Source organism: Methylomonas sp. MgM2 (genome assembly GCF_054172045.1).
In genome coordinates this window covers 1-57,671 of record NZ_JBSYXO010000007.1, presented here as the reverse complement: position 1 = coordinate 57,671, position 57,671 = coordinate 1, and the positions used below count along the sequence as shown (strand labels likewise).

The window sequence follows — 57,671 nt, the reverse complement described above, 5'->3', positions numbered from 1 at the left end:
TAGGGGATAACGGTCAGCAGCAAGCCGGATACGCCGGTGATTCTGACTTTTTCGCTTTTATGAAGCTGACAGTCGGTCTGTGCACGCCATGTCTCGCTATGCACGCGTATCCGGCCGATGTCTGCAAAGTCTTCCAAAACCTCGCCTATGGCGCCGATAAGTTCTTCTTTCCCGCTGACAACCGGTTTGCGCCGAATCTTTAGCAGCATGCCTAGAGCCAGAACAAAAAAGGCGGCACTGCTGATCGCAAAGCCACCGATCAGGCCTCTATTGATGCCGAACCCGGGCGCCTCGGTATCGATTAGTATGACCGAACCGAAGATAAATGCGCTGATGCCGCCCATGCCGAGTATGCCGAAGCTTGGGGCGAAGGCTTCCGCGATCATCAAGCCGGCGCCCAACACGATCAATGCGATGCCGGCATAATTAACCGGTAACATTTGCAGGGAGTACATCGCCAGCAACAGGCAAATGGCCCCGACCGTGCCCGGAACGACAGCACCCGGATGGGCGAACTCCATGGCGAGACCGTACAACCCGATCAGCAGCAGAACATAGGCAATATTGGGATTAGCGATGACCCCTAAAAGTTCGCTACGCCAATCAGGTGCGACATGCTCGATCGTGAGTCCTTGGGTTTGTAAGCTCATTTCGTGACCTTGTACCTTGACTTTATAGCCGTCGAGCTTACTCAACAGTTCCGCATTGTTGCTTGCGATCAGGTCGATAACGTTTAGTTTCAAGGCTTCTTCGGCCGGCAGACTGGCCGCTTCGCGTACCGCTTTTTCGGCCCATTCGACGTTTCTGCCGCGCATGGTGGCCAGGCCGCGAATGTAGGCCACGGCATCATTGATGATCTTATCCTTCATCGCGTGGCCGGCGGGTTTCGAAGACTTAGACGCATCGTCTTGTTTATCCCGATCCGTTAAAGAGTCGAGATCGGTGATTTGTACCGGTGTCGCAGCGCCGAGATTGGTAGCCGGTGCCATGGCCGCGACATGACAGGCATAAAGGATATAAGTGCCGGCGCTGGCGGCGCGAGCACCTTCCGGCGCCACATAGCCAATGACGGGAACGGGCGAGGCGACGATTTTTTTGATGATTTCCCGCATAGAGCTATCCAAACCGCCGGGCGTATCGATGCGCAGCAAAATGATTTTTGCGCCGGTTTCTGAAGCTTTGTCCAAATTACGCTCGAGGTAATCGCTGGTGGCGGGGCCAATCGCGCCTTCGATGTCCAGTTGCAAAATGTGACCTTTTGAGTTCGTTCGATCGGCAAACGCCTGCATCTCCGGCGAAAATTGCAGAACGACAGTCAGCGCAAATAAAAACCAGCGGCAACGATTTATGCTAAAGAAATGCATGGCTCAAAGCGAGTGAAAGTTTCCATTTTAGGCTCCTGAGTAAGCGTTATAGTCGAAGCAGCAATTGAATAAAAGAAATAATTGAATTTACAGCTCCAAAACTAAATATAAGGCTCGTTGTATCTATCGATTTATTTCTAATCGTTACCTCATGAAATTCGGTTGAACTGAAAATAAAATTGCGAAGTCTGTAAAACCGTATGAGTGGCTCATACGGGCTTGGTATTTATACATATCGTGGCGAAAATCGCATGGTCAAATGACGAGGAATTAACTTATTTTTGAACAAGTAATCTTTGTGTTTCAAATCGCCAACAATACGATACACCTCATCTGCCTTACTTTACCCACGGCAGTGTAGCCAAATTCAAACGGGTTTTTGCTCGGCCGAGGCAACAGTTATGAACAAAACCGCGACGATCTTTATTCTAATAATGCTTACGTGTATTCGTAGTCATGGCGCTTCCGCCCAGCTGAATATCGCACCCGAATTGATTGCCCGAGACGCGAGCGTGGCTGGATTATTGGAAGATATTCGTCTGTCCGTTAACGGCGTTGTCGATTTGGCTGAAAACGACGGAAATTACCGGCTATTTAAAAGCGGAACCGAATTAAAGAGTATCACCGATACTTGGGAAAAAGCGAATAATGGTTTTGAAGATAAGGTTTACCTGGCATTGGACAAGCCGCAACGACAATTCGTCGAAGTTGCCTATGTCGCCGCCGAAAAATTGATGCAAGATAGCGATAGCCAGAATCAGGCCTCGATGATGGTTTCCGAACTGACAACCTTGGCCGACTCTAATGCGACGTTGTTTCACGGCAAACCGGCTGTTTTCAGTTACGCGCCACGCATCATTTATCCGGGAGTAAGTAGCGCGGTTGAGTTTAAGATCCGCGGCATTAATTTCAAGAAGGCCGATCCAAGAATTAAGCTGTCGGACGGTAAATTTGCCCGCCGAATTTCGTTATCCAATCGGGAAGCGGTTTTTTCGATACCCTTATCTCACTTTGAATTCGATAGAACCAAAGCCAAGCTTAGCAATCTTGAATTCGGTTATCTGAGCTCGAAAAAAAAGCGGGAATGGGTCGTTCTCCCGGTACTGCAATTACCGCAAACGCTGGCTGAATTTACGTTGCAAGTCAAGACCCGGGATAGCGTGCGCGACACATGGGAAGGAAGTCGCCAGTTCTATTGGGCGGGGCGGGGCGAGTCCAAGATATTGTCTCAAGGTCCGCACGAAACGGGTTGGCGGATCATGCCGGCGTCGCTTCAGCAAGTGAGAGTGTGGGGAGAGGCTGGCAAGGGATGTTCTATTGCGTCCAACGATGAACGGGGTTTTGCCATTGAAGTTCGATTGGATGCCGGCAAAAAAGGGTCGAATGCGGGTGAGCATCCCTATCAGGCCTGCGAATGGCAATGGATAGAATACTTCGATAGACAGATCATAAGCCCGCAGGCGCCGATTAACGGTTATCTGACTTGGTCAGAACGGATATCTTTGCCGTTACCGGTAAACAGTGCCAGCATCGTGTTGCGTGCGGCCATGTGGGACGGTAGCGAGTACGCTATAAGCGGCTCGCAAACTGAAGCTTTTTTGGAAGTGGTCAAGTCGGAAGATCTGTTGGAAATCATACCTAGGATACCTGCCGATCTGAATGCGTTTTGACTCCGACGTTACGCCCGGCATGCTTAATCAAAGCCTGAAAAACCGGTCAGTTTCGAAAACGGATTGTCCTGTCGGCGCGGCCGATTAGCGGGCATGATTTAAAGACAGGCATAAGATAAGGCGTTGATCTATAGGATATACGAATCGATCCCCTTAGATTCTAAGTTCAAGGGTTCCGGTAAAAAATATTCTAAAAATCAATAGTCTATGTTTTTAACTCCGCTTGATGCGGCTAGTCGCATTTCCTGTCATCGGATGTCAAATTGTGACTATACTCACATAAAATTCGACGCTTGGTTTTGCGCGCAGTATTTTGAGCCGGCGTAGCGGCCGTTAACACCGGGTAAGCATTAAATAGATAAGCACTGTAGTTGATTTGGATGACGGTTAAGAAGGATAGGCAATCTGACTACGCATCCGAAACGAATTTTTAGTTTACAAACATCATCAGCCAGCGAGGACTAACCATGACCGCTTTCAAACAATTCCCCGAATACGATGAAGTACATGTGATCTCGGACATCCATATGGGAGGTAAAACCGGCTTTCAGATATTGCGGGAAACCGGTCGATTGGCCGGGTATATCGGATGGGTATCTGAACAAGCTCCGGAGGGAAAGGTCGCTCTGGTACTGAACGGCGACGTATTTGATACGTTGGCGGAAGATATCAAAGGTTATGTCGCTGTCGATGACGCTGTTGAAACGGTTCAACGCATTATGGAAGATGATTCATTTAAAGTCGTTTGGGACGCGTTGGAAAAATTTGTCGGAAAAGAGCGGCGCAGCTTGGTCTTTGTGATAGGCAACCATGATATCGAGATGGCTTTTCCGACCGTGCAAAGTTTGATCGTCTGGCGGTTGGCGGGCGACGACTTGTTAAAGCGGGCCCGTATTATATTTTCAACCACCGGCGCCGGTTACACTTGCACGGTCGGCGATGCAAAAGTCTATTGCACCCATGGCAACGAAGTCGATGCCTGGAATTACAACCGCTATGAAGACTTAGCCAAAGTTTCCCGCCGTCTGAACGCCGACCGTTCGCTCGATCCTAGCGAATGGTGCCCCAATGCCGGTACCCGTATGGTCAAAGAAGTGATGAACGAGGTGAAAAAGACCTATAAATGGATCGATCTACTGAAACCCGAAACCAACGCAGCGGTAGGAACGCTGCTGGTACTTGACCCAAGCCAAGCAACAAAAATCGCAAAATTGGCGTCCATCATCGGCGAAAAAATCAAAGGAAACAAACAGAAAGATCAACGTTTGTCGGCGGAAGGTTTCATACCTCATGAGCAAGTGGAAGCGTCGGAGCTTAGGGTCGACCAGTTGTTAGGACCTAATCTCACGGCCGGCATCAAGGCTCAGCGAGGCGATGTGCCGGAAGATGTGGATAAGATGTTGCTGGAAGCCGAGAAAAATTTAGGACAGCCGTCGGCATTGGTAGCCACTCCGGAAGAGGCGCTAGGGGTGCCGCAATTGATCTGGGACCGTTTAACCGGAGTATCTAAGGACGAAGCGTTGCGGCGCGCGCTTTTGGACTGGCTAAAAGACGATCAGACTTTCGTGCTCGATAATAAAGACGACACTTTTAATGACGTGACCGCTAACATAGGCGATTCGATCGATTTCGTTGTGACCGGCCACACGCATTTAGAACGGGCGATCGATATGGGCGATAACCGCTTTTATTTCAATTGCGGCACTTGGATACGTTTGCTCCGTTTTACCGGTACCATGTTGAAGGATCAGGCTTCCTTTAAACCCGTTTATGAACTTTTAGTCGATCGGCAAGGGCGGATGGAACTGATAGACAAAGCGGAATTTAAAGACGCGACCGGCAAAAAAGTGCCGTTTGTGCTGAATCAAACCAGTGCCGTATCGATTAAAAAAGAAAACGGAAAAATCGTAGGACGCCTCAGCCGCGTCGAAGGCGACGGCAAAGGGATGCCAACCGAAGTGAAAGCATTTGCCAGGGGTTGATATGAAAACAGTTAACGATGCCACGATCGGCAATGTCAAACTCGAGTTGCTTAGACCTGGCCCGGCACACAATCAGTTGCTTTCCCCATTAACGCCTTATATTGCGTTATGCGGCGAGGGTGGACCGGTCACAGTGCGGATGCCGTTTGAGCATAGGCAGTTGTTGATGCGACTCAGACGCTTACGTTATCCGGCGGAAAAGGATCCCGCTACAGACGAGCAGCGACAGTCGGAAGTGCGCGATATCGGCGAGACGATAGGCGGCGTTTTCGGACAAGTGCCGGCCTTTTTGGCCGAGTTGAGCAATGCCTGTTTGGAAAACAGCAAGTTGATACACCTGAGGCTGTCTTTATCGGGGTTGGAACTCGGTATGATTCCTTTCGAGGCTACCGTCGGGCCGGATGGTTTTCCGGGCTCGGGATCGCCGCTGTTTTTGCAGATGCGTATGCCGATAAGCATTACTCGCGAAGTCAGGCGGGGAACGCCGCTGCCGGTTAACTGGAACCGTACGCCACGAATCCTGTTTGCGTTTGCTGCGCCGGATGGTCTTTACGTCCCTTCTCAGACACATTTGCAAGCGCTTCGCGAAGCGATAGAACCATGGGTTCCGAGAAAAGATAGCCACGCCGAGCGCCTGCCGGCAATCAAGAAATTATTGACCGTTCTACCAAACGCCAGTCTGGAAAAAATACGGAAAGAGTGCGCATCAAATGAATATACGCATGTTCATATCTTGGCGCATGGCGATACTTACAAGTATGCGGGCGAAGATCGTTATGGCGTGGCATTATGCAACGACTATGATCAAGCCAAAGATGTCGTCGATGGCGAACGTCTTGCGATCGCGCTGACAGCGCGCGATTCGTCCGGCACGGCGCGGTTTCGGCCAACGGTTGTCACGCTGGCGACCTGTGATTCCGGCAATATCGAAACGGTGATTACGCCGGGAGGGAGCATCGCGCACGAGTTAAACGCCGCCGGTATTCCGTGGGTCATTGCCTCTCAGTTTCCATTGTGGATGAAGGCGTCGGCCATTGCGGCCGAAGTGTTGTACAAAGGCATGCTTAGCGGCGAAGATCCTCGCTGGGTGCTATATGATCTAAGGCAGCGGTTGCGAACCGATTCACCCGGAACTCATGATTGGGCCAGTATAGTGGCCTATTCAACCTTGCCTAAGGATTTTGATCAACAGGTTCATTGTTTCAGGGATAAGCAGACACATAGAAAAGTGAATTGCAAATTTGCCCGAATAGACGAACTCTTGGGTCTCAATGATACGGGGGATCAATCTAAAGCGATCGATGTCCTTGATGGCCAACAAATGGAGGAGCTGACCAGTCTGTGCGAATCGATACGAACCGACCTCAAAAATTGGCGTAAAGAGCTGGATAAGACTTCGTCGCCTGAAGAAGTTGCCGAGCGTTTCGGGGTCAGTGCCGCGAGCGAGAAGCGTATCGGTATAGCTTACTCTTTAGCCAAGAAACCGGTGGACAGTAAAAAGGCGTATGAGGTATCCAGGGATTTTTATAAACAGGCTTTGGAAGCCCAGCCCACCAACGACTGGGTTATTACGCAACATTTATCGATTCTTGCCGTTCTTAAATCATTTAAGACCGAAACCGACAGCGGCCAACTGAAGAACGAATACGGCAAAACCTGGGTGGCCGCTTGTCAAATTGCGGAATGGGGGTGCCGCAATGCGACCGGGGAAAATCGAATTTTTGAATTAGGCACCTTGGCCGAATTACACTTGCTGAGCGCCGTCTACGGCGAAGAGGCGGACCAGAAATTGGCGAAAAAAGAGATTCATCGTTGTTGCAAGGAAATAGTCGAGCTTGCTACCGGCGATGCCTTTCCATTGCTATCGACCAGGCGCCAGTTCAAACGGTATTTAAATTTCTGGCATAACAGTCAATGGAAAGAATATGCTGAACAGGCGCTCAAAATTCTGAGCGCCTAAACCAAGAGTTATATAACGAAATCAAATGCTAAGCGTTATTCCTTGCGGCAGAGTCTATTTAAACGATTACGGTGCCGGGTTGGAGTATGCATCTGCCTATGTGATAATTCGGTCCGGATTTGTAAGCTAATCATTTAGGATATAGAGAACGTTATGGCAAATGATACGTTGCTGATAAAGCATAAGGGGAGCGGCAAACAAGTCGAATACCCACTTTTGAAAAGCACGCTGGGCGCCGATACGGTGGATATCCGCAACCTGTATAAAGACTTAGGTTGCTTCACTCACGATCCTGGTTTTATTTCTACAGCAAGTTGCAAAAGCAAAATTACCTACATCGACGGCGATAACGGCGTGTTGTTGTACCGCGGTTACCCGATCGAGCAGTTGGCGGAAAACTGCGAATTCACCGAGGTGGCTTATTTGCTATTGAACGGCGAATTGCCCAATGAAACTCAGTTAAGGGATTTCAACCTTGAAATCAACGACAGGGCCATTATTCACGAGTCTTTACGCAAATTTTTCGACGGATTTCATTACGATGCCCATCCAATGGCGATGCTGGTCGGCGTGGTAGGGTCATTATCGGCTTTTTATCATAGCGACTTAAACATCAGAGATCCAAAGCAACGCATGGTGGCGGCGACCCGTTTGATCGGAAAAATGCCGACGATCGCCGCGGCCTCATATAGGCACTCGGTTGGCAGGCCGTTTGTTTATCCTAGGATTGAATTGAGTTATTGCGAAAATTTCTTGAATATGATGTTCTCGCGCTCCTCGCAAAATTATATCGATCAGGACCATTATATCGATCAGGATTTCGTCAAGGCTCTGAACCTCTTGTTCATTCTTCATGCCGATCACGAACAGAATGCCAGCACGTCGACCGTGCGCTTGGCGGCCAGTACCGGTGCAAACCCCTACGGATGTATCGCGGCCGGTATCGCGGCGCTGTGGGGGCCCGCGCACGGCGGCGCCAACGAGGCGGTATTGAACATGTTGGCCGAAATCGGCACGGTCGAAAACGTGCCTAAATATATCGCCAAGGCTAAGGATACGGACGATCCGTTCCGCTTGATGGGTTTCGGGCATCGGGTCTATAAAAATTTCGATCCGCGGGCGACTATCATCCGGAAAACCTGTCACGAGGTATTGAAAAAGACTCAAACCAATGACCCGTTGTTCGAACTGGCGCTAGCCGTGGAAGAACAGGCTTTGAAGGACGAATACTTCATCGAGCGCAAACTTTATCCCAATGTCGATTTTTACTCTGGAATTATCTATAAGGCATTGAATATTCCGGTCGAAATGTTTACTGTTATGTTCGCGATAGCCAGAACCGCCGGTTGGGTAGCGCATTGGATGGAAATGATGGAAGAGTCGGCCATACCCATTAGCCGGCCGAGACAGTTATACATCGGCCCGACGCGGCGCGAATACCTTGCTATCAACGAACGCTAAATCTTTCGTCACATGGACATGAAAAACGATCAAACCGATCGCGAACTTTCGGCACGGGCAGTCCAACACAAGCTGCCTGAGTCGAATCAGCCGACCGAAAGCGGCCGAACCAAAGAAGTCGACGGACCGAAAGGCCCCGAACCTACTCGCTTCGGCGATTGGGAACGAAAAGGCCGTTGTGTCGATTTTTAGCGAGGCGACTTTTCAAACACATTAGGGTAAACCATGTTAGCAAACAGACCACTCTCTCCTCACCTGCAAGTTTACCGTTTACCCTTAACCGGATTGATTTCCATCACCCACCGCATAACCGGTATTTTATTATCGCTAGGCCTGATATTGTTCGTTTACGTATTGGGTACCATCGTCGCCGGCGAGAGTCCGTATCTGAGTATGCAGGCTTTCATGTCCACATGGTTCTGTCGATTGATTTTCTGGGGCTTTATTTTTGCCCTGTTCTTTCATTTTTGCCATGGCATACGCCATTTGATTTGGGACATGGGCAAAGGTCTGGAGCGCGAAAGGCTGACGATTTTCGCCGTTCTTGAATTAATCGGTTCAATCGCGTTAACGGCAACGACTTTCTTCCTGTTCGAGCGGGGCATCTTATGACATCCAGAACGGCCGACCGAAGATCGGCAAACCATGCCACCACACATTTCCTGCATCAGCGTATCACTTCCTTATTACTTATTCCTTTGTCGTTTTGGTTGTTAGCGTTCCTGAACAAAGCCATGAACGCATCTTACGCCGACACCGTCGACTGGCTGACGTCGCCGCTTAACGCGGCAGCCATCGCAATCTGGTCCGTCGCGGTGATTTATCACGCCGCGTTGGGCGTGCAAGTCGTCATCGAAGATTACGTATCGACCATTTCAATTAGGCAGGGCGTGATTTTTGCATCGAATCTGTGTTTTCTGATTTTGGGTATTGCGGCGGTAAGCGCAATCGCGTTCATTCTATATACGCAAGGTAACTATGGCTTCTGCATATAACATCATCGAACATCAACACGACGTCGTGGTGGTGGGAGCTGGCGGAGCCGGCTTGCGCGCGACCTTCGGCATGGTCGAGAGAGGTCTCAAGACGGCCTGTATCACCAAAGTGTTTCCTACCCGCAGTCACACGGTGGCGGCACAGGGCGGCATCAGCGCGGCTTTGGGCAACATGGGCGAGGATGACTGGCGCTTTCATATGTACGACACGGTCAAAGGCTCGGATTGGCTGGGCGATCAAGACGCTATCGAGTACATGTGCCGCGAAGCCATTCCGGCGGTCATCGAGCTGGAGCATTACGGCGTTCCGTTCTCACGCACCCCGGAAGGCAAAATCTATCAGCGCGCGTTCGGCGGCATGTCCACCCATTTCGGCAAGGGCCAAGCGCAACGGACCTGTGCGGCGGCCGACGTCACCGGTCATGCCATTCTGCATACGCTGTATCAGCAGGCCTTGAAACACAAAGCCGAATTTTTCGTCGAATACATCGCTTTGGATCTGATCATGGAGGACGACGCATGCCTGGGGGTGCTGGCATGGTGCTTGGACGACGGCTCCATACACCTGTTTCGCGGGCATCAAACCGTATTGGCAACGGGCGGCCATGGCCGGACCTTCTTCTCCTGCACTTCGGCCCACACCGTTACCGGCGACGGCAACGGCATGGTATTAAGGGCCGGATTGCCGCTGCAGGACATGGAATTCGTGCAATTTCATCCGACCGGAATCTACGGGGCCGGCTGTTTGATCACCGAGGGCGCGCGCGGGGAGGGCGGTTATTTGACGAACTCCGAAGGTGAGCGCTTTATGCCGCGCTATGCGCCGCATGCCAAGGATTTGGCGTCGCGCGACGTCGTCAGCCGGGCCATTACGGTGGAAATCAACGAAGGACGCGGGGTCGGTCCAAAGAAGGATTATGTTTATTTGCACTTGGAACACCTGGATCCGGCCCTGATACACGAGCGCTTGCCCGGCATCGCCGAAACCTCGCGCATTTTTGCCGGTGTCGATGTCACCAAGCAGCCGATTCCGGTATTGCCCACGGTCCATTACAACATGGGCGGCATACCGACCAATTACAAAGCGGAAGTGGTGACCTTGAGAGAAGGCAACCCCGATTACGTCATACCCGGTTTGATGGCCATCGGCGAAACCGCATGCGTGTCGGTGCACGGCGCCAATCGCTTGGGCTCCAATTCGCTGCTGGACATCGTCGTATTCGGCAGAGCAGCGGCCATACGTTGCGCCGAACTGATCAAACCCGGCATGCCGCACAAGCCCTTGCTCAAGGATGCGTGCGAAAAGTCGCTTAGCCGTTTCGACCGGCTTCGTCACGCGAACGGCAGCCGCTCAACGGCCGAGATCCGCTTGGACATGCAAACCACGATGCAATCGAAAGCGGCCGTGTTTCGTACCGAAACCACCTTGCAGGAAGGCGTGAAGCAAATCGCCGAGGTTGCGGCTTCGTTTTCGGAGGTGAAAGTCAGCGATCGATCGTTGATTTGGAACACCGATCTGGTCGAGACATTGGAATTGGACAATTTGCTGGGCCAGGCTCACGTCACGATGGCCGCGGCGGCCAATCGCCAGGAAAGCCGCGGCGGACATGCGCGCGAAGATTTTCCCAAGCGCGACGACGAGAATTGGTTGAAACATACATTAACCTGGCGGGAAGACAACGAAGTCAGGATTAATTATCGGCCCGTGCATTTATTCACACTGACCGACGAAGTCGAAGTGATCGCGCCTAAAGAGAGGGTTTACTAATGGTCGAATTTAGCTTGCCCAAAAACTCGGTGGTTAACAAAGGTAAATCCTTTAAGGCCAACGGCGCGAAAAACGTTCGCCGCTTCGAGGTTTATCGATGGGACCCGGATTCCGGCGAGAATCCGCGCGTCGATAGCTACGAAATCGACATGGACCATTGCGGACCCATGGTGTTGGATGCGATTTTAAAAATCAAAAACGAAATCGACTCCACGCTGAGTTTTAGGCGCTCCTGCCGCGAAGGGGTCTGCGGCTCCTGCGCGATGAATATCAATGGGCGCAACACATTGGCTTGCACCAAAGCCATCAGCGATTACAAAGGCACGATCAAGCTGTTCCCTTTGCCGCACATGTCCGTGATCAAAGATTTGATTGCCGATATGACGCATTTCTTCGAGCAATACGAGTCGATTCAGCCCTGGTTGACGAATGATGCTGAAGCGCCGACAGGGAGTGAACGTGTTCAAAGCCACGAGGAGCGCGCCAAACTGGACGGCCTGTACGAGTGCGTGCTGTGCGCCTGTTGTTCGACCAGTTGCCCGAGTTACTGGTGGAACGGCGACCGCTACCTTGGTCCCGCGATTTTATTGCAGGCTTATCGTTGGCTGGCGGACAGCCGCGATACGGCGGACGACGCACGTTTGTCCGAATTGAACGAGTCGTTCAAACTCTATCGTTGCCATACCATCATGAATTGCACCGAGACCTGCCCGAAAGGCCTAAATCCGGCCAAAGCCATCGCCGAAATCAAGAAAATGCTGGTGCAACGCGGTTATTCATGATCGATCCGAACAAGCTGCGCTGGCGTTGCCGGCGCGGCACCTTAGAGTTGGATTTGATGCTGACTCGATATTTGGACCAGCGCTTCCCTATCGCAAATGAAACGGAAAGGCAAGGCTTCTTGGACTTATTGGAATTGGAAGATAGCGAATTGATGGCTTACTTGATGGGGGAGCGAGCGCCCTTGTCTACGGAAATTGCCGGTTTGGTAGCCGAAATTAGAAAGTTGCCGGTAGATTGCTGACCTATCCCGCTAACGGCCACCGGATTCCGATTTCAAACAGCGTTGTAGCCAGGCCGATTCCGTGGATGCGGATTATCGTTTGCCGGTCCGCCGCAAGACGGGCTGACTCAATCAGAAAATGTTACCGATGCGCTTGAAAAGATCGAACAGTTCGCGGTGTTGATAAAGCTCTTTGACCAAAGCGATCGGCTTTTGATAGAGCGTGTCGGAACGGATGATGTCTTCCCACGGCAGGGAATGGTCGTCGGCAAGTTCGCCGCGACTGTCGGTCACATTCGCCTGACGCATGACTTTCAAAAATTCGCTCGCGATAATGCCGTGACCGATGGCAGTCGGATGAACGCCGTCTAAGCTGAAAATGCCGCCGTCTTTAAGTACGTTTTTGTCGCCGTTGAACGCTGCGTTGTAATACTTGGTATTGACCGGCGGATACCTGAATTTGAGCGGTTCCGGCAAGGAGTACGTAGGCATGCCGTTGTTACGCTTCCAGGCCAAATTAGCCAAGGCATCGTTAGTGTCGATTAGATGATAGCGCTTGGTTTCATGCTGGTCGTTGTACTCTTTCAGGATTCGGTCTATCGATTGATTGTAGCGGTCGATGCTGTCATCGATGAATAGCGCGTCCTGCAAGGTCAGATAATCCCAACCGGAATGTAAATTCTCTTCGGTCAAAAAGAAGTAGGCGTAATATTTGAAGTAAATACGGTCGACCGGCTGACCTTGCCGATTGGGTCGTTTGATGACGTATTGTTCGCCTAAGCCCTTGATCAGCGGAATAATGGTGACGTGAGGCACATTGGCGACGAAAACGTTCCAATTGGTGTGTTCCGGATTCCGGCTCATGATCAGGTCGATACGGCGAATCAATTCCCTGTATTCGGCGTCGAAATGATCGGGGCGCCACAGATTCCAATTACGTGGTTCATTGTTATCCAGGAACTCTCGCGCATAATGCGGCAGCTCGTGCGGCAAACAAGTCTTGCCCGCCCATTCTATCGGGGTGGTCTGATGAGGCTTTAGCGACAACGCTGTTCCCAGCACATTATTGTTTCCTAGCCAGACTATCAAGTTCTCGACGCCGGCTTGATTATCGGAGGGTTGCGAGCCGGTGACATGCTTTTCCAACCAGTCTAAAGCGGAAAGGCGATCGCAATCCGGTGTTTGCCGGGGATTTAACAGGCGATTGACCGTGCGATAAAAAGGAGCGCCGGGTATCGCAAACCAACCATCGCCTTGGGCGTCTTTGTCGATTTCGACCAAGTCTCGGGCGAGAGCGGCATTCAAATTCCAGGCGTCGGCGATGCGCATGCCCCAGACCGCGCTGTTATGAAAATAGGGCTGCGGAAAAGGATAGGGAGCCGTGAGCTCACCTTGTCCTCTTTCCCAGTAATCTTCGGACGAGTCCAGAAAATTAGAGATGACATTCGATGCCAGCGGCCATTCTATCGGGCCTAAGATATTGTCTCCGAAGCGCTTTTCCAATGTCCGCAGCAACTCTTCAAGATTTAACGGCATGCCGCCGCGAGGCCAGTAATCGCAGACATCGAACGGAGAGGCTTGTATAGCATTGGCTATCAACTTGACATAGCTCTGATTCGCCTGAGCTGCGGCGCCTGACATGAAGCCCTGGGTCAAACTATCGCCTATCGCAAACAACTTCATATTCGTTGACCGGTGGAATGATGAAAATAAGCTTGCTTTATAAATTAAATTTATTACGTTCGCGTGTCAGCAAAACTAAAACAACACACGGCGGGCGTCCTGATCACAATTATGTAAATTGCAGCGCTTGCGAACGCCGAATTAGACCGGGTCTACTTAGCTGTCATGTTAAATTGTGACTTAACGATAGGGGGGTTTACTAATGTGAATTTGTTTATTCCGAAATTCGGCCAATTACCGGCATTGACAGGACAACATTGCTTAGCAATACTCATACCTATCTATTTTTAAACGATGGGATAGGGTGGCGACGTCATGCAGATCGGTCTGATAAAAGAAATCAAACCCAGAGAGAATCGAGTTGGATTGACGCCTGACGGCGCCAGGCAATTAATCGAACATGGGCACCGGGTTTTCGTCGAGCAGGGCGCCGGCATCGGTTCCGGATTTAGCGATCAGCTTTATCTAGAAGCCGGTGCGCAGATCGTGAACACCGAACAAGCATGGGATAAAGAATTGGTGGTCAAGGTCAAGGAGCCGATAGAGTCCGAGTATCAATTTCTGAAACGGCAAATCGTGTTCACTTTTTTTCATTTGGCCGGAGTTCCTTTCGCTTTGACCGAGGCACTATTGAATGCGAAAACGACGGCAGTCGCCTACGAAACCTTGGAAGACGGCAACGGACGCTTGCCGTTACTGGCGCCGATGAGCGCGGTGGCGGGGAACATGGCGGTGCAAATGGGGGCTCATTATCTGGCAACTTACAAGGGTGGAAGAGGCGTTATGTTAGGCTCGGTATTAGGCAAACGCCACGGCAATGTGTTGATTATCGGCGATGGCGTGGTCGGTCAGCATGCGGCCAAGACTGCGGTGGGTTTGGGCGCGAATGTGACGATTGCCGGTTTATTTCCGGAAAACGCCGACCGTTTGAAGCGCGAAATTTCCAGAGAAATCGACTATATTATTTCTACACCCTCTACCATTGCCGAACGGGTACGCGCGGCCGATTTGGTCGTCGGTGGCGTGCTGATGCATGGCGCTCGCGCGACGCACGTGGTTACGGAAGCCATGGTGCAAAGCATGCAAGCCGGTTCGGTGATCGTCGATGTCAGCATTGACCAAGGCGGGTGTGTGGAAACCTCGCACGTTACGACACATGAAGATCCCGTATTCGAAAAACACGGCGTTATTCATTACTGTGTCGGCAACATGCCGGGTGCGTACCCTCGGACCTCGACGGTGGCATTGACCGATGCGACCTTGCCGTACGTGGTTAAATTGGCGAATAAAGGTATGGCGGCATTGGCGGACGAGCCTGGATTCGGCAAAGCCTTGAACACGCATCAAGGTTATATTACTTGTCAACCGGTGGCCGAAACCTATGCGATGCAGGATAAATTTAGAATATTTCCCGATGGATTCGACTAATTCCGTGCCGGTAATTAAACCTGCGAATTGAACTGGGATGAACCTGAACCAATTGGAATTGCTGCGCGTGCTTCAAGAAACGCATTTCAACCTCAGTAAAGCTGCGGAAAAAATGCACGTGGTGCAATCGGCGGTCAGTCGTCAATTGCAGCTGTTAGAAACAGAGCTCGGTTCCCCCCTGTTCGAACGTCATGGGAAACGACTGTTGGGATTGACGCCGTTGGGCCAGCGCATCATGGCTGAAGTCGAGCATATTCACCAAGCCAAGAAGAACATTCAAAGTATGGCCGACGATTTTCGGGCCAATCGTAACGGTACCTTACACATAGCAACGACACACACACAGGCTAAATTTCTGTTGCCGGCCCCGGTACAGAAGTTTAGAGAAAAATACCCGGGCATCAAAATATACATGGTGCAGTCTTCTCCCGATAATCTGATCGACCTGTTACATAACCATCAAGCCGACATCGCTATTTGTACCGAAAAATTGGCCGAGGATGAAGATTTGATCTTCAGGCCTTGCTATGAATGGTATCACGTTGCCGTCGTTCCGAAAGGCCATAGTCTAATCGGGGGTGAGCTCAGTTTGCAGCGCCTGGTGGAACAGCCGATTCTAACCTACAGTCCCGGATTCACCGGCCGCTCGGCCATCGAGAAAGCCTTCGGCGAAGCCGGTGTGCATCCGGATATCATACTGGCCGCGGCCGATTCGGATGTGATCAAAACCTATGTTCGGCTGGGGCTGGGAGTAGGTATCATTGCGGAAACCTCTTACGAAGCCAACAAAGACAGCGATCTGGTCGCCCTGGAATTGAGGCATTTACTGCCTGCATTAGTGACCAAAATTGCTTACCTCAAACAGTTGTATTTACCCTCATATTGCCGGTATTTTATCGATGAGCTGTTAAAACAAGCGCAGTTGAAAAGGCGCTCGATTACGTCGAATTGAGTTCTTAACTACCAACTTTCACCAGCTAAACGTCATATAGAGTGTCGCCAGTATCAAATATGCCAAAAAGCTGATGCCTAATAACCAGGGGCGCCGGCGCGGACGGGCCCAGGCCGGCAGATGCGGCGGTAACAGTTTATAATTAAGCCGGTACAAGGCAACCGGAAAAATGATGGTGCCGATAAAGCCGATCAGTGCACTGGTCAGAATCAAGGGGCCGGGTGCATCCAGTTGCATGGTGAACGACGTAATGACGGTCAGTAAGCCTAAAAAGAGGTAATACCATTGCCGGGCCGACAAGCGCCGGCTTTTCGGGAACAGGGTCATGACGATGTCGGCCTGAATACGGCTGACCGCATCGGCTGTCGCCAGCCAAGTATCGGTCAAAAATGCCGCCGCTACAAGCAGAAACAACAGTCGGCCTATTTCGCCCCAACTGACCGCGAAAAATTGACTCTGTACCACGGCCAATTCGTATTCTTGCGGCAGCAAGCCCTTCGGAAACAATAAGGCATAGGCCAACAGACAGGTCATCAGCGTCGTCAACAGATTGCCGACGATGCCCAGCATGATGTCGGCGCTGAGAAAGCGGCGCCAAGCCGACCAGTTTTTAGCGCTTGGCGCGTCATCGGCCGGCAGGAAACCATCGCTTAACACCGCTTCTTCGGTCCCGCCCAAGCCGGTAATCCGGCCTATCAAGCCGGCCATCGCAGCGCCTTTGTCTCGCAGCCAATACGAATAGAATAAAATCCAGAAACCGCCCAGTCCGGCAAAAGTGATCGCCGTTAATAACTTGCTGGCGTCCGCCGGTTCCCAAGGCCTGGGCATTTCTCCCACGGGACCTAACAGGCCTTCGGCGAAAGACGGCAATGTCGTCAACACTTCGTCTTGCATGCAGGCCGACAGCAATCCCAACACCGTAATCACGGCCACCATTTTCATAAAGCGTTCGATCAAGGTGTAGACTACGCCGCTGGCCAATATCGCGATTAAAAAAACCATAATCGAAGCGTATCCCCAGAACAGGCTTTGCCCGCGTTGATCCCAGCCTTCAGGCCAATGCGTTAATTCCGCCAATGCGGTGCCGCCGGCCGAGGCGAAGGCGCCGAACCACAAAAACGACACACTCATCAAAAGCCATAAAAAAATGCCGAAGTAGCGGTTCAAGCGTATGAAGCCGTGGAAAATGCTCTCGCCGGTTAACATGGTGTAGCGGCCGATTTCCAAATTCAGCGGGTATTGAAGCAAGCAGGCCGGGGCCAGCAGCCACAAAAAGGTCAGGCCGTATTTCGCGACCATGTAAGGCCACCAGATCAATTCACCGCTGCCTTGCGCCAGCGCCATCCACACCACGCCGGGGCCCAATGCCGCCCACCATCCGGGAAATTTAGGCACACTGCGGCGCGAGAGTTGTGTTAAATCGGTGATCTTCATAGCGAATGTCGAGGGTAAAAAATTGATGATTCGAACAAGCGAGCAGTGATGCCGCCAAAGTGGTTTAACTTAGTGTTGTAACGGCCAGATGAAGGGAATCAAACCGACCGAAGCGATACCGACCACAATATTCATCGGCGCACCGACTCGAATGAAGTCCTTGAAATGGTAGCCGCCGGGCCCGTAAACCATCAAATTGGTTTGATAGCCGAGCGGCGTAGCAAAACTGGCGGATGCGGCCATCATCGTCGCGAACAAGAAAGGCTCCGGATTCAAATCTTGGCTGTTGGTAATCGCCAGAACGATGGGTAGCATTAGCAAAGCCGCCGCGTTGTTGGTAATGATTTCCGTCATCAGCGAGACGGTTATATAAGTTAAGCCTAATAAAACCCAAGGGTTACCGTCGGCGATGGATAGTATGTTTTGCGCGATGAAATCGGCGGCACCGCTGGCTTGCAGGGCATTCCCCAGCGCAAAACTGGCGGCGATACTAATCAACACGGTTAAATCCAGGCTGCGTCTGGCATCGGCGACGCTGCAACAACCGGTCAATATCATCAGTCCGGCACCTACCAGCGCCGCATTCAACATGCTGGTAATGCCGAACGTCGCCGCTGCGATCACCCCCAGTAATAGCAGCCAGGACAGACTCGCGCGGTCGTGATTCGGACGCGTTTCTTCTAAATCGTTGATCAATAGAAAATCCCTTTCCACTCTTTGCCTGGTAACGAAAGCGGGCCTGGCCTCCAGCAATAGAATATCGCCGGCTTGCAGTTCGATCGAGCCGAGATTTCCCTTGATGGCCTCTCCGTCTCTCGCGACCGCCAGCACGACCGCGCCGTATCGGCTTCGAAAGTGGCTGTCGCGGATCGCCTTACCAATGCCGTCGCAATTTTGGGAAACCACGGCCTCAACCAAGCAGCGCTCAGGCGCGTCTTTTTCGATCACCGGGGTTCGGTTATCGGACGCAACTAGGCCGTTGATACGCAAAATATCGACGATGGCACTGGTTTCGCCGACAAACACCAAACGATCGCCGCCTTGTAATTTTTCCTCGGAAGAAACCGCTGTAACGATGCTGCCATGGCGTTCGATTTCGACCAGATATATGCGATGTAGATTTCTTAACCCCGCTTTTGCGATGGTTACGCCTTCCAACGGGCCGTTATTGGCCACGGCGACTTCGAAGGTATATTTTTTCCGGTCGCCGAACTGCTCCGTAGCACTTTGCCTATCCGGCAGAATCGACGGCAGGACCACGATAATGAATAGGACGCCTACTAACGCGACGGGTAAACCTATCCAGGTAATATCGAACAGTTCGAAACCTTTTTTGCCGGTTAGCGCTTGATATTGACCGTTCAGTACCAGGTTGGTGCTGGTGCCGATCAATGTCAACGTTCCGCCGAGAATGGAGGTATAACTCAGCGGTATCATCAACTTGGACGGCGCGATGCCTATGCGTTTCGACCAGCGCGTTACCGCGGGGATCATGGTTGCGACAACCGGCGTATTGTTCAGAAACGCGCTTAAAGGAATCAACGGCAATACCAATCTAAAGAGTGCGGCACGAGTTGATTTAGGGCTGCCGAGCAAGCTGTTGACGACAATTTCAACGCCGCCGGTCGCACTAATGCCGGCGGCGATCACAAACATTGCCGCGACGGTAATTAAGCCCTCGTTACTAAATCCGTTTAGGGCTTGTTTTGCATCCAACACGCCTGAAACGCTTAAAATAGTCAATGCAACCATCAAGACCATATCCGCGGTAAAACGGGAAAAGACCAACGTTAGCAAAACGCCTATGGTTACAAACACTGTAAGCCAACCGTGCCAATCCATGCATCACCTCTGAATTTTTCTAAAGAAACAGTGCTTATTTTAATGCTTAACGAGTGTTTCCGGATTATTCGATGAAATATTATTCTTCGCGGCCATCTGCAGCAGATTGATGGGCGCTGGAATACTTTGGCCCGTACGACGCGCTTTGAATCCGGGCGCGTCTCACCGATTTGTTTCGCTAATTCACCTAACAATAGTATGGTAAAGTCTGCCCGAGCCTTACAGGGGCAATGTTTGTTCCGATAGAAACCGGCTTTTTTCAAAAAACGATTTGCGTAAGAGGTAATAGGTCGATGGCAGAGAAATTAATTGCAGTAGCGGTGGGCAACGACGGAAATATTGCGCCCCACGCCGGAAGGGCGTTGAAGTGGATGGTTTACGTCGTAAACGGTGAATCGGATGCGGGCCTGGCATGGACGCTGGATTTAACGGATATCGGTTGCTTGCATGAATGGCATGTACGCGGCGACGGAAACCGCCACCCTTTACATTATGTTGACGTTGCCATTGCCGGGTCGGCCGGTGAGGGCGTGGTACGCCGGTTGGCGGAGAGAAGCACGGAACTCGCTACGACTGCCGAGGTTTGTCCGCTTAAAGCCGTAGAATCCTACCTGGCCGGAAAACTGGCCGAAGGTTTGCCGCATGATGAACAACAATGTCTAAAGGGGCATCATTAATATCCGGAACGCGAAAAATTGCAGCCTTGCGCCGGGCCGGATGGTAGAAGCTTGGGATTTGGCCGAAAACAACTTCCCGTTTTGCCGGTGCGAACCCCTGGGGCATACCGAATGAGGAACGCCGTGAACCCTTCCATGGGGGCTTGACGGCAGCGTCCTTGCCGCCGACATCCTCACTCGCTACGTCCCCAGTGACTATTGCGATATCGGGAAGTTATTTTGGACGATATCCTTAGGTTGCGCCCGGCGGAACGGACGTCGAAAGACGCCGCATGCCTTTTTGCCGACGGATATGCGCGGGCCGATCAGCCGACTGACTTTTGCATGCCGATTAATCCGGCAAGCTTGATTCAGCCTTATCCGTAACGTCTACAGCTTGTTAAACGACTTGACAAACGCTCGAATTACAATCTAGTCTCAGTTGACATCCCCCAGCTTAGGAGTACGTCATGCGATTCTCATCAATCAGCCTATTGGCCGTCGCTTTGATTGGATTCTCGATTCGCGATATTCACGCGGTTAGCGTCGCGCAGCGGGCCGGCAACCAATACCGAACCGCCGCGAACAACCAAGAATTCACGCTGGACAAAAGCAATGTCAACCGCGACCGTTTCGGTCTGCTCCGAACATATGACTTCAATGCAAAAGTCGAGACCCAGCCATTGGTGCTGGAAAACGGCGCCGGTTCGGACGATCTGGTGATCGTAACGACGATGAAAAACGAGGTCATCGGAATCAATGCGCGTACCAACGCCACCGTTTATAACGTCAAATTAGGTCCCGAAGTCAGTTCCCAGGACATGGATATCTGGAAGCACACGCCGACTTGGGGCATTTCGGCCACGCCGATTATCGATACGGCAACGAATACTTTGTTCGTCGCGGCATGGCTTAGAAAAGACGCCGCAGACAACCGGTTTCGCGACTATTGGATATTCGCGCTCGATCCGAAAACGGGTTCGCAAAAATCCTCGCCCGTGCGAATTTACGGACAATCGCAGGAGGGGAATGGTTGCTGGTTTAACGACGCCGATGCGGTGTATTGGCAAAACGGCCAAAAGCGCCAATATGTCTACCCCAAATTGAGGGCGGGATTGGCGCTGACCGATAACCACGGGCTCGTGCTGGCTTTTGCCGCGAATGCCGAAAGTAATCTAGGCGGGCGGAAAAACCCGCACGGCATGGTTGTAGCCTACGATACCCGTGGATTGCTGGGGCAAGCCGGGTTTTCTAAAGAACCGGGCGTATTCTGCGCGACTTCTTTCAACCATTGGGGCGCCGGCATATGGCACGCGGGCGGCGCGCCGGCCACCGAGGACGATATGATTTACGTCGCCACCTCCAACGGTACTTCCAATAACGGTAGCGTCGATCTTGCGGAAAGCATGGTCAAACTACGCTTTACGCCGAGCTCCTCCGGTTCGCGGCCTTTATTGGAAAAAGTGGATTTCTATAAAGCGTTTCTTGACGAGCGTACATCGGGAAGCGGTTGTCTTTGGGGGGATAATCATTCCGAAGTGTCCTGCGGCCGGGCGGCTGTGAACAAGGCGGGCGCGGATTGGGATTTCGGTTCCGCCGGCCCTTTATTGGTGCCGGGATCCAGTCTGTTGCTGCAAGGTACCAAAGACGGCATCGTGTACTCGCTCGACAAATTCCGTCTGGGAGGCAACGACCGGTTTAACGCACTATTGTCCAAACCGCCGTTGGTGGCGTCCTATTATGGCGGCGATACCTCGGAAAATTGGGATCGCGTTCAACATTTGAACCGGAGCCTGCCTTGTCCTTCCACGCAGAGCGCAGATCACGACTGGTTCATCCCATGCGGCGACCCTCAATTTAACAAAATGCATCATATCCATGCGCTATCGTTTGCCCAGCGGGACCAGTTAGGCGGCATACTCTATGTATGGGGTGAAAACTCGACGCTTAAGTCCTATAATTTTTCGGCATTAGGCGGAACTTTGCCCACGTTTCGAGCCGAGGGTTCGGAACTGGCTTCGCTGAATACTCAATCTCCCGGCGGTATGCCCGGAGGCCTGTTGATGCTCTCCAGCAAGCCGTCGACCAAGAGCGCTTTTCCGCACGCGGTCGATTTCGGTTCGGCTATTTTGTGGGCGGTTTATCCTAAATACGGAGACGTTAATAAAGGATTTGCCGAGGGTGAGCTGATTGCTTATGACGCCACCACTATCTTTCCCGGCAATAAAATGAAGGTTTTATTCCGCACCGGAGACGATACGCACGGAGGCTTGGGGACTATGTCAAAAATGATTCCGCCCGTGGTTGCGAACGGCAGAGTCTATGTGATGATTTACCGGGTCGGAAATGTGGACAATTGTACTGTTCCGGATAATCAGTTGAAGGTTTGCAGTCAGCTTAAGATTTACGGCTTGAAATAAGCGAACGAGGGTAAATTCGACACAAGGAAGGGGCGGACCGTACTCGGCCGCACTAGGTTTAGGGAAGGACGCATGGCCCGACGGGGAAGGTTCCGTGAACATACTACTTCAACCGGCTTTTCCATTCGGCGGAAGCCGGTCAGTTGGTTTACTAGCGTTTGAATTGCCCGACCAACTCGTTCAGCCGCGATGCCAGCCTGATTAAATCGCTGCTGGCGGCATTGGTGAGTTCGGCATCTTGGGCGGTACGGTCGGTTAATTGGCTGATATTGCCGACGCTTTGACTGACATGCTGCGCGACTTGGTTTTGATTGTCCGCGACTTCGGCCATTTGCGCATTTAATTGACGAATATGCGTTACGCGATCCGCGATTAGACTCAAACCTTCGTCCGCGCTTTGCACCTGCGAACGGCGCTGCTCGGCGCTGTGTTTGGCGGCATCCATTACGGTGACCGCGTCTTTGGCTTCCGTTTGTAATTGCGCGATGATGTTTTCGATTTCTTCCGTGGCCTGATGCGAACGCTTGGCCAGCGTCCTCACCTCATCGGCGACCACGGCGAAGCCTCGGCCTTGCTCGCCGGCGCGCGCCGCCTCGATGGCGGCGTTCAGCGCCAACAAATTCGTTTGTTCGGCTAATCCCTTGATTACATCCAGAACGGAGCCGACGCCTTTGCTTTTTCCGTCCAGACGTTTGATGACCTCGGACGCGCGTTCGATTTCATTGACCAGTTCGTAAATGCCGTCTATCGCATTTTTTGTGGTGGCGGCTCCTGTCGTTGCCTGTTGGTCGGCTTCAATCGACGCCGTCGAAGCTTCGTTCGCACCGCTGCGCACATTGCTTACGCTCGATTCCAATTCGCTGATGGCGCGCAAGACCGATTCGGTTTCCTGTCGCTGCAGTTTGGCCGCCTCGGTGGTTTGCTGTGCAACTTTGGAAATTTTCGCGGTCGCGTTGCCTAGTTCCCGGCTGGTTTCGGAAACTTGGCCCAGGTTGGTCGAAAAGTTTTGCAGCATGGCGTTGAAGGATTCGCAAAGATGGCCGATTTCGTCGTTCGATTGAATTTTTAGGCGTTGGCGCAAATCCGCATTTTGACTGATCAGATTCATGGTGGTGCGAATTTCGCCGAGCGGATTGACGACAATTTTACGCATCAAGACGGTGATCAATACCATCGCAATAACGAACAAGACGAAGGCAATGCCGCTGGCACTAATTAAGTCTCGGTTGATTTTTTGGTGCAGGTTGCTCAAGGAATAGGAAATACGGACAGCGCCTAGAACCGTACCCTCCGCTACCGCATGGCAGCTCAGGCAATTGGTGCCCTTAAAGTTACTACTGGCGACTATCGGTTCCAAGATGGTAATGCTATCGCCATCGGCGGCGTTTTCGATGACGGATTCGCCTGCGAGCGCTTTTTTATCAAGTGCGTCGCTCGCTTGCTGTTCCTGGGAGCCGATTCCGAACGCCTCGTTGATTTTGTCGCCTCGAATCAAGCGCACCCGAATCACATCGTCATGCGATTCGATTTTCTCGCGTAAAAACCGGCCTTGCGCCATGGAGCCGGTCAGCATCATCGCATTCAAGCCGTCGAAATAACTGTTGGCGATATCGCGGGCTTTATCGGTGGCGAGCGTTTGTACCATCTGTTTTTGCCGTTCAGCCATAAACAGCATACTAACCGAGGACAACAGCAGAAATACGCTCGCAATACTGATTAGAATTTTCGTTTGGATGGAGACGACACTATTCATGACTGTTCCTTAGGTTGACGAGAGAGATGCCCCAATAAATTTTGAATGCAAAAATGTCGAAATCAATCTCTTAAGACGGCGTTACGGCGATCACTCTGTTTGCGCAGGCCGCCCAGAATCCACATCTGATACATCGAGACGATCCACATGAAAGCGAAAGAAATACCCAGGCCGAAACCGGCGATAATCACCAGCCAGGCAAAATGCGGATTTAATTTGGTTAGCCACCAAGAGGCGATGTCGATCAGTAAAAACAAATAAGGCATGATGATGGCGGGGTACTTGTATTTGCACGGCACGTCGGTACTGAAACTGAAAATAAGCCCGACAAACATGAAAATAAAGCTGATGCCGAACAAGTGGATATGCGAAAGTCGCGTCAGCGATTGGAATGTTTCGCCTTCGTCCGATTCGGAAACCTTTTTCAGATGTTCGAATTTGGAAAAATCGGGTATCGAGCCGGCCGCGGCGTTGTGGCAGGACACGCAGTTTTTGTCGACGATTGCCTTGATGCTCGATTCATATTCCTGTTCCGGAGCGCCGTCCCGCACCCATTGGATGAGTTTGAAGCGGTCCTGTTCAGGGGCGTTGAATTTCATCGATCCGTTGAGTTTGGATTCCAAAACCGATCCGGAGCGATCGCCGTAATAACTGTAAACAATGTCGTCCAACGACAATCCGAACTGGCCGTCGGCCATGCCGTGCGTGAATAATATTTGAATCAAGGCCATGATATAGCCTGCGGCAATGGTCACCAGATAACCGGTGAACAATAGCTTGATACAGGTGCCGAAGCTGATCAGATTAGCGCCTTTATAGGCATATTTAACAGGAATACTGGATTCTTCAGACATGCAAACTCCAAAATTGAGCTCGGAAACAGGGTTCCTTCCGGAACGAATGCCGATCAGCTCGTATACATAAAGACAAATCCGGCAGACCCGGTTTTCCGCCTGCCGGATTGTTATCGGACGTTATGCTTAATTCCTGAAATTTTGATAGTAAAGCCCAAGCTCTTCGATTTCTTGTTCGCTCAGTTCTTTTGCTATCAATCGCATCCGGCTATAGACATCGTTATGTCGTTCGCCCGACTTAAACGCTTTCAGGGTAGCCGTAGTATAGCTGGCGTTTTGGCCGGATAATGCCGGCATGTCCAAGTCTTGGCCTTTTCCGTTAGCGGCGTGGCAAACTTCGCAAGGCGGCAATATCCGATTGCGGTCGCCGTCTTTTACCATTCTTTCCGCTTGTTCGTAAACCATAGGGCTGCGAGACTGAAAAGCCGGCGACCGGGAGCCATACCAAGCCGCCAGGTCGGCCGCGTCTTGCTCGCTCAAGCCTTTAGCGAAACCGGCCATCATAGGATCTTGGCGCTTGTCGTTTTTATAGTCCATTAACTGCTTATACAGATAAGTCGGTAATTGGCCGGCCAGGGAGGGATAATTCATCGACGTGCTGATGCCGTTTTCGCCGTGGCAGCCGGCGCAACTCGCCGCCAATTGGCGGCCTTTCAGCGGGTCGCCCGCCTTGACGAAATTGATCAGTTCAGGCGTCCAGGCGACTTCGGACGAAGGCGCGGCCGAAGCCGCCATCGGTATGATGACGAGAGCGGATAGAATGATTTTTCTCATGATCAGACCCCCCAACTGCCTGAACCAAAGGTTTCAATCAGGAAAAACTGCAGAACCGGGTAACCGAAGGCGATCAGCATGAACACCGCGATGACGATATTCCACAAGCTAAAGCCATTAAGGTATCGCGGTAAATCCTTGACCGCGTGTATCGGTTCAGCATATTCGACTTCGCCCTGATAGCTCTCTGTGCCGACCTGGGTTTGATACAGGTTGTAAACCAGCAAGGCGGAGGAAACCAGCAGGATCGTTCCGCCCAACATCATCGTGACTTCGTAAGGTTCCCAGGATATCACCAGCAGATTGTTGTAATTCACGCTGTCTATCCGGCGCGGTTGGCCTAACAGTCCCAGAATGTGCCAGGGCGTGGTCAGAATGATCATGCCGATGAACCAGCTCCATAACTGAGCGACAGCCATCTCTTTGCTGAATAAGGGTTTACCCGTCAATATCGGCCAGAAATAATAGGCGATGGCAAAATACATGATGACTGTCGTGCCGCCGAAGATCAGGTGAAAATGGCCGGACACCCAAGCCGTGTTGTGCACCATGGCGTTCATCGCGTAGCTGGCGTTGACCAAGCCGCCGAAGCCGCCGAAAATCAGCATCAGCAGGCCCAGTATCAACGCCAACACCATGGGATTGTTCCACGGCAGCGCGGCTATCCAGCCGAATAGTCCTTTGCCGCCGTTTAAGCGCCCTGCGATCTCCAGCGACGCAATCACGGTGAAGCCGGTCAAAAAGGTGGGCAAGGTGACGATGAAGGTGCCGACACCGTGCAGAATTTTCCAGCCGTGGCCTTGCTCGGGGTCCATGTACAAATGATGAAAACCGATCGGCAAGCTGAACACGACCAGCAGGATAAAGGCGACGCGGGCCATTTCGTCGCTGAATAAATAACCGCCGGCTTGTTTGGGTACCAGACAGTAGAACGCGGTATAGGTCGGAATCAGCCAGAAATAGACGATAGGGTGCAAAGTCCAGGCGAACAGGGTGCGCGCCAGTCCGGAGTCTATCGTGTCTATCCAGCCTAATGCCCAGGGAATCAGCTGGAATAGAACTTCAGCCGCCACGCCGGCGCTGGTCCACAGCCATAAAATCGCGTTGGCCGTGGTCGCGAACATGGCCAACGGGACCGCTTGCCCCGGATTGGCTTTTTTCCACTGCATGTACATGACGATCATCGACACGCACCAGAACCACGAGCCGACCACCAGCAAGGCGGCTCCGATATACAGCAAGGGGTGAGCTTGCAACGGCGGATAAAAGGTATACAAAACCGAGGCGGCCCCGCTCAATAACGGCAAGGCGGCCAACACTACGCCCGTCAAGGCTACGCCGAAACCGACCCAGGCGAAGCTTCCGTTCCATACCGGCAATTTCAGCGTCGTGGTCGCGACATAATAGCCGAAACCCATGATGAAGAAAGTGGTCAATACGAAACCCATCAGTACCCCGTGGGTACTGACCGAAGCGTAATAAACTTCCCGGGATTCCAAAAATCCGAAAAATCCGCTACGTTCGATGACTTGATAAACCCCCATGACGGCGGCTAGTCCGAATGCGCCGAACGCCACCCAAAGATGGGCTAGCGCCAATTTTTTCTCTGCTGCGTTATCCATGGTTCGCTCCCCCGGTTTGATTCATGGCATCCCATTGCTCTTTGCTGACGATGGTGATATTGCTCCACATATGGGCATGGCCCATGCCGCAATATTCGTTGCACAATAAAGGATATTCGCCCGTATGATGCAATGCGGTTTTAACTTGAGCCACGTAACCCGGTACGATCATGGTACTCATGTTGGTCATCGGTATATGAACGCCGTGAAGCACGTCCAGGCTGACCCAACGGAACGTAATGTTCGTTTTCGCCGGCAAAGTCAGGGTCTTCGGATAAAAGCCGTAACGGCCGGCCACCATCCGGACCGTAACGCTGCCGTCGGGGTTGCGTTGAACGCCAAGATTTTCTTCGGCGAACTCCTTGGACAGATGCAAGCGGGCCGAGTCCACCGTCTCTACGTTGCTGGGCGCATGGATTCCGTGAAACAGGGCCGATGCCAGGATTACCACCACGAAAAGGCCGGCCATGCCCAAAGAAATGCCGGCCCATTTTCTTTCGAGTTCGTCTATATGCATGATGCCCTCCTAGCCGATATGGCCGCGGGGTAAAAATACGCCGTAATACATTAACAGCCAAGCGATGGCCATGCCGCCGCCGACGATCAACATCAAGACCCAGGTGCCGACCGGCGAGCTTTCAAGGATTTTCTTGCGTTCTTCTTCGGTTAGTTGGTCCATTATTGTCCTCTTGTATGCGTTGAATGAAGGAAGAAACTTGCAATGGTTGGCTGAACTAATTTTTATTTTGCCGTTCTTACCGACGACTTGGCCGCTGATTGCTAAGATGAATAATACATGCAACAATTGAGTTGTCCAAAAATAAATTTCAATGTTTTTAAGTGCTTGTGGTCAAATTTTATAGCTAATTATATTTGGCCGTGTCTGTTTGCAAGGCCAAGAAAGGTTTCGGTTTTTGGTGCCGCATTTTTAGCAAATCAGATTGAATACCGGAAATCGAAAGCGGACGATTTCGTAGGCAACCATTAGCGCTACCCTCAGAATAAACTATAGGATTCTTTCGCATAAATTAAAGGACAAAGTGATTCATCGCTTAGCCATGTAGGAGAGACAATGAAACCAATTCTTCCGAGTTTTTCAGAGTCCCGAAAGACGAATCGGCTGCAAAGCTTGGGAAGCGCGTACATGGTGTTTGGCGTTGGATTACTGTTGACCCTGAGTTTGTGGGATTGGTCGGAACGTGTCTACGACCGCAATGCCCAGGCTTACTTTGATTTCCGCGTAGGGCAATTGCTTGAGAACATCGAAATGCGCCTAAAAGTTTACGAACAAGTGCTGCATGGGGCGCGTGGTTTATTTGCCGCATCTACGTCGGTAGAACGAGACGAATTTTTTCAATACGTTAGTTCGTTACATCTGGATAAGCGGTATCCAGGCATACAAGGTGTCGGATTCTCGCTAATCGTGCCAAAGGAAAACGTTGAGAGCCATGCCGAAGCGATACGAAAAAAAGGATTTTCGAACTACCGGATCTATCCGCCTGGCGATAGAGATGTCTACACGTCTATCATTTATCTTGAACCTTTCGCCAATCGCAATTTGGTCGCTTTCGGCTACGACATGTTTTCCGATCCGGTACGCCGTCAGGCCATGGTTTATGCCCGGGATAACGATACCGTCGGCATTTCCGGAAAGGTGACTTTGGTGCAGGAAACCAATGAGGATATTCAGGCCGGTTTTTTAATGTATCTGCCGGTTTACCGGAATGGCCAACCACACAACACTGTTGAGGACCGCAGAGCGAATATCGTGGGTTGGGTGTATGCTCCGTTTCGGGTTAGGGACTTTATGGTTGGAATAGGCGGCGAGCGGGCGGGCGATCTGCATCTTACGATTTACGACGGCGATCAAGTCTCCGAGCAAGCCTTGATGTACAGCGACCGGCCGAAACAAGCGCCGAATCACAGGATCAGCACTACACGAGAATTACAAATGGGCGGGCATTCGTGGACGCTGGTGATAGACAGCAAGTCGGGGCTAAAAAATTGGCTTAACCATAACCAGCCGTTGACTATCCTGATAAGCGGGATGATTGTAAGTATTTTTTTGGCCTTATTGGTCCGGGAGTTTATTTCGCGCGGACAGGCGTTGGCGGTTGCGGCCGAAGCCAATCGGGAATTGCAGGAAAGTGAAGCACGCTTTCGCTTAATGGCGGATTCGGCGCCCGTGTTGATCTGGATGACGGATGCGAGTCAATCGGCGATATGGCTCAACAAACATTGGCTGGATTTTACCGGACGCGACTTGCACCAAGAAATAGGCGATGGTTGGTTGGAATCGGTGTATCCCTCGCATGCGGAGTTAGTCAAAAAATTGCTCGATTGGCATTTTGGCGTGCGCAAACCTTTCAGCGTGGAATACAGGCTCAGGCGGCATGATGGGGAGTATCGTTGGATCGTTAATAGCGGTGTGCCTCGCCTCGACGAAAACGGAAAATTTATCGGATTTGTCGGGTCGTGCATCGACATTACCAAACACAAAGAAATGGAGGAAGAACTTTGGGAGCTTGCAACGACCGACGGCTTGACCGGATTTCTGAATAGACGCCATTTTCTAGTGCGCTTAGAGGAAGAGTTCGACCGTATGCAACGCAAGCCGGAGGCAGGTTCATCGGTGCTTATGTTGGATCTGGACCATTTCAAGCGTATCAACGACAGTTACGGTCATGCAACGGGCGATGCGGTTCTGCAGCATTTTGCCGCCGTGATTAGGAGCCAGCAACGTAAGATCGATGTGGTCGGACGCGTAGGGGGCGAAGAATTTGCCATTATCTTGCCGGATACCGATGTCTGCGAGGCGCGCGTGTTTGCCGAACGTCTGCGCAAATCAATCGAGGATAGGCCGCTGAAACAATGCGACGCGACGATCAATATCACGGTTTCGATCGGAGTCGCTTCACTCAGCGCCAAGAGCACAAGTCCCGACAGTATTCTGCGTAATGCGGACCATGCGCTTTATGACGCCAAGGAAAATGGCCGCAACCAGGTGGTATTGTTTTCTGCGGAGGACTGCTAGTAGGAAGCTCGGCAGGCAGACGGTTCGTCTGATTCGAAACGGCCGTCCGCCGAATATAACGGCATTGCTACCAGACTGATCTTGATATAATGGCGGGTTTTCTATTTCATCGGATTATGGGCGATGGACATTCAACATTACATGCAGCAATTGGGCAGGCAAGCCAGACAAGCGGGTCGCGAGATCAGCAAAGCCGATAGCGGCCGGAAGAACTCGGCGTTGCTAAAAATTGCAGAGGCTATTCTTGCAGGCGATGCGGAATTGGCCGGCGAAAATCGGAAAGATTTGCAGGCCGCCAGAGAGAATGGTTTGGATTCGGCCTCGTTGGACAGACTGGAATTAACCCCGGCCCGCATCGAGGCGATGGTGGAAGGGCTGAAACAGGTCGCGGCGTTACCCGACCCGGTGGGAGAAATCACCGATTTGAGTTATCGTCCCAGCGGCATTCAGGTCGGACAAATGCGGGTGCCTTTGGGTGTGATCGGCATTATTTACGAGTCGCGTCCCAATGTCACCGTCGATGCCGCCGCCCTGTGCTTGAAGGCCGGCAACGCCTGTATTCTGCGCGGAGGCTCCGAGTCGATCCATTCCAATCGGGCGATTGCGGCTTGCATCGCTAAAGGTTTGGCCGAGGCCGGCCTGCCGGAAACGGCCGTGCAAGTAGTGGAAACCACCGACAGATCGGCGGTGGGCGAATTGATTACGATGAAGGAACACGTCGACGTGATCGTGCCGCGCGGAGGTAAAAGTCTGATCGAACGTATCAGCGCCGAGGCGACCATACCCGTCATTAAACACCTGGACGGAATCTGCCACGTCTATATCGACGGTAAGGCGGATGCGGACAAAGCCGTGGCGATCGCGCTGAACGCGAAAACCCACCGTTACGGCGTATGCAACGCCATGGAGACCTTGTTGGTGGCCGACAGTATCGCGCCTGCCGTGTTACCGATTTTGGCGGATAAGTACGCCGAAAAAGGCGTGGAACTACGGGGTTGCCTGAAGACCTGTTCATTGGTCAAAAACGCGGTGCGTGCGATCGATGCGGATTGGCACACGGAATATCTGGCGCCGATACTTTCTATCAAGATCGTCGCCGGGATCGACGAGGCCATAGCCCATATCAATCAATACGGCTCCGCTCATACCGATAGCATCGTCACCGAAGACTACACTTTAGCCCGGCGCTTCTTGCGCGAAGTGGATTCCAGCTCGGTGATGGTCAATGCCTCCACCCGATTCGCCGACGGATTCGAATACGGTTTGGGCGCGGAAATCGGCATCAGCACGGATAAGTTGCACGCCAGGGGGCCGGTCGGCTTGCAGGGATTGACTTCATTGAAATACATCGTGCTGGGCGATGGTCATATACGCCAATAATGATAGGCATTTACGGCGGCACTTTTAATCCGGTGCATTACGGGCATTTGCGCACCGCGTTAGAAGTCAAAGAGCTGTTCGGTCTCGAACAATTGCGGCTGGTCCCATGCCGTTTACCACCTCATCGCAGCGAACCGGATGTGGCCGGCGAAATGCGTCTGGCCATGTTGAATCTGGCGATCGCCGATACACCCGGCCTAATCGCCGACCGCCGCGAACTGGATAGGGAAGGGCCGTCATACACAGTCGATACCCTGGCGGCTTTGCGAGCGGAATATCCCGAGAAAGGCTTGCTGCTATTCATCGGCACCGACGCGTTTTCCGGATTGGAGCGCTGGCATTGTTGGCGCCGGCTATTCGACTACGCCCATGTCGTGGTGATCACGCGGCCCGCTTGTAAGATGCCTATCATGTCGGAGTTTTTGCGCCGGCGGCTGTGCGAAGATCGGCGGCAATTACAGCAAATAAAATCCGGCCGGCTGTTTTTTCAAGCGGTTACCGCATTGGATATTTCGGCAACGGCCATACGCGAGTTGATCGCTTCGGGGCGTAATCCACAATTCTTATTACCGGATGCCGTTTTGGCCTACATTCGGCAACATCAACTTTATCTTTTTTCAAATTAGGGCATTGAATGCAAGCAGAACAATTACTGAAACTGGTCGAAAACGTGCTGGATGAGCGCAAGGCTCTCCATATCAAAGTGCTGGATGTACGTCGCAAAAGCAGCATCACAGACTATATGGTGGTTGCCACGGCGACATCGTCGCGCCATGCCCGATCCCTCTGCGAGCACGTAATCGAGAAAGTCAAAGAAAACGGTATGCATCCTTTAGGCGTAGAAGGCCAGCCCGGTTCGGACTGGGTGCTGTTGGATTTAGGTGACGTGGTTGTGCACCTAATGACCGGCCATGCGCGCGAGTTTTATCAATTGGAAAAATTGTGGTCGGTTGACGGGGAAAAATCCGATTGAAGAACCGGACCCGCTTCCGAAGAGCGGTGTCTTCCGGCTGAATTCGCAAGCCGGTGGCCGCGACAACGACACCCGTGTACCTTAAACGGCAAGTTTAACCGCCTAAAATTCGCAATCCGGTCGGGGTCTGAATATGGGCGGCCAGGTAGGGTTCTCGGCCGGGAGCAAGGGCGGAGATGTCGAAACGGTCTTCAAAACCGATAAATTTTAATATCGTAAGTACTTGATTCGGCTCTGGATAAAACCCTTCGAGCTTGACTAGCGCACATCCGCTTTCCGGTAACAAGGTTGCGGGATGAACGGAGTCGGGCCATTGAATAAGTGTCGGAACAATGCCTTTTAAAGGCAGGCTGCCGTCTTCGGGTATGGTAATCAACCAATTCAATGGGCCGCGGCTCATGGATTCGATTTTCCCCAAAGGCATGGGCGAGACGGTTGTTGCCATCTTCACGTCATTTGTACGAGCAACCCAAGTCGCTAATCGTATCGACTGGGAATAATCGATCCGGTCGAGCTGAAACCAGCGCGGATGTCTTGGCTTAAGCGCGTCCGGATCGACCGCAATGACTTCGAGATAAAGCTTTTCCCCTAATTTTAGCAAGCAATTATGCGTGCCCATGCGCGGGTGCTTGCCTCCTGTTTGTAAGCGAACGCCGAGTGTTTGCTCGACGAATTCTACGCCGGCCTGCAGCGACGCAGCGGTAATAACGATGTGATCAAGGTATGAATGAAGCATGAAAGCCGTCTGTCTGAAAAAGAGAGCCTAATTTTTATTATATAGCCCGCATTGATCGGCTGGCGTAATTCCAGTTTATCCGTCGGTTTTACCGATTATTTAAGGCTAAAATGCAAAAATAACAATAATCAAAACAAGGAAGTCGTGACAATAAAGAGGGTGCGGAAGTGGATAACATGGTCAAAAACAGTCTGTTTTTTCTATTTCTTGGTTTACTGGCGCTAGGCTTTTGGTTTAGCCCGGACTTCAAGACCATAGCCGCAGGCATTGCGATTTTCTTGTTCGGCATGCTGGCCTTGCAAAAGGGCTTTAAGTTTTTTACCGGCGGCACGCTGGAAACTATACTACGCGCGGCTACCGATAACGTGTTCAAGCGCCTGTTGTTCGGCATCGTCACTACCACGCTGGTGCAATCCAGTTCTTTATTGTCGGTTTTGGTGATCTCTTTCATCAGCGCCGGTTTGCTCGATCTGGCCGCCGGCATAGGCGTCGTTTACGGGGCGAATCTGGGCACCACGACCGGTGCTTGGCTGGTGGCGGCTTTCGGCCTCAACGTCAATATCGCCGGCTACGCGATGCCCATGTTGGTGTTCGGCGTATTGTTGCAGTTGGCCAAGCAAAAGCGCCTGATTGGCATCGCCCATATCCTTTTGGGCTTGGGCTTTTTGTTTCTCGGCATTCAATACATGAAGGACGGTTTCGATACCTTCAAGGAACATATCGATCTGAGCCAATACGCGATGACCGGCATGCGCGGTTTGTTGACTTACGTACTGGTCGGGATCGTAGTCACCGTCATCATTCAAGCCAGCGGCGCGACCATGGTGTTGATCATTACCGCCTTGGCCGCGCACCAAATCAGTTACGAAAACGCATTGGCCTTGGCCATCGGCTCCAATGTCGGAACCACGATAACCGCGGTGATCGGCGCCTTGGGTGCCGATATCCGCGGTAAGCGTTTGGCGGGGGCGCATGTACTGTTCAACGTGTTTACCGGGGCATTGGCCATCGCGTTCTTGCACCAGTTCGTTTGGCTGGTCGACTACCTATGCCGTCGGCTAGGCATTGCCGACACGGATTACACGCTGAAATTGGCGATGTTCCATTCCGTGTTCAACACCGCCGGCATCCTGATCATGTTGCCTCTGTGCAACCCGATGGCAAGGTTTTTGGAGAAAGTCATGCAGGAGAGAAGGCCGGCGGTGGAAATGCCGCGGTATTTGACTGCCTCGGCCTTGCAATTTCCCGACACCGCGGTCGAATCGGTGCTGCAAGAAACCCGGCATCTGTACGAGAATGCGACCCATATCATTTTGCGCGCGATAGGTTTGCACCGGCGCGACGTCTATTCCGACCAGGATCTGAATCAGGTCATCGACCGATACAAACAAATCAGGGATTACGATATCGACGATGCTTACGAACGCAACGTCAAAGGCTTGTATAGCGCGATCATCGAATTCATCAGCCAAGCCAGATTTACCTGGGAGGTCAAGCAATCCGGGCGTTTGCATTGGTTGCGCGAGGCGAATTTGAAACTGGTGGAGGCGGTCAAAGGCGTCAAGCATCTGCAAAAAAACCTGCTGAAACACAGCCGGTCTTATAACCGGCACTTGGCCAGCGAATACCACCGCATCCGCTATCAGGTGGCCATGGTGATCAGAGAGCTGGAGAAGATCAAGGGCGTCGAAGTAGTTAACGAATTGCCGCTGCTGTCCTTGGATACGCTGAAGGCGAGAGTCAAAGAGCAGTGCGGGGCCGCGAACGAAACCATTGAAAATCTGATACGCGAGCATAAAATTAGCGCGGAAGCAGGGACATCGTTGTTAAATGACAACGCCTATGTTCACGACATTCAAAGCAATCTTCTTCGCATGGCTGAGACAGTGTTCATTAACCATGCAACGGCTTCGGTTAAAGCCGAAAAAGAATTAGCCTTGACCGATCATGAACTACTTGAAGTTATTCAGTCCAAACCGGCGGTAAATCATGAACAAAATTAAGCTATTGGGTCGATTGCAGGATTTTTTCAACGCCGACGAAAAGGAAAGAAAGAAAAAAGCGCGGGAGATTGCGGATGTCATCGAAAAGCTTAAGGAGAAAGCGCGCAATATCAATGAAATGCTGGACGAATGCCGGGATGAAGAGATGACAAAAGCCTTGCGGTTAGAGGTCAATATCATCAACGCCCAGATCGAAAAAGGTCTGTCGGTACTGAAAAACGCAGAGGAGAGTGAAAGTCGTTAACGGAAGGCCGGTTCACAGCCAGAGCGCGCCGCAATCAGCAAGAAATTAGCCGAGGAAACCTAACCGGGGAATCGCCGCTAGCAAATTCAGGCTGTGTATTCGATTCGGACCTGGTAGAGACCGATACGCGTTAGTCGATAGCGAGAATGGGCTGCCGGATTAAGCCGGCGTGTCATCCGACACCGGTTGAAGCGGTCTGTGTCCCCGTGCAAAACTCATTGCAGCCGGTTTTCCAAACAAACCGCGACTCCATCAAGCGGCATTTTCCGATATCGGTAATCGCTCGTAACGGAACTGTAATAAATCGCCGTTATTTTAGAACAATTTTGTACGCGGAACAGCTCGACTAGTTAGATTCTCTATGACGTCATCCAACAAAATATTTATCGCTCTGGGGTTTGGAATCCTAACGGGGCTTTTTTTCGGTGAAATGACCAGCTTTCTGCAGATCCCGGCGGATATTTATGTATTGCTGTTGCAGATGACCGTGTTGCCCTATATCACGGTCTCGTTGATTGCCGGTTTTGGCCGATTGACTTACTCGGACGCGAAAATGCTGGCCTTAAAGGGCGGCAGTGTTTTATTACTGCTTTGGTCGCTGGCGTTTGCCTTTTTATTTGTTATCCCGCTGGCCTTTCCCGATTGGCAATCCGCTTCTTTTTTCAGCACCGCGATGTTGGAAGAGCGAAAACAGGTGGACTATTTGGAAGTTTTTATTCCTTCCAATCCCTTTAATTCGATGTCGCGTAACTTTGTGCCGGCGGTCGTCATATTCAGTATTTGTATCGGTGTCGCCCTGATAGGCATTAAAGAAAAAGATCAGCTGATCAATGCTTTCTCGATTCTGAAGGAAGCTTTGACCCGAGTCACCGACTTTATGGTCAGCCTGATGCCGATCGGCGTTTTTCTGATTTCGGCCAGTGCCGCAGGAACCATGCATATAGACGAACTGGAAAGGCTACAGGTCTTTATGATTTTGTTTATCTTGGCCACATTGCTTTTCACTTTCTGGATTTTGCCGGGGCTGGTAGCGGCACTGACCACGATCAAATATCGCGACATCATCGGAATCAGCAAAGACGCACTGGTGACCGCGTTTATGACCGCCACTTTATTAGTGGTATTGCCTTTACTGGTAGAAAACGCCAAAGCATTAATCAATCGCTATCATTTGGGAACCGATCATTCCGACGCGGTAGTGGATGCCGCCATCCCGACCTCGTTCAACTTTCCCCAAACCGGCAAACTTTTGTCGATGAGTTTCGTACTGTTTGCCGCTTGGTTTAGCGGACACGCATTGGCCGTATCGGATTACCCCTTGCTAATGGTTTCCGGTCTGGCCAGTTTCTTCGGCAGTCTGACGGTAGCCGTGCCTTTTTTGCTCGATTTGTTTCATATTCCGGCTGATATGTTTCAGCTCTTCCTGGTTTCAAGTATCGTAAACTCCCGCTTCGGTACCCTGATTGCCGCCATGCATACACTGGTGCTCGGTATTTTGGTGACTTGCGCCGTAACCGGTCATTTGCGCTTTAAGCCGTTCGAAATTTTCAGATTCATTCTGATCACGCTAGTGTTGACCGTCATTACGATAGGCGGAGCGGCAAGCTACTTTAAGTACGGATTAACGAATACCTATACAAAAAATCATGTGCTTGAAGGGATGCATCTGATGCACAAATCCGTTGACGCCATGGTGTATAAAACCGCGCCGGAACATTTGCCTCAAGACGATCCCGGTTTACCGAAGCTTGCCGCGATTCGAAAGCGAAATTACCTTCGAGTCTGTTATCTGAATGATAATTTACCGTATGCCTTTTTTAACAAGCGGGACGAATTAGTCGGTTTAGATGTGGAAATGGCGCATCTTTTTGCCAAAGAGCTTGGGGTAAATCTGCGGTTTATGCCGCTAAAACGCGATGAATTGGCGGAAGGACTGGACTCTGACTATTGCGATATCGTCATGTCGGGATTGGTCGAAACCATCCGTCGGGTCGAACGTATGAACTTTTCGCGTTCGTATCTAAGCGAAACCGTTGCATTTGTGGTCAAGGATCACTTTCGCGATAACGTCGCGAGCGCCGAAGCGAGAGCCAAGCTTCAAACCGTCAGAATAGCGGATTTCACTGACGGAAATCCCGATTATGTTACTACGGCGCAACAATATTTTCCGCAGGCCGAATTCGTGCCAATCAAGTCGATTGATGAATTTTTTACCGATAGGCAGGACAGGTTCGATGCCATTCTGAGCTCGGCCGAGCGCGGGTCGGCTTGGAGTCTGCTCTACCCCGACTTTTGCGTTGCCCTGCCTCGACCGAAGCTATTAAGGATGCCTTTGGCTTATGCCGTTTCCTACAAATATCCGGAATTCGCCAACCTAATCAGTTCCTGGGTGGAGCTGAAAAAAAATGACGGGACCATAGACGCTTTGTACGATTATTGGGTGTTGGGTAAAGATGCGGTTCCGGCGAAACCGCGCTGGTCGATTTTACGCGATGTCCTGAATTGGAAAAAAGACGGATAGATATTCCCTGATACTCTCGTAGACTTTTGGGCGCGCCTAAAAAAACTTCAACCAGGCATTCCCTTTCCCGAAGGCTTGCCGCAAAAGCCTAATGCAGACTGAGCGGAGCACAGCCAATCGTGCCTGTGGGCAACCCCCGGAACGGCAAACATTGAGCGGCCGTTAAGCCATAGCTAAAGCGATTGTCTTTAGACTTTTGGCATCCGATCTAGTTTTTCAACGACTTTGTCGCCGAATTCCTGGGTGTTGATCATCGTGACGCCGCTACCCGGTTTGGAAAGATCGGCGGTTGAATAGCCGTCGCCAAACACGCCTTGCATCGCCGTCCAGACGTTCTTGGCTTCCTGCTGCATGTCGAAGCTGTTTTCCAGCATCATCGCCACCGAGCCTATCATCGAATAGGGGTTGGCGATATTCTTGCCGGCGATGTCCGGCGCCGAACCGTGCGACGGTTCGTAATAGGCTTTTTCCGGGCCTATGCATGCCGATGGCATCAAGCCCAAAGAGCCCAAGATGCCGCCGCCTTGGTCGCTCAAGATGTCGCCGAACATATTTTCCATCACCATCACGTCGAACTGGGTCGGTTTTAGGCACAACGCGGTTGCCGCGGCGTCGACCAAGTAATTGACGACCTCGACGTCGGGATATTCCCTAGCGACTTCTTCCATGACTTCGTTCCACAACACGCTGGATTTCAGCACGTTGCTTTTATGAATGTTGTGCAGCAGTTTCCGGCGTTTTTGCGCCAGCTTGAAGGCCTCGTGCATGATGCGGCGGATTTGCTCCTCGTCGTATTCCAAGGTTTCGCGCACGTAACGCAGGCCCTTGTCGTTGACGCCCATTTCCTTGTGGCCGAAATACAGGCCGCCGACCAGTTCGCGCACCATGATCAGGTCGATGCCGTCGCCGATGATTTCCGGTTTCAGCGGCGAAAAATGCGCCAGTGACTTCGGCAGATACACCGGGCGGAAGTTGGCATAAGTGTTATAGCGGCGGCGTAGCGGCAGCAGCGCGCCGCGTTCCGGCTGTTTGTCGACCGGAATCTTCTTGGATTCCTCATGGCTCAAACCGATGGTGCCTTTCAGAATCGCATCGGCCTGGTCGCAGATGGCTATGGTCGATTGCGGGAAGGCGTCGCCGGTTTCGAAATAGGCGCAAGCGCCGAACAGGGCCGGCATCAGCTCGAATTCGACGTCGTTGCGCTCTTCGATGACTTTCAGAACCTTGATCGCTTCCGCGGTGATTTCAGGGCCGATGCCGTCGCCGGCCAAGATTGCGATTTTATAGTGTTTCATGTTGTTGGATGTGGTTGTATGAAAGAAAAAGGTAGGTTGGGTTAGGCGTAAGCCGTAACCCGACGACCTTCAATGTCGGGTTACGCTACGCTTTTATGGCCAAAGGGTAAACCCAAGCTATTTACTTGGAATGGTTCGCCATCTCATGCAGTTGAATGTTGATCAACTTAATCGTCGCGAAAATGCCGGCGAACACCTGGTTGACATGGACGCCGCGAGTTTTGCGCAGCTCGTTGCCGCAGTCCCAGGTAATCACGCTTTCCGTCAGCGCGCTGGCATGGCCGCCTTTCGGAATGCGAATTTCGTAGTCGGCCAGTTCCGGCAGCGCGTAATCGTATTTTTTCAAAACCTTGCTGATCGCATCGATAAAGGCATCGAAACCGCCGTTGCCGGTGCCGGTCGCCTGGTGGTTCTGGCCTTTGATTTCGACGCGCAGGCTCACGGTCGATTGCAAATCCAGGCCGCTGTTCAACGAGCAGTTCAGCAGTTTGATGTGCTGGTAATCCTTGCTTTCCAGCACGTCGGCGATGATGAAGGGCAAATCGTCGGTGGTGATGGTTTGTTTGGAATCGCCCAGCGCCACAATGCGGGCCAGCACCTTTTTTTGGTCTTCTTCCGACAGCTCGACTTCCAGGCGTTCCAGGTTTTTTTTCAGCGAGGCTTTGCCGCTCATCTTGCCCAGCGCATAACTGCGGGTGCGGGAAAAACGTTCCGGGCCGAGTTTGGTTTTATATAAACCGGCTTTCTGGTCGCCGTCGGCATGAATGCCGGCGGTTTGCGTGAATACGTCGGCGCCGACGATGGGCGCATTGTCGGCGATGCGCTTACCGGAGAAGTTCTCCACCATGTTGCTGATGCGCACCAGATGACTCTCGTCGATCGCCAGTTCGACCTGCATTTTGTCGCGCAGCACCACGGCCACTTCGGCCAGCGACGCATTGCCGGCGCGCTCCCCCAGGCAATTGATGGTGCAGTGCACCGCGCTGACGCCGGCCCGCACCGCGGCCATCACGTTGGCGGTGGCCAAACCGTAATCGTTGTGCGGGTGAAAATCGAATTGCAGGGTAGGGTAGCGGCCGCACATGTCGCTGAAACTGGCGAACACTTCGTCGGGCGACATCACGCCCAAAGTATCCGGCAGCATGAAATGCTCGATGGGTGCGTCTTTCAATTTATCCATGAATCCGTAGACATAATCGCGGCTATCCTTGTAGCCGTTGGACCAGTCTTCCAGATAAATATTGATCTTCAGGCCTTGTCCGTGCGCGTAGGCGATGGTCTGCAACACGTCGGCGCAGTGCTGTTCCACGGTCTTGCCGAGTTGTTCGCGGCAATGTTTCTCGCTGCCCTTGGCCAGTAAGTTAATGACTTGTCCCCCGGTGGATTTGATCCAATCAACGCTGCGGGTGTGGTCGACGAAACCCAGCACCTCGACCCGGTCGCCCATGCCTTCTTGCCGGGCCCATTGATTGATATTGCCGACGGCTTCCTTTTCGCCTTCCGAAACCCGGGCCGACGCGACTTCGATACGATCCACCCGCAGATTCTGCAGCAAAGCCTTGGCGATGCTGACTTTCTCCATCGGGGTAAAAGCCACGCCCTGAGTCTGTTCGCCGTCCCTTAGCGTGGTATCCATCAGTTGGATTCGTCTTGAATTTAACGACATGATTTTTGCCTGTGTGTTTCGTGTGATCAACGCAAAGGCCACTCAAAATATCAGGCCTTACGCACGCATCATTCGGTTTATTAAATACTCGAAGGCAAGATCAGGCCTTGCGCAACCCCCTATTTTCGCCCAAATGAACAGTGATTGGCAATTTGCGGTTTTTATTTGCCACGGCAGCTTCATTATGGGGGAGGCTCGCGCTTCGTTCTGCTGCGGTAGCGAGTGCGGGAAGGAATGCTCGTGTGGTTGGCGCTCGCGATTAACCATTACCTGTCTGCCGGTTTGATTATCCGGCTTGTCGAATTCAAATTGTGCAGCAACATAAGCTTTATTTCAGACTAATATTTATTTGAATCATGAAGACAGGGTTAAGTCCTACGATTATGATGCCGATATGAATGGAAGACGGCTGACTATTGCCACGCGTCCGATAACCAGATTAGGATTTTCTTTGTTCCCATAAGTTATGAAAATAAAACCGCGCTCCCGGAAACTTGCAAATCATGGCTACGCTTGGCTGCCGTTAGTGATCGGCATCGCATCTATACCAACCGACTGCGTTTGGAGTGCTGACGACTCGATCTTGAGCATTGAGCCGGATTCGTCAACCAACATGATTCTTTCGACTCCGGAGCTTGGCATTCCTGCGGACAATCCAATCGGTGCCGTGCTGTTAAGTAAACGGCATCCGTTGTTGCGGTACCCCGATTTTAGTCGGGTTAGCGAGTCACTTAAGCAAATATATCAAAATTCCAATTACCAGCCCGTTTGGCTTACCCCTAATCGTTCCGAAAAAAATTTGCACGACTTGATCGGTATCTTGAGCGATGCCGCGGCTAATGGCTTGAATTCAACTCTGTATGAAGCCGATCGGATTCGAGACTGGATTACCAGTCCTAATACGGATGGCAACTTTTTGTATAGTTATGACGTTGCTTTAACGATTTCTTTCGTACGTTACCTGAACGATTTGCGCGAGGGTCAAATGAATCCGCGCGATGTTCAGAGCTCGGCTCATCTCGCCGCTAAACCGCCATTAGATATCGGCGATTTATTAAAACAACACATTGATTCTCAAACATTAACTGAAATGGTACGCGTCTATGAGCCGAAAAACAAACAGTATCAAAGGCTTAAAATAATTTTGAATAATTTGCAGCAGTTGGCCCATCTAACGGAGACAGACGCGTTCAAGCCAGGAAGCGTGTTGCGTCCTGGAGATCGACATCCGCAAATCGTCCTATTACGCCAATATCTTAAAGCCATGGGAATTTCGGCGGATACGGGCGATATTGATGATCCTGTCTACGATAGCGAGTTGGTATCCGCTGTGAAAAAATTGCAGACCCAATCCGGCTTGAAGGCTGACGGCGTGGTCGGGCCGGCTACAACTAAATTATTTAACCAATCCCCCGTGGAAAGAATCGCCCGGATCGAATTAGCCATGGAGCGTGCCCGCTGGATTCCCGACGACATCGACGGCCCGATGATTTTGGTCAATATACCGGCATTTGAATTGTGGGCGTTCAGTTCGGTCGACGATCCCAATCCATTGAATATGAAGGTCATCGTTGGTAAGGCGCCCGAAAATCAGACTCCGCTTTTGTGGGAAGAGATGAAATACCTTGAGTTCATGCCGTATTGGAACATTCCGAAAAGCATCTTTCAAAAGGAGATCTTGCCGAAGACGAGAAACAATAAAGGTTACTTGGCCAGTCATGATATCGAACTGGTCCGGCATAAACTAAGTGAAGAAAAAGGCGGCGTGACTTACATTCGCGCGAGGCAGCGCCCAGGCAAAAAAAACCCTCTCGGGCGTGTCAAATTCGTCTTCCCAAATACGGCGGACGTTTATATGCACGATACCCCGGGCAAGGCAGCATTTAGCCGTCAACGTCGGGATTTAAGCCACGGTTGTGTTCGAGTTTCAGAACCGGAACGATTGGCCGAATTTGTATTGGGTGATCAAAAAGAATGGGATAAAGAAACGATCACTCAAGCGATGTCCGCGTCTAAAACCCGGCATGTGACGTTAAAGCGGGCAATACCGGTATTGTTTTATTATGGAACCACATTTGTCGATCCTGAAAACCGACTACGGTTTTACCCCGATATATACGGCTTGGACGAACAAATGAGGACCATTCTTAAAAATAATGAAACGATGACTACGGTGGCTGTCGATTCCGGTAAACAATTATTGGCCAATGGCGACTCAGTGACCCAATAAACTCATCAATGGCGGTTTAAAACAATGGGCTTTGGGGCAATCAAGTTAAAGGGACCAAGTCCTAAAGGTGCCGGTATCTAAATGAATAAAGTTGGATTCGGGATAATAGCCTACGCCTCCACGGTGCATAGCAATAGCTGCGTTGTGAATACGACGTAAATCGAAGCGTTCAATCCGAATATCCACGGCCCTTCCGTACATGTGAAAACTGTTGTTCGCGACACCTCTATGTTCCGCATGAAGTTTGGCATTGGTTAAAGGTGAACGATAACCGCAGATGACGCCAAATGGTTGAGCCAATCCCATCATTTGTTTCAAGTCGTGGAGCTGATCCAATAATTCGGGATCGATCGGATGAATATCACCCGTACGGTAATCACGTAGCAAATAGCTAATTTCATCTAAAGCGTCGCTGAGATAACGACCCTTTTCAAAATAGGTCAAACCGAGTTTTTCACCGGTGTGCGGATTCTGAAAAGCCAAAGATCGGTGAGTCGCCAAACGTCCCCGGTCCGCTATATGTAACGAGTCGGCGCTGTCGGTAATTATTTCTCTTGAAAAAGGCCCGACGCTTGAATGGGTTCTTTCCATATGGCCTTGGGACTGGCCCACATGCTGAATGACCGCGTTAGTTCCTTGCTTTTTACCATTGTATATATCGCGTACCCGGGCATTAGCGGTGCTATTGGAATGGGCAACATGCAAGTGTCCGGCGGTTTTTGCCGACCTTGCCTTTTTGACCGTCGCGACACTCTCGCGTTTTGAGGAGTTAACCGCTTTCGATTTGTACTTAGGTAGACGCACCGCAGCTCTAGCCGATTTTATTTGCCTACTTTTTTCTGTAGCACTTTTTGAAGCGTGGGCTATGCTCGGTACGGCTATCGATAATACGGCGCCCAGCGCGAACCGGCTAAAGAAACCACGTCGAGACAGCTCAACATTTTCTTGTTCGTCATTATGATTTTCCAGCATCCATCATCTCTCAATTAAACACCAATTGGACAGCTAAGAATCCGATGGCCAACGCCTAAACGGAATCAGTAGCATTATAGCAGTCCCTTAAATGTTGCTTAAATTCGATGGCTTAGTGCTATCGTTTCACGATCAGTGAAACTCGCAATAAACCTGTAACTGTTGGCGATTCAGTAGCACGATTTGCTGAATCAACGCCTCACGCTGTAAATCGTCTTTGCCTATGCGCATCGCCAGCAGCCAGTAAGGCAGCAGTGCCGCACGAACTGAACAACCAAGGCGGCCGTCGATCATGCCGTAATCGCGTTCCACCAAGCGTTTTTGATTGTCGCTCAAGCCGGGGTGTGGGCCGACTTCCACCGTCAACATCGTATTCCACAACGTATCTGCCGGCGGTGGGGACTCGGCTTTGCTCTGCAAAGCAGTCCTATGAATTCGAGCTAACACGAAGTCGCGGAACTCGCCGTGCGTCCGGCTGTAAGCCCGCATATGCCAGCGCAGCCCATCGTATACCAGCGTTTGCGGTTGCACGACCCGCTTAGCCGGTTCCGGCCGCGTCATTGATTGATAATCGATTTCCAATGTCCAGCCAAAGCGGGCCGCCTGCAATACGGTTCTCAATACGTCGATGTCTATCAGCCGGGTAACCGGGGCAACAATTTCCACCGACGGCAGATTGTTGATCAGCGTCACGACCGGCGATGTGGCGTTCCGAGTGGCTTGCAACACCTGCAAACATTCTTGCGGACTGCCGGTGATTAGAAGCGGCCGAAAGTTATCGGTGATCTGGTAACGCTTCAGCGAGCGGTCGTAGCGCAGATTATCCGGCCGTAGCGACAGGTACAACGCGATATCCTTGGTGGCCTGCACCCGGCTGACGTTAAAAGCCTCGGTCAAAAAGTTGGTGACCAGTTCGCCGGTCCAAAACACGGTGGACTCCAACAGCGTCAGGCGCTGGCGTACTTCCCATTTTAGAGAGGGGCGAACTGCATTATCAGACATATGAAAAAAAACTTTGCATGTAAATAAACTTATGAGTTAAAGTCTACACCCAATCCGAACCGGAGGAATATTTGATTAACCCAACGGCCAGCAAAATACCATTCCGGTGGGATCGACGCCTCGTCGCGAATTTAACGGCCCCGGTCGGTTCGAGGCGTCGCTCCTACCATTCGGTTTGTTCTGGGTCGACTGATGATGGATGCTTGCAGCGAAGAGAGGCGGAAATGTCGGAAACAGCGTTGTATTACAAATATTGGGGCAAAGCCAAACCGGAAGGCGAGGCGGGGCCCGCTTACCATTTGTTACCGTACCATTGTTTGGATGTGGCGGCGGTGGGGGAAGGTTGGCTGAATAACAGCCAAAATCTTCGCCGCAGTTTTACTGGAATGACTGGTTTAACCGAAGAACAAACTTGCGCTTGGCTATTGTTCTTTATCGCATTACACGATTACGGTAAATTCGATCTGCGTTTTCAGCGTAAAGCCGGCGAAGCTTGGAAAGCCGTTAATCCTCAGTTGTCAGCAATTCCGGTACCATTGAACGGTCTTGAGATTAAGGAATATAACCACGGGCCTGCCGGTTTGTATTGGTTTTACCGGGATTTAAACGAGCGTTTTTCGGTTGGCGACGGCGATTTTTGTTTCGACGATAACGACGAATGGGAGGCTTGGTTTAGCTGGTTGGCACCGGTAACGGGCCATCATGGCATCATGCCCGACGGAAGCGATAAGGATAATCTGAAATACGGACTGCTAGAGTCGGCGCAATTATTGGAACTGCTTAAACAAAGCCGTTTGCAATGGCTGAACATTTTGGAGCGGATGTTTTTAACGCCTGCCGGTTTAACGCTCGGCCACAATCCGCCCGAACTGAAAACCAGCAAAAACAAGCAATCGCCGGCAACCATGTTGGCCGGATTCTGTTCGATATGCGACTGGCTGGGTTCGTCGGAGCGTTTCGAATATGACGATAGACCTTGCGACGACTTAGAAGCGTTAAAACGCTGGTATGCCGAGCGGTTAAAGATTGCGGAAAAAGCGCTAACTGGTTCCGGTGTGCTTGGTCAAATCAAAGCCTATCGATCCGTTGCAGCGTTGCTCGACCCGGGTAACAAGCCTCGCCAACTGCAATGTCTGGTCGATCAATTACCGCAAACTTCCGGTTTGACTATTATCGAAGCGTCAACCGGTTCCGGCAAAACAGAAACCGCGCTCGCCTATGTCTGGCAACTCATGGCGTTGGGCCTGGCCGATAGCATCGTGTTTGCCTTGCCTACTCAAGCGACCGCCAATGCGATGCTGAGCCGTTTGGAAAAGGCCGCGCCGTTATTGTTTGCCGATCAAACCAACTTGGTGTTGGCGCATGGTCGAGCCAAGTACGAACAGAATTTCATCGATTTGAAACAAGCCTGCCGGCCGCAAACCGTGCAAGAACATGAGGAGGCCTGGGTGCAATGCGGCAATTGGCTGGCGCAAAGCCGTAAACGGGTATTTCTCGGCCAAATCGGTGTTTGTACCGTCGATCAGGTTTTGGTGTCGGTGTTGCCGGTTAAGCATAAATTCGTGCGCGGCTTCGGTATCGGCCGTAGCGTGTTGATCGTCGACGAGGTCCACGCCTACGACAGTTACATGTACGGCTTGCTGGAAGCGGTGTTGGAGCAGCAACGCCTGGCGGGCGGTAGTGCGATTTTGCTATCGGCGACATTGCCGTTCGAGCAAAAACGCCAATTGGCGAATGCCTGGAATTGCGCTCTGCCGGATGTCAACAAAAACTACCCTTTGGTTAGCCATTGCCACGCCGGACAAGCTCGATTTTTCGATTTGTCGGATTTTCCCGAGCAGCAGCCTGTACCGACGACGATCAGCGTCGAACTCTTGAAATTCTCGGATTTGTTACCGGACGAAGCCTTGCTGCAACGTTTGCTAAAAGCGGTGGAGCAAGGCGCGCAAGTTTGCGTGGTCTGTAATCTGGTTGCCGTCGCCCAACAGTTATACCGGGATTTGCAGTCGCGCATGCAAGCGTCGCCCGCGCTCGAAGAAGATCAATTGCTGTTATTCCATTCCCGCTTCATCTTCGCCGACCGCCGGAAAATAGAACAAACCGTTCTCGGATGGTTCGGGCCGGAATCGTCCGAACGGCGCAAAAAAGGCCATTTGCTGATCGCCACCCAAGTCGTCGAGCAATCGTTGGATTTGGATTTCGATTGGCTGATTACTCAGCTTTGCCCGGTGGATTTGCTTTTTCAGCGCATAGGGCGATTGCACCGTCACGCAAAAAATAACAGCGGCCGTCCAGCCGGATTCTCAAAACCGGTTTGTACCGTCTTGTTGCCGGAAACCATCGATTACGACTTGCATGCCGTGATTTACGGTAATAGCCGGGTGTTGTGGCGAACGCAGCAATTGCTCGAAGAAGCTGGATTGCACGGCGGTTCTAAACTGACCTTTCCGGATGTTTATCGAGACTGGATTGAAAAAGTTTACGACGAAGACGCATGGAAGAGCGAACCGGAATCGGTGCGCAACAGCTACGAACAGTTCGATAAAGAAAGCCAAGCCAGCCGATATAACGCGTTGAGCACATTGCGCAAAAATCCGGGGTTGGATGATAACGATGCCAATGTCGCGGCGCTCACTCGCGACGGCGAAATGAGTTTGAATGTTCTGCCCATGTATTTGGATGGCCAAGGAAGGGAATGTCTGTTGAATGGCGATCCTTTGAAAGAACTTGACGAGAGCAGTAAGGCGGAAACTTTGAGCTTAAATACTGTCGGCGTGCCGCGCGGTTGGGCTAACTCTGCTGGTTTTCCGAGGATTGAGCCCGATGGTTTGGTGCGTTTGGTACTCAAAAAAGATAGCGAGAATATGTTTTTACTTGAGTATGGCAACAAACGATATTTTTACCAAAGTAATACTGGTTTCGAGCGATTGGATGTGATCAGTAAGAGAGCGGGGGATTTTTCCCCCGCCAGCCCCGAGGGTTCGGGGAAAAATTGCCTCAGTTGTCAACTTGATACTGAATAGCGGTTCATCCCCGCGGGCGCGGGGAATGTGAGAGAGTTTAACATTAATTTTGATTTCTTTCACCATGATATTACTTAATACTTAATAGCTTGTAAAAATAAATTATTGGCGTATGATGCCGAGCTTTCAAAGTTCGGAGGTCTTATGTCGGGTGAAATTTTATTAAAGTTGATCGAAAGCTTAAATAATTCAACGGCAATGGCTGTGGCGGTATTGGCTTTGCTGGTTGCACTGAAAAAATAGATGGAGGACGGCAATGGAGTTTAATTTACTAACGTCGAATTGGATTCCTATCCAAGAGCGCGGTTATTACCGAAAAATCGGTTTGCAACAATTGCTATGCGGCGAAGCCGACGGCGAACTCTGCTTGCCGCGCGACGACATGGAGTTGGCGTGTTTGCAGTTACTTTGCGCGATCACGCAGACGTTGTTTACGCCCAAGGATAAGAAAGCGTTAGGGCGCTTTGTTCAGCAGCCATTGACGCTGGAAATCTACGCCGAGGCATGCAAGGATAAATTGGACTGGTTCGACTTGAATCACCCGCAGACACCATTTATGCAGATTCGCGGTGTCAATGCCAAAGAGCCGACAGCAATGGATAAACTGCTGGCCGGCGTCGCCGATGGCACCAATAAAACTTTCGTCAATCCGCCCGGCTTGGGCGAAGCTTTGTGCGGAGGCTGCGTGGCGATTGCGCTGTTCAATGTCGCTAATAATGCGCCGAGCATGGGCGGCGGGTTTAAAGGTAGCTTGCGGGGCAGTACGCCGATTACTGTTTTGATCAAAGGCAAGGATTTGCGGCAGACGCTTTGGCTTAACGTCTTGACCGAAGAAACCGCCGAATCGGTTATGCCGTGGTATCGAGAGACAAATAATCAACGACCCAATTACCTGGATATCGTTAACGCGGGAGAAGAAATCCCGGCGTCGGCCATCGGTCTGGTTCGCGGATTACTGTGGCAACCGGCGCATTTCGAGTTGCTGCCGGCGGAGAAAACCGGGAACTGCAGTTGTTGCGGATGCGAGGAAGCGGTTTATAGCGGATTTAAAAAAGCCAAATTCAATTACACCGTGGAAGGTGTTTGGCCGCATCCGCTTTCTTCGCGCACGTTTATGGTTAAAAAAGGCGAAAAGGAAGAGAAGTTTCCATCGTTCACAACGACGGCGCCAACCTGGACGCATTTGAGCCGCTTGGTCGTTGATAGAGAGGGTCAACAGCCGGCGCCTGTATTACAGCAAGCCAGAACATTCATGGCCGCCGAAAAAATTCAATTGATCGTCGGCGGTTACCGCAACAATCAAGCGACCGTGTTGGAACGCCGGCACGAACTTTTTAGTTTGGCGCAAGGCTGGGCTGAACACGGTTTGGTGATTCATCAAATCATCGAGGGCGGTCTAGCCTATAAGTCCGCGTTACGTAAATCGCTTTATCTGTTCGCAGTTGGAGTGAAAGATAAGGTGCACGGTTCCGGCGTTAATCTGTGTGATCCGGTTGAAGCGAACTATTACCAACAAACCGAAAATCTATTGCAGCAAACGTTTGCCGGTGTGAATTTCGCGGAGCCTGTTTCCACGCTGCAAGCCCTAAAGCGAAAACTTAAGGCGGTTGTCATCGAACTGTTCGAACAAGCCACCGACCCTTATCGTCAGGAACCCAAAATGCTGAAAGCGCTGGCCTTGGCCAGGCGATCTTTACACAAATCACTTCAAGACTTGGAACCAGAAGGAGCTAAAGCATGAAAGAAGGACAAAAACACGAGCCGGATTTCAACGGCTTGTACGAACGATACCTGAAACTGAAACCGGGTCCTCAGGCGGAATTGAAGCGAGTGGCACAGCCGGAAGATTTGCTGGAGATACCGGCCTTTTACCGTTTGTTGCACGAGGCTAACGCCGGCAAGGGCATGCAGCGCCTGGTTTATTGCTTGCCGCTCATTACGCACCAAGAGGGCGGCGATTCGTTGGGACGAGCCTTGGCGAAAGCCGACGTCAACGAAAAACGTTTGTTCATGGTAATTCGCTCTCAAGAGCCGAACGACTTGATTCAGCTTCGGCGTTTGTTGAAGCAAACCGAACCCAAGCTGGATTGGTTATCGCTTGCCAGGACTGTGTATTACTGGAACGACCGCGCCAAACGCCAATTGCTGGAAGACTTTTTCTTCTACCAAAACGCTAGAACCAAAGAATCCGCTTAACGTGGAGGCTTTCCGTGAACGAAAACATTTGCTGGCTCCCAAGCTCCAGCTTGGGAGCTTGGTCTTGGAAGCTATCGCTTCCCGAGCGAGCATGAAAGCTAGAGCTTTCAAGACCCCGTTCCCAAGCCGGAGCTTGGGAACCAGAACCAACTGAATAAATCGGCCTAACCCCCCAAAGGAAACCAACATGAACGAAAACTTTATCAACTTCCACGTCTTAATTTCTCACAGTCCGTCTTGCTTGAACCGAGACGACATGAACATGCAAAAGTCGGCGATTTTCGGCGGCAAACGCCGGGTGCGTGTTTCCAGCCAAAGCCTGAAGCGGACCATGCGCCATAGCGATTATTACCGTGAGCATTTGGGCGAACCGAGTGTTCGCACCAAACATCTGGCCGATTACCAGCAACAAGCACTTGCCGCGTTGTCGGAACGTTACGACGAGACATTGATTAAACAAGCCATCGATTACATTTCCGGCAAGGATGCTAGTGCCGAGGATGCCAAAAACGATGCCGTGGCGCCGTGGGTGTTGGAGGAAATCGCTTATTTCTGCGAGCAAATTAAAACCCTACAAGCTGAAGGTGTCGATGCCAAGAAATTGCAAAAACAAATCGAAAAAGACAGCCAAGCGTTCCGGCAAGTATTGGCTAAAGGTTTGGACATTGCCTTATCGGGCCGGATGGCAACTTCCGGATTGATGAGCGAGGTCGGCAAGATCGACGGCGCGTTGGCCGTTGCCCACGCCATCACCACTCACGCAGTCGATGCCGACATCGATTGGTTTACTGCCGTCGACGATTTGCAGGAACTGGGTTCCGGCCATTTAGATACCCAAGAGTTTTCGTCCGGCGTGTTTTACCGCTACGCCAGCCTTAATCTGAAACAGTTGCAAGTCAATCTGGGTTTACTGGCAGACATCAAGGCTGAGGAATCGGCCGAAGGCCGGGCCAAGGCTTTGGACATCGCCGCTCATGTCTTGCATATGCTGGCAACCGAGGTGCCGAGCGCCAAGCAACAAAGTTTTGCCGCGCATAATTTGGCGGATTTAGCCCTGGTGAGCTTCTCGCATCAGCCGATTTCGTTGGCGAACGCCTTCGAAAAACCGGTGCAGGCCGACTACAAAACCGGCGGTTTCCGGGAACCGTCGATGGCGGCTTTGAATAATCATTGGGATAAAATCCATCGCGGCTACGGTTTGCTGGAGCGTTGCGCCGAGTTTACGTTGGATGAAATAAGCGCGCCGAACGACATCACTGCCAAACCGTCGCTGCCCGAATTGGAAAACTGGGTTAGAGCCAACGGCCAAGGATAAAGGCCATGCGCGATTATTTGATTTTAAAACTACAAGGGCCGATGCAAGCCTGGGGAAGGGAAAGTTTCGAGGGTTTGCGGCCTTCCGAACTATTTCCCGGCCGAAGTGCCTTGCTTGGCCTGTTGGGTGCGTGTTTAGGCATTGATCGACTCGACCGCGAAGGCTTGCAGGCTTTGGCGTCCAGCGTGTCGTTCGCGGTTCGCGTCGGTCAGCAAGGTCAAAAAATGACCGATTATCACACCGTCAAAAACGCTCGCGAGGATTATCGAGGTCTTAAAAGCCACGACACCATTCAAACTTGGCGGGAGTATTGGCAAGACGCCTGTTATACCGTGGCGATTTGGGTAGCCGACAACCCGGTTGTTAGTTTGGAGGCTATCGAGCAGGCTTTGAAACGGCCGGTTTACACGCCGGTATTGGGACGGCGTAGTTGTCCGTTGGCGCGGCCGTTATTCGATGCCCGCGTGTCGGCCGATTCGGTACTGTCCGCATTAGCCTTAAGTGGCGAAATTGGCGGAACGGTTTATAGCGAGGAATTCAGCGACAAAGCCGTACCGATAAAAAAACGCGATGTGCCGATCATCCACCAGCCGCGGCAATTCGCCAGCCGGACGCTTTACATGACAAACGGCCAAGGAGACCAACATGTTTCTGAGTAAGGTGCATATTTCGTGGCGGCTAGCAAAAAAGCCTTATGAGTTCCATCAAGCCTTATGGCGGCTGTTTCCGGGTCATGACGATGAGGAAAGAGAGTTCTTATTTCGAGTCGAACAGATCCAAGCCGGCGTGGGCGCCAACGTGTTGTTGCAATCGGCAATCGAGCCGGAAGGCGGCGAGCAAAGTCCGTTGCTATTGGCGCAACGCGAATTCGCGTTGAACATTTCGAACGGTCAGCGTTTACGATTTCGGCTACGAGCCAATCCGATTAAAACCATCAAGGACAGCAGTAAAGGCTGTGTTGAGAAAAAGAGCAAGACCTTTACCAAAACCGTGCGAGTGCCGTTACTACATGAAGAACAGCAGCAAGCTTGGTTAGAGCGTAAGTTTCTGGATTTTGCCCAGTTGGAAACCTTGATCGTTCAGCCTGAACCGGTGACGTATTTTCGAAAACCAAAAGAAGGGCGTAGCGGCAAAATACAAACGGTGTTGTTCGACGGCGTAATGACTGTGACTGACGCGGCCGAATTCGAAGCTCAAGTCGCTCACGGTATCGGTCCGGCTAAAGCCTTCGGTTGCGGCCTGTTATCGGTTGCCAGAGTGTGAGGAAAAACCATGCAATTCAAACCTATCATCCACTCCGCCGAAGAGTCCGGCTATTGGGCCGAAGTGCCGGAAATTCCCGGTTGCGTCACTCAAGGGGAAACGCTGGAGGAATTGAATGCAAATCTGGCCGAGGCGATTGCCGGTTGTTTGGCTGTCGAGTTGTCTGGAGACGATGTTGCAAAAGCCGATTAAAAAAGGCCAAAAATCCTGTTTCAGCTCCGTCGATTTCTGCGGCGAACTGCAAATCACCGACCCGGAAAAATTCCGTCAAACCCTGTTCAACGGTCTTGGTCGGGCCAAGGCGTTTGGTTGTGGGTTGTTGATGGTCAAGCGAGCATAAAATGAGATTTTTGATTTGTTCTATATCAAAACGGATATAAAATGTCGCTGAAACCGATTGCTTTTTTGGGCGATTCGCTCAATTGCTTGCGCGATTTTCCCGAAGACGTTCGACAGGATGCTGGTTTCCAACTTGACAAAGTTCAGCGCGGTCGGCAACCAGACGATTTTAAGCCAATACCTAGCATTGGAAAGGGTGTGGAGGAATTGCGCATTTGGGACGAAACCGGCACTTATCGAATTATCTATCTGGCAAGGCTTTCCGATGCGATTTATGTGCTTCATGCCTTTCAGAAAAAAACACAAACGACCGCCAAGCGGGATATCGAGCTGGCGTCTAAGCGCTATAACGACTTGATCAGGGGAATTAAATGAACGAACAGCAAACTTTTGCCTCGGTATTCGACGCCATCGCCGATACGCCCGAACAATCGGCCAATCTGCAGGCGCGGTCAGAATTGATGCAACAAATTGCCGACCGCATTCAAGCCAACGGCTGGACACAAGCGGAAGCAGCCAAGGCTTGCGGAGTGACTCAACCACGCATCAACGATTTACTGCGCGGGCGGGTTTCCAAGTTTTCGTTGGATGCGCTGGTCAATATTGCTACGGCACTGGGATGCCGCGTACATGTGATTCTCGAGGCGGCTTAGATGGTGTTATCTAACGGAAGTACGAGCTCAGGCAATACTCAAAGCGATCAGGCATTCGTCAAAGCCGTCGTCCAAGGGCTGATGGATGTCGGAAAAGGCCGTGTGATGGAATTAGCTGAGGCGAAAGCCATTCTGAGTAGTGATTATCCCAACTCAGATACCAAGCAGACTCAAGAAACCCTGGCCTTGCTGAAAATGTTGGTGCAAAGCCAGCAAGCCCTCGCGGAAGGAAATACGTTTTCCAGCGAAGAGGCGTTTAGTCGCTTACGTGAGCGGCGCGACTTGGCATGAGCATTCCGGTACGGTTGGAACCCGTTGGTTTGCTTGCCTTCAATGATTTCTACTTGCTGGAAGTCAGCGACAAGGTGGCGGCAAAAATTATTGATACACTAGAAACAGCCGTCAATAGCCTTGCAGATTTGAATGAGCGCGGTAGCGTACCGAAAAAATCGTTGGCCTGGCGGATTCGGCAATACAGCCAGTTGATCGCAAAATCGTATCGCCTGAGGTTGCCTGATCAAATTGTCGCTCATACCATTCCGGATGGGCGCTGCGATATACAGACATTGTTAATTCAGCGCTTGATCGGCAATCTCTAGTCGAACAAATCTTTAAATTAAGGATGATTCGTCCATGCTCCCACCCCTAAAACCCATCGCCATGAAAGAACGCGTCTCGATGGTCTTTATCGAAAAAGGCCAGATTGATGTTAAAGACGGCGCCTTCGTCGTCATCGACGAAACCGGCATTCGCACCCACATTCCGGTCGGCTCCATTGCCTGCATCATGCTGGAGCCCGGCACCCGCGTCTCCCACCACGCCGCCGCGCTGGCGGCCAGAGCCGGGACTTTGCTGGTCTGGGTCGGCGAAGCGGGTGTCCGGCTCTATGCGGCAGGACAGCCGGGCGGAGCCCGTTCCGACCGACTCTTGTACCAGGCCAAACTAGCGCTGGACGACGCCGCGCGCTTGAAAGTGGTACGCAAGATGTACGAAATCCGCTTCGGCGAAAAACCGCCGGAGCGGCGTAGCGTCGAGCAATTGCGCGGCATCGAAGGCGCCAGAGTCCGTAAGTTGTACCAATTGCTGGCCAAACAAGCCGGCGTCGAGTGGAAAGGGCGCAATTACGATCCGACCGAATGGGACAACAGCGATATGGCCAATCGCTGCGTCAGCTCCGCCACGGCTTGTTTGTACGGCATTTGCGAGGCGGCGGTATTGGCGGCGGGATACGCGCCGGCCATCGGTTTCATACATACCGGCAAACCTTTGTCGTTTGTCTACGACATTGCCGACCTGTTCAAATTCGACGACATCGTCCCACACGCTTTCAAGATTGCCGCCAAGAACTACCCGAATCCGGAGCGCGAAGTGCGCCTGATGTGTCGAGACATCTTCCGGCAAACCAAGATTCTCAAGAAAATCATCCCCACCATAGAAGACGTGCTGGCCGCCGGCGAATTGGAAATCCCCGAGCCGGCCGATGAAAATATAGCGCCCGCAATACCCAACCCGGAAAGCATCGGCGATGTTGGTCATCGTAACTGAAAACGTGCCGCCGCGGCTACGCGGACGCCTGGCGGTGTGGCTGATCGAAATCCGTGCCGGCGTTTACGTCGGCGACCTGTCGGCCAAGGTTAGAGAGATGATTTGGGCGCAAGTCGAAGCCGGCGTTGAGGACGGCAATGCGGTCATGGTATGGAGCACTAACACCGAATCCGGCTTCGATTTCATGACCTTGGGCAAAAACCGCCGCCTGCCGGTGGAGCTGGACGGCTTGAAACTGGTGTCGTTTTTCCCGCCGGAAGATGATGAAAATCAGGCTCTTTAACAACATGGAAACGGACAAGAAATTCGGTGGAAATTTAGACGGGTTATTTCCGTTTAACTAACAATGAGTTAGGATTAGTGCGTTCCCCGCACCCGCGGGGATGAACCGGTAACAACGTGCCGCCGTTGCGGCGGCGGCATGCGTTCCCCGCACCCGCGGGGATGAACCGTAAAGCGGATCAACCTGATTATTGCGTAGATCGCGTTCCCCGCACCCGCGGGGATGAACCGCCATGACGACCGCGCTAAATCGCATGTCTAGCGCGTTCCCCGCACCCGCGGGGATGAACCGAACAGCGCTGATAGGTCGGAATTGGTGGCGTTGCGTTCCCCGCACCCGCGGGGATGAACCTTCCATCGCGGCCTATGGCGAACTGGCGCAAACGCGTTCCCCGCACCCGCGGGGATGAACCGCCACCGCCACCGCCGCCGAACGGGCAACCGAAGCGTTCCCCGCACCCGCGGGGATGAACCGACGGCGGCAATTTCCGCCGCCCTTTCGCATTCGCGTTCCCCGCACCCGCGGGGATGAACCGGTGGGGGCGACGCACGTTGGCACGATTCTTGTGCGTTCCCCGCACCCGCGGGGATGAACCGCCCTCTGTATCACAGATGTCAGATTACGTATCGCGTTCCCCGCACCCGCGGGGATGAACCGGCGTCAAGCCCTACGGGATCAAGCAGCTGAGAGCGTTCCCCGCACCCGCGGGGATGAACCGCGAATGGCGAGCGAAATAGGTTGTATGACTCGGCGTTCCCCGCACCCGCGGGGATGAACCGACCACAGATTTTCGGCGCGGGCTACTTCACGCGCGTTCCCCGCACCCGCGGGGATGAACCGCCCAAAATCAGACCATGAATCCGCGTGCTCAAGCGTTCCCCGCACCCGCGGGGATGAACCGCCTTAACCCATTCAGACCGCTCTTCGCGATGCGCGTTCCCCGCACCCGCGGGGATGAACCGGTAGTTTTCACGGTTAGGAGTAGAGAATCATGGCGTTCCCCGCACCCGCGGGGATGAACCGCCTATTGAAAATGTATGGCCTGTCATTTTGCAGCGTTCCCCGCACCCGCGGGGATGAACCGGGCACGAGGGGGCTTCCTTGTGTGACGAAATAGGCGTTCCCCGCACCCGCGGGGATGAACCGTTATGTGTTGCGATCATGTGTTGCTGTGTCTCGCGTTCCCCGCACCCGCGGGGATGAACCGGTGTACACGCTTCCGGCGTTAGATATCGCGAGGCGTTCCCCGCACCCGCGGGGATGAACCGCATGCGCCGGGTGTGCAGGCTTTGTTTCATCAGCGTTCCCCGCACCCGCGGGGATGAACCGCCTTTACCCGTCGTGACTGGTCCGGCGATTCCGCGTTCCCCGCACCCG

51 protein-coding genes and 1 CRISPR repeat array (1 of these 52 running past the window's edge) are annotated in these 57,671 nt (G+C 51.9%); of the genes, 36 read left to right on the top strand and 15 right to left on the bottom strand.

Annotation, left to right across the window (positions count from 1 at the left end; genetic code table 11):
• Positions 1 to 1,364, bottom strand: partial view of an NfeD family protein gene (locus tag ACW73I_RS07685; RefSeq protein ID WP_458028657.1) — the 5' portion only. 25 nt of this gene lie to the left of the window's left edge; 1,364 of the gene's 1,389 nt are visible here — the first part of the coding sequence; it begins with the start codon at positions 1,362 to 1,364; its stop codon lies off the left edge, out of view.
• A 401-nt stretch (positions 1,365 to 1,765) separates the two neighbouring features.
• Between ACW73I_RS07685 and ACW73I_RS07680 the strand changes: the two genes are divergently transcribed.
• The 10 genes from ACW73I_RS07680 to ACW73I_RS07635 all read left to right on the top strand — a co-directional run bounded on the left by ACW73I_RS07680 (position 1,766) and on the right by ACW73I_RS07635 (position 12,224).
• Positions 1,766 to 3,034: a hypothetical protein gene (locus tag ACW73I_RS07680; RefSeq protein WP_458028656.1), complete on the top strand. Its 1,269-nt coding sequence runs from the start codon at positions 1,766 to 1,768 to the stop codon at positions 3,032 to 3,034.
• A gap of 467 nt (positions 3,035 to 3,501) precedes the next feature.
• Positions 3,502 to 5,016, top strand: coding sequence for a metallophosphoesterase (locus ACW73I_RS07675; RefSeq protein ID WP_458028655.1), 1,515 nt, complete (start codon positions 3,502 to 3,504; stop codon positions 5,014 to 5,016).
• Between the two features lies 1 nt (position 5,017).
• Positions 5,018 to 6,976, top strand: a complete 1,959-nt coding sequence (locus ACW73I_RS07670; RefSeq protein WP_458028654.1) for a CHAT domain-containing protein — start codon at positions 5,018 to 5,020, stop codon at positions 6,974 to 6,976.
• Positions 6,977 to 7,129: 153 nt separating this feature from the next.
• Positions 7,130 to 8,437: a citrate synthase gene (locus ACW73I_RS07665; protein WP_458028653.1), complete on the top strand. Its 1,308-nt coding sequence runs from the start codon at positions 7,130 to 7,132 to the stop codon at positions 8,435 to 8,437.
• An 18-nt stretch (positions 8,438 to 8,455) separates the two neighbouring features.
• Positions 8,456 to 8,629, top strand: coding sequence for a DUF1674 domain-containing protein (locus tag ACW73I_RS07660; RefSeq protein WP_458028652.1), 174 nt, complete (start codon positions 8,456 to 8,458; stop codon positions 8,627 to 8,629).
• A gap of 33 nt (positions 8,630 to 8,662) precedes the next feature.
• Positions 8,663 to 9,049, top strand: a complete 387-nt coding sequence (gene sdhC, locus ACW73I_RS07655; RefSeq protein ID WP_458028651.1) for a succinate dehydrogenase, cytochrome b556 subunit — start codon at positions 8,663 to 8,665, stop codon at positions 9,047 to 9,049.
• The gene (sdhD, locus tag ACW73I_RS07650) at positions 9,046 to 9,432 is read left to right on the top strand and encodes a succinate dehydrogenase, hydrophobic membrane anchor protein (RefSeq protein ID WP_458028650.1); all 387 of its coding nucleotides are present in this window, start codon (positions 9,046 to 9,048) and stop codon (positions 9,430 to 9,432) included. The genes sdhC and sdhD overlap by 4 nt, the downstream gene beginning before the upstream one ends.
• On the top strand, positions 9,416 to 11,200 hold the full coding sequence (sdhA, locus tag ACW73I_RS07645; RefSeq protein ID WP_458028649.1) for a succinate dehydrogenase flavoprotein subunit: 1,785 nt from the start codon (positions 9,416 to 9,418) through the stop codon (positions 11,198 to 11,200). The genes sdhD and sdhA overlap by 17 nt, the downstream gene beginning before the upstream one ends.
• Entirely contained in the window at positions 11,200 to 11,982 is a 783-nt protein-coding gene (locus tag ACW73I_RS07640; protein WP_458028648.1) for a succinate dehydrogenase iron-sulfur subunit, read from the top strand. The genes sdhA and ACW73I_RS07640 overlap by 1 nt, the downstream gene beginning before the upstream one ends.
• A complete protein-coding gene (locus ACW73I_RS07635; protein WP_458028647.1) occupies positions 11,979 to 12,224 on the top strand; it encodes an FAD assembly factor SdhE in 246 nt (81 codons plus the stop codon). Before ACW73I_RS07640 ends, ACW73I_RS07635 begins: the two co-directional genes overlap by 4 nt.
• Positions 12,225 to 12,335: 111 nt before the next feature.
• Here ACW73I_RS07635 and ACW73I_RS07630 read toward each other — a convergent pair whose 3' ends face one another.
• Positions 12,336 to 13,886: a hypothetical protein gene (locus ACW73I_RS07630; RefSeq protein WP_458028646.1), complete on the bottom strand. Its 1,551-nt coding sequence runs from the start codon at positions 13,884 to 13,886 to the stop codon at positions 12,336 to 12,338.
• A gap of 315 nt (positions 13,887 to 14,201) precedes the next feature.
• Between ACW73I_RS07630 and ald the strand changes: the two genes are divergently transcribed.
• Together ald and ACW73I_RS07620 are read left to right on the top strand one after the other, a co-directional pair.
• Entirely contained in the window at positions 14,202 to 15,314 is a 1,113-nt protein-coding gene (gene ald, locus ACW73I_RS07625) for an alanine dehydrogenase (RefSeq protein ID WP_458028645.1), read from the top strand.
• Between the two features lie 37 nt (positions 15,315 to 15,351).
• Positions 15,352 to 16,266, top strand: a complete 915-nt coding sequence (locus tag ACW73I_RS07620) for a LysR substrate-binding domain-containing protein (RefSeq protein ID WP_458028644.1) — start codon at positions 15,352 to 15,354, stop codon at positions 16,264 to 16,266.
• An 18-nt stretch (positions 16,267 to 16,284) separates the two neighbouring features.
• Here the strand turns inward: ACW73I_RS07620 and ACW73I_RS07615 are convergent, their stop codons facing one another.
• Together ACW73I_RS07615 and ACW73I_RS07610 are read right to left on the bottom strand one after the other, a co-directional pair.
• Positions 16,285 to 17,700, bottom strand: a complete 1,416-nt coding sequence (locus tag ACW73I_RS07615) for an Nramp family divalent metal transporter (RefSeq protein ID WP_458028643.1) — start codon at positions 17,698 to 17,700, stop codon at positions 16,285 to 16,287.
• Positions 17,701 to 17,769: 69 nt separating this feature from the next.
• A complete protein-coding gene (locus ACW73I_RS07610; protein ID WP_458028642.1) occupies positions 17,770 to 19,542 on the bottom strand; it encodes an SLC13 family permease in 1,773 nt (590 codons plus the stop codon).
• A 293-nt stretch (positions 19,543 to 19,835) separates the two neighbouring features.
• Here ACW73I_RS07610 and ACW73I_RS07605 point away from each other — a divergent pair, with 293 nt between their 5' ends.
• Positions 19,836 to 20,219, top strand: a complete 384-nt coding sequence (locus tag ACW73I_RS07605; protein ID WP_458028641.1) for a NifB/NifX family molybdenum-iron cluster-binding protein — start codon at positions 19,836 to 19,838, stop codon at positions 20,217 to 20,219.
• A 449-nt stretch (positions 20,220 to 20,668) separates the two neighbouring features.
• Positions 20,669 to 22,618, top strand: a complete 1,950-nt coding sequence (locus ACW73I_RS07600; RefSeq protein WP_458028640.1) for a hypothetical protein — start codon at positions 20,669 to 20,671, stop codon at positions 22,616 to 22,618.
• A gap of 151 nt (positions 22,619 to 22,769) precedes the next feature.
• On the opposite strand, the gene ACW73I_RS07595 is transcribed toward ACW73I_RS07600, so the two are convergent.
• The 6 genes from ACW73I_RS07595 to ACW73I_RS07570 form a co-directional block, all read right to left on the bottom strand.
• Positions 22,770 to 24,371: a methyl-accepting chemotaxis protein gene (locus ACW73I_RS07595; protein WP_458028639.1), complete on the bottom strand. Its 1,602-nt coding sequence runs from the start codon at positions 24,369 to 24,371 to the stop codon at positions 22,770 to 22,772.
• Between the two features lie 62 nt (positions 24,372 to 24,433).
• On the bottom strand, positions 24,434 to 25,225 hold the full coding sequence (locus ACW73I_RS07590; protein ID WP_458028638.1) for an elongation factor-1 alpha: 792 nt from the start codon (positions 25,223 to 25,225) through the stop codon (positions 24,434 to 24,436).
• 126 nt (positions 25,226 to 25,351) lie between these two features.
• The gene (locus ACW73I_RS07585; protein ID WP_458028637.1) at positions 25,352 to 25,999 is read right to left on the bottom strand and encodes a c-type cytochrome; all 648 of its coding nucleotides are present in this window, start codon (positions 25,997 to 25,999) and stop codon (positions 25,352 to 25,354) included.
• Between the two features lie 2 nt (positions 26,000 to 26,001).
• On the bottom strand, positions 26,002 to 27,621 hold the full coding sequence (locus ACW73I_RS07580; RefSeq protein WP_458028636.1) for a b(o/a)3-type cytochrome-c oxidase subunit 1: 1,620 nt from the start codon (positions 27,619 to 27,621) through the stop codon (positions 26,002 to 26,004).
• Complete coding sequence (locus ACW73I_RS07575) at positions 27,614 to 28,138, bottom strand: cytochrome C oxidase subunit II (RefSeq protein WP_458028635.1); 525 nt, start codon at positions 28,136 to 28,138, stop codon at positions 27,614 to 27,616. Before ACW73I_RS07575 ends, ACW73I_RS07580 begins: the two co-directional genes overlap by 8 nt.
• A gap of 9 nt (positions 28,139 to 28,147) precedes the next feature.
• The gene (locus ACW73I_RS07570; protein WP_458028634.1) at positions 28,148 to 28,300 is read right to left on the bottom strand and encodes a hypothetical protein; all 153 of its coding nucleotides are present in this window, start codon (positions 28,298 to 28,300) and stop codon (positions 28,148 to 28,150) included.
• A 393-nt stretch (positions 28,301 to 28,693) separates the two neighbouring features.
• Between ACW73I_RS07570 and ACW73I_RS07565 the strand changes: the two genes are divergently transcribed.
• The 4 genes from ACW73I_RS07565 to rsfS all read left to right on the top strand — a co-directional run bounded on the left by ACW73I_RS07565 (position 28,694) and on the right by rsfS (position 33,008).
• Positions 28,694 to 30,655, top strand: coding sequence for a CHASE domain-containing protein (locus ACW73I_RS07565; RefSeq protein ID WP_458028633.1), 1,962 nt, complete (start codon positions 28,694 to 28,696; stop codon positions 30,653 to 30,655).
• 123 nt (positions 30,656 to 30,778) lie between these two features.
• Positions 30,779 to 32,035, top strand: a complete 1,257-nt coding sequence (locus ACW73I_RS07560) for a glutamate-5-semialdehyde dehydrogenase (RefSeq protein ID WP_458028632.1) — start codon at positions 30,779 to 30,781, stop codon at positions 32,033 to 32,035.
• Positions 32,035 to 32,661 (top strand): nicotinate-nucleotide adenylyltransferase, encoded by a 627-nt coding sequence (nadD, locus tag ACW73I_RS07555; protein WP_458028631.1) that lies wholly within the window; start codon positions 32,035 to 32,037, stop codon positions 32,659 to 32,661. The genes ACW73I_RS07560 and nadD overlap by 1 nt, the downstream gene beginning before the upstream one ends.
• Before the next feature lie 8 nt (positions 32,662 to 32,669).
• Complete coding sequence (rsfS, locus tag ACW73I_RS07550; protein ID WP_458028630.1) at positions 32,670 to 33,008, top strand: ribosome silencing factor; 339 nt, start codon at positions 32,670 to 32,672, stop codon at positions 33,006 to 33,008.
• 94 nt (positions 33,009 to 33,102) lie between these two features.
• Here rsfS and ACW73I_RS07545 read toward each other — a convergent pair whose 3' ends face one another.
• The gene (locus ACW73I_RS07545) at positions 33,103 to 33,744 is read right to left on the bottom strand and encodes a VOC family protein (RefSeq protein WP_458028629.1); all 642 of its coding nucleotides are present in this window, start codon (positions 33,742 to 33,744) and stop codon (positions 33,103 to 33,105) included.
• Positions 33,745 to 33,920: 176 nt separating this feature from the next.
• Between ACW73I_RS07545 and ACW73I_RS07540 the strand changes: the two genes are divergently transcribed.
• The 3 genes from ACW73I_RS07540 to ACW73I_RS07530 all read left to right on the top strand — a co-directional run bounded on the left by ACW73I_RS07540 (position 33,921) and on the right by ACW73I_RS07530 (position 38,512).
• Positions 33,921 to 35,747: a Na/Pi cotransporter family protein gene (locus ACW73I_RS07540; protein WP_458028628.1), complete on the top strand. Its 1,827-nt coding sequence runs from the start codon at positions 33,921 to 33,923 to the stop codon at positions 35,745 to 35,747.
• Positions 35,734 to 35,991: a hypothetical protein gene (locus ACW73I_RS07535; protein WP_458028627.1), complete on the top strand. Its 258-nt coding sequence runs from the start codon at positions 35,734 to 35,736 to the stop codon at positions 35,989 to 35,991. The genes ACW73I_RS07540 and ACW73I_RS07535 overlap by 14 nt, the downstream gene beginning before the upstream one ends.
• 361 nt (positions 35,992 to 36,352) lie before the next feature.
• Positions 36,353 to 38,512 (top strand): cation:dicarboxylate symporter family transporter, encoded by a 2,160-nt coding sequence (locus ACW73I_RS07530; RefSeq protein ID WP_458028626.1) that lies wholly within the window; start codon positions 36,353 to 36,355, stop codon positions 38,510 to 38,512.
• A 188-nt stretch (positions 38,513 to 38,700) separates the two neighbouring features.
• Here the strand turns inward: ACW73I_RS07530 and leuB are convergent, their stop codons facing one another.
• Both leuB and ACW73I_RS07520 read right to left on the bottom strand, forming a co-directional pair.
• A complete protein-coding gene (gene leuB, locus ACW73I_RS07525) occupies positions 38,701 to 39,807 on the bottom strand; it encodes a 3-isopropylmalate dehydrogenase (protein ID WP_458028625.1) in 1,107 nt (368 codons plus the stop codon).
• Between the two features lie 121 nt (positions 39,808 to 39,928).
• Entirely contained in the window at positions 39,929 to 41,473 is a 1,545-nt protein-coding gene (locus ACW73I_RS07520; protein WP_458028624.1) for an alpha-isopropylmalate synthase regulatory domain-containing protein, read from the bottom strand.
• A 466-nt stretch (positions 41,474 to 41,939) separates the two neighbouring features.
• Here ACW73I_RS07520 and ACW73I_RS07515 point away from each other — a divergent pair, with 466 nt between their 5' ends.
• Positions 41,940 to 43,703 carry a L,D-transpeptidase family protein gene (locus tag ACW73I_RS07515; RefSeq protein ID WP_458028623.1) on the top strand — a complete coding sequence of 588 codons (1,764 nt, stop codon included), beginning with the start codon at positions 41,940 to 41,942 and terminating at the stop codon, positions 43,701 to 43,703.
• Between the two features lie 45 nt (positions 43,704 to 43,748).
• Here the strand turns inward: ACW73I_RS07515 and ACW73I_RS07510 are convergent, their stop codons facing one another.
• Both ACW73I_RS07510 and ACW73I_RS07505 read right to left on the bottom strand, forming a co-directional pair.
• Entirely contained in the window at positions 43,749 to 44,675 is a 927-nt protein-coding gene (locus ACW73I_RS07510; RefSeq protein ID WP_458028622.1) for a YcbK family protein, read from the bottom strand.
• 132 nt (positions 44,676 to 44,807) lie between these two features.
• Entirely contained in the window at positions 44,808 to 45,677 is an 870-nt protein-coding gene (locus tag ACW73I_RS07505) for a WYL domain-containing protein (protein WP_458028621.1), read from the bottom strand.
• A gap of 224 nt (positions 45,678 to 45,901) precedes the next feature.
• On the opposite strand from ACW73I_RS07505, the gene cas3 reads away from it, so the two are divergent.
• The 14 genes from cas3 (at position 45,902) to cas2e (ending at position 56,294) form a co-directional block, all read left to right on the top strand.
• Entirely contained in the window at positions 45,902 to 48,700 is a 2,799-nt protein-coding gene (gene cas3, locus ACW73I_RS07500; RefSeq protein ID WP_458028620.1) for a CRISPR-associated helicase/endonuclease Cas3, read from the top strand.
• Positions 48,701 to 48,956: 256 nt separating this feature from the next.
• Positions 48,957 to 50,441 carry a type I-E CRISPR-associated protein Cse1/CasA gene (casA, locus tag ACW73I_RS07495; protein ID WP_458028619.1) on the top strand — a complete coding sequence of 495 codons (1,485 nt, stop codon included), beginning with the start codon at positions 48,957 to 48,959 and terminating at the stop codon, positions 50,439 to 50,441.
• Positions 50,438 to 50,896, top strand: coding sequence for a type I-E CRISPR-associated protein Cse2/CasB (gene casB, locus ACW73I_RS07490; protein WP_458028618.1), 459 nt, complete (start codon positions 50,438 to 50,440; stop codon positions 50,894 to 50,896). The genes casA and casB overlap by 4 nt, the downstream gene beginning before the upstream one ends.
• A gap of 187 nt (positions 50,897 to 51,083) precedes the next feature.
• Entirely contained in the window at positions 51,084 to 52,211 is a 1,128-nt protein-coding gene (gene cas7e / locus ACW73I_RS07485; protein ID WP_458028617.1) for a type I-E CRISPR-associated protein Cas7/Cse4/CasC, read from the top strand.
• 5 nt (positions 52,212 to 52,216) lie between these two features.
• Positions 52,217 to 52,870, top strand: a complete 654-nt coding sequence (gene cas5e, locus ACW73I_RS07480; RefSeq protein WP_458028616.1) for a type I-E CRISPR-associated protein Cas5/CasD — start codon at positions 52,217 to 52,219, stop codon at positions 52,868 to 52,870.
• Entirely contained in the window at positions 52,857 to 53,474 is a 618-nt protein-coding gene (gene cas6e / locus ACW73I_RS07475) for a type I-E CRISPR-associated protein Cas6/Cse3/CasE (protein ID WP_458028615.1), read from the top strand. The genes cas5e and cas6e (ACW73I_RS07475) overlap by 14 nt, the downstream gene beginning before the upstream one ends.
• A 9-nt stretch (positions 53,475 to 53,483) precedes the next feature.
• Positions 53,484 to 53,666: a type II toxin-antitoxin system HicB family antitoxin gene (locus ACW73I_RS07470; RefSeq protein WP_458028614.1), complete on the top strand. Its 183-nt coding sequence runs from the start codon at positions 53,484 to 53,486 to the stop codon at positions 53,664 to 53,666.
• Complete coding sequence (gene cas6e, locus ACW73I_RS07465; protein WP_458028613.1) at positions 53,647 to 53,814, top strand: type I-E CRISPR-associated protein Cas6/Cse3/CasE; 168 nt, start codon at positions 53,647 to 53,649, stop codon at positions 53,812 to 53,814. The genes ACW73I_RS07470 and cas6e (ACW73I_RS07465) overlap by 20 nt, the downstream gene beginning before the upstream one ends.
• 41 nt (positions 53,815 to 53,855) lie before the next feature.
• A complete protein-coding gene (locus ACW73I_RS07460) occupies positions 53,856 to 54,188 on the top strand; it encodes a type II toxin-antitoxin system RelE/ParE family toxin (protein ID WP_458028612.1) in 333 nt (110 codons plus the stop codon).
• Positions 54,185 to 54,466: a helix-turn-helix domain-containing protein gene (locus tag ACW73I_RS07455; RefSeq protein WP_458028611.1), complete on the top strand. Its 282-nt coding sequence runs from the start codon at positions 54,185 to 54,187 to the stop codon at positions 54,464 to 54,466. The genes ACW73I_RS07460 and ACW73I_RS07455 overlap by 4 nt, the downstream gene beginning before the upstream one ends.
• Positions 54,467 to 54,757: a hypothetical protein gene (locus tag ACW73I_RS07450; protein ID WP_458028610.1), complete on the top strand. Its 291-nt coding sequence runs from the start codon at positions 54,467 to 54,469 to the stop codon at positions 54,755 to 54,757.
• Positions 54,754 to 55,065 (top strand): type II toxin-antitoxin system RelE/ParE family toxin, encoded by a 312-nt coding sequence (locus ACW73I_RS07445; protein ID WP_458028609.1) that lies wholly within the window; start codon positions 54,754 to 54,756, stop codon positions 55,063 to 55,065. The genes ACW73I_RS07450 and ACW73I_RS07445 overlap by 4 nt, the downstream gene beginning before the upstream one ends.
• 34 nt (positions 55,066 to 55,099) lie before the next feature.
• A complete protein-coding gene (gene cas1e, locus ACW73I_RS07440; RefSeq protein WP_458028608.1) occupies positions 55,100 to 56,011 on the top strand; it encodes a type I-E CRISPR-associated endonuclease Cas1e in 912 nt (303 codons plus the stop codon).
• Positions 55,992 to 56,294 (top strand): type I-E CRISPR-associated endoribonuclease Cas2e, encoded by a 303-nt coding sequence (gene cas2e, locus ACW73I_RS07435; protein ID WP_458028607.1) that lies wholly within the window; start codon positions 55,992 to 55,994, stop codon positions 56,292 to 56,294. The genes cas1e and cas2e overlap by 20 nt, the downstream gene beginning before the upstream one ends.
• A gap of 79 nt (positions 56,295 to 56,373) precedes the next feature.
• A CRISPR array of direct repeats spans positions 56,374 to 57,623; the repeat unit is 29 nt; unit sequence GCGTTCCCCGCACCCGCGGGGATGAACCG.
• Positions 57,624 to 57,671: the final 48 nt, after the last annotated feature.

Coding starts and splice junctions, on each gene's coding strand:
- ACW73I_RS07680 (WP_458028656.1), top strand. CDS start 1,766: ATGAACAAAACCGCGACGATCTTTATTCTAATAATGCTTACGTGTATT.
- ACW73I_RS07675 (WP_458028655.1), top strand. CDS start 3,502: ATGACCGCTTTCAAACAATTCCCCGAATACGATGAAGTACATGTGATC.
- ACW73I_RS07670 (WP_458028654.1), top strand. CDS start 5,018: ATGAAAACAGTTAACGATGCCACGATCGGCAATGTCAAACTCGAGTTG.
- ACW73I_RS07665 (WP_458028653.1), top strand. CDS start 7,130: ATGGCAAATGATACGTTGCTGATAAAGCATAAGGGGAGCGGCAAACAA.
- ACW73I_RS07660 (WP_458028652.1), top strand. CDS start 8,456: ATGAAAAACGATCAAACCGATCGCGAACTTTCGGCACGGGCAGTCCAA.
- sdhC (WP_458028651.1), top strand. CDS start 8,663: ATGTTAGCAAACAGACCACTCTCTCCTCACCTGCAAGTTTACCGTTTA.
- sdhD (WP_458028650.1), top strand. CDS start 9,046: ATGACATCCAGAACGGCCGACCGAAGATCGGCAAACCATGCCACCACA.
- sdhA (WP_458028649.1), top strand. CDS start 9,416: ATGGCTTCTGCATATAACATCATCGAACATCAACACGACGTCGTGGTG.
- ACW73I_RS07640 (WP_458028648.1), top strand. CDS start 11,200: ATGGTCGAATTTAGCTTGCCCAAAAACTCGGTGGTTAACAAAGGTAAA.
- ACW73I_RS07635 (WP_458028647.1), top strand. CDS start 11,979: ATGATCGATCCGAACAAGCTGCGCTGGCGTTGCCGGCGCGGCACCTTA.
- ACW73I_RS07630 (WP_458028646.1), bottom strand. CDS start 13,886: ATGAAGTTGTTTGCGATAGGCGATAGTTTGACCCAGGGCTTCATGTCA.
- ald (WP_458028645.1), top strand. CDS start 14,202: ATGCAGATCGGTCTGATAAAAGAAATCAAACCCAGAGAGAATCGAGTT.
- ACW73I_RS07620 (WP_458028644.1), top strand. CDS start 15,352: ATGAACCTGAACCAATTGGAATTGCTGCGCGTGCTTCAAGAAACGCAT.
- ACW73I_RS07615 (WP_458028643.1), bottom strand. CDS start 17,700: ATGAAGATCACCGATTTAACACAACTCTCGCGCCGCAGTGTGCCTAAA.
- ACW73I_RS07610 (WP_458028642.1), bottom strand. CDS start 19,542: ATGGATTGGCACGGTTGGCTTACAGTGTTTGTAACCATAGGCGTTTTG.
- ACW73I_RS07605 (WP_458028641.1), top strand. CDS start 19,836: ATGGCAGAGAAATTAATTGCAGTAGCGGTGGGCAACGACGGAAATATT.
- ACW73I_RS07600 (WP_458028640.1), top strand. CDS start 20,669: ATGCGATTCTCATCAATCAGCCTATTGGCCGTCGCTTTGATTGGATTC.
- ACW73I_RS07595 (WP_458028639.1), bottom strand. CDS start 24,371: ATGAATAGTGTCGTCTCCATCCAAACGAAAATTCTAATCAGTATTGCG.
- ACW73I_RS07590 (WP_458028638.1), bottom strand. CDS start 25,225: ATGTCTGAAGAATCCAGTATTCCTGTTAAATATGCCTATAAAGGCGCT.
- ACW73I_RS07585 (WP_458028637.1), bottom strand. CDS start 25,999: ATGAGAAAAATCATTCTATCCGCTCTCGTCATCATACCGATGGCGGCT.
- ACW73I_RS07580 (WP_458028636.1), bottom strand. CDS start 27,621: ATGGATAACGCAGCAGAGAAAAAATTGGCGCTAGCCCATCTTTGGGTG.
- ACW73I_RS07575 (WP_458028635.1), bottom strand. CDS start 28,138: ATGCATATAGACGAACTCGAAAGAAAATGGGCCGGCATTTCTTTGGGC.
- ACW73I_RS07570 (WP_458028634.1), bottom strand. CDS start 28,300: ATGGACCAACTAACCGAAGAAGAACGCAAGAAAATCCTTGAAAGCTCG.
- ACW73I_RS07565 (WP_458028633.1), top strand. CDS start 28,694: ATGAAACCAATTCTTCCGAGTTTTTCAGAGTCCCGAAAGACGAATCGG.
- ACW73I_RS07560 (WP_458028632.1), top strand. CDS start 30,779: ATGGACATTCAACATTACATGCAGCAATTGGGCAGGCAAGCCAGACAA.
- nadD (WP_458028631.1), top strand. CDS start 32,035: ATGATAGGCATTTACGGCGGCACTTTTAATCCGGTGCATTACGGGCAT.
- rsfS (WP_458028630.1), top strand. CDS start 32,670: ATGCAAGCAGAACAATTACTGAAACTGGTCGAAAACGTGCTGGATGAG.
- ACW73I_RS07545 (WP_458028629.1), bottom strand. CDS start 33,744: ATGCTTCATTCATACCTTGATCACATCGTTATTACCGCTGCGTCGCTG.
- ACW73I_RS07540 (WP_458028628.1), top strand. CDS start 33,921: ATGGTCAAAAACAGTCTGTTTTTTCTATTTCTTGGTTTACTGGCGCTA.
- ACW73I_RS07535 (WP_458028627.1), top strand. CDS start 35,734: ATGAACAAAATTAAGCTATTGGGTCGATTGCAGGATTTTTTCAACGCC.
- ACW73I_RS07530 (WP_458028626.1), top strand. CDS start 36,353: ATGACGTCATCCAACAAAATATTTATCGCTCTGGGGTTTGGAATCCTA.
- leuB (WP_458028625.1), bottom strand. CDS start 39,807: ATGAAACACTATAAAATCGCAATCTTGGCCGGCGACGGCATCGGCCCT.
- ACW73I_RS07520 (WP_458028624.1), bottom strand. CDS start 41,473: ATGTCGTTAAATTCAAGACGAATCCAACTGATGGATACCACGCTAAGG.
- ACW73I_RS07515 (WP_458028623.1), top strand. CDS start 41,940: ATGAAAATAAAACCGCGCTCCCGGAAACTTGCAAATCATGGCTACGCT.
- ACW73I_RS07510 (WP_458028622.1), bottom strand. CDS start 44,675: ATGCTGGAAAATCATAATGACGAACAAGAAAATGTTGAGCTGTCTCGA.
- ACW73I_RS07505 (WP_458028621.1), bottom strand. CDS start 45,677: ATGTCTGATAATGCAGTTCGCCCCTCTCTAAAATGGGAAGTACGCCAG.
- cas3 (WP_458028620.1), top strand. CDS start 45,902: ATGTCGGAAACAGCGTTGTATTACAAATATTGGGGCAAAGCCAAACCG.
- casA (WP_458028619.1), top strand. CDS start 48,957: ATGGAGTTTAATTTACTAACGTCGAATTGGATTCCTATCCAAGAGCGC.
- casB (WP_458028618.1), top strand. CDS start 50,438: ATGAAAGAAGGACAAAAACACGAGCCGGATTTCAACGGCTTGTACGAA.
- cas7e (WP_458028617.1), top strand. CDS start 51,084: ATGAACGAAAACTTTATCAACTTCCACGTCTTAATTTCTCACAGTCCG.
- cas5e (WP_458028616.1), top strand. CDS start 52,217: ATGCGCGATTATTTGATTTTAAAACTACAAGGGCCGATGCAAGCCTGG.
- cas6e (WP_458028615.1), top strand. CDS start 52,857: ATGTTTCTGAGTAAGGTGCATATTTCGTGGCGGCTAGCAAAAAAGCCT.
- ACW73I_RS07470 (WP_458028614.1), top strand. CDS start 53,484: ATGCAATTCAAACCTATCATCCACTCCGCCGAAGAGTCCGGCTATTGG.
- cas6e (WP_458028613.1), top strand. CDS start 53,647: ATGTTGCAAAAGCCGATTAAAAAAGGCCAAAAATCCTGTTTCAGCTCC.
- ACW73I_RS07460 (WP_458028612.1), top strand. CDS start 53,856: ATGTCGCTGAAACCGATTGCTTTTTTGGGCGATTCGCTCAATTGCTTG.
- ACW73I_RS07455 (WP_458028611.1), top strand. CDS start 54,185: ATGAACGAACAGCAAACTTTTGCCTCGGTATTCGACGCCATCGCCGAT.
- ACW73I_RS07450 (WP_458028610.1), top strand. CDS start 54,467: ATGGTGTTATCTAACGGAAGTACGAGCTCAGGCAATACTCAAAGCGAT.
- ACW73I_RS07445 (WP_458028609.1), top strand. CDS start 54,754: ATGAGCATTCCGGTACGGTTGGAACCCGTTGGTTTGCTTGCCTTCAAT.
- cas1e (WP_458028608.1), top strand. CDS start 55,100: ATGCTCCCACCCCTAAAACCCATCGCCATGAAAGAACGCGTCTCGATG.
- cas2e (WP_458028607.1), top strand. CDS start 55,992: ATGTTGGTCATCGTAACTGAAAACGTGCCGCCGCGGCTACGCGGACGC.